General features: G+C 44.9%; 54 protein-coding genes, 2 pseudogenes and 1 riboswitch (2 of these 57 only partly in view). Of the genes and pseudogenes, 6 read left to right on the plus strand and 50 right to left on the minus strand.

Annotation, left to right across the window (positions count from 1 at the left end):
* The 12 genes from AC4G47_RS16740 to AC4G47_RS16795 all read right to left on the minus strand — a co-directional run.
* Nucleotides 1–65, minus strand: the 5' end (the start) of a protein-coding gene (locus AC4G47_RS16740; protein ID WP_491101897.1) for an ABC transporter permease. The gene continues 895 nt to the left of window position 1, outside the view; only the first 65 of its 960 coding nucleotides appear in the window; it begins with the start codon at nucleotides 63–65; its stop codon lies beyond the left edge, outside the window.
* A gap of 267 nt (nucleotides 66–332) precedes the next feature.
* Nucleotides 333–1,028, minus strand: a complete 696-nt coding sequence (locus tag AC4G47_RS16745) for a hypothetical protein (RefSeq protein ID WP_491101898.1) — start codon at nucleotides 1,026–1,028, stop codon at nucleotides 333–335.
* A gap of 146 nt (nucleotides 1,029–1,174) precedes the next feature.
* Complete coding sequence (gene murB / locus AC4G47_RS16750; protein ID WP_491101899.1) at nucleotides 1,175–2,065, minus strand: UDP-N-acetylmuramate dehydrogenase; 891 nt, start codon at nucleotides 2,063–2,065, stop codon at nucleotides 1,175–1,177.
* A 305-nt stretch (nucleotides 2,066–2,370) separates the two neighbouring features.
* Nucleotides 2,371–3,036, minus strand: coding sequence for a DUF8580 domain-containing lipoprotein (locus AC4G47_RS16755; protein ID WP_491101900.1), 666 nt, complete (start codon nucleotides 3,034–3,036; stop codon nucleotides 2,371–2,373).
* Nucleotides 3,037–3,350: 314 nt separating this feature from the next.
* The gene (locus tag AC4G47_RS16760; protein WP_491101901.1) at nucleotides 3,351–5,402 is read right to left on the minus strand and encodes a serine hydrolase domain-containing protein; all 2,052 of its coding nucleotides are present in this window, start codon (nucleotides 5,400–5,402) and stop codon (nucleotides 3,351–3,353) included.
* A 111-nt stretch (nucleotides 5,403–5,513) separates the two neighbouring features.
* A complete protein-coding gene (locus AC4G47_RS16765) occupies nucleotides 5,514–6,812 on the minus strand; it encodes a GHKL domain-containing protein (RefSeq protein WP_491101902.1) in 1,299 nt (432 codons plus the stop codon).
* 1 nt (nucleotide 6,813) lies between these two features.
* A complete protein-coding gene (locus AC4G47_RS16770; RefSeq protein ID WP_458126795.1) occupies nucleotides 6,814–7,554 on the minus strand; it encodes a LytR/AlgR family response regulator transcription factor in 741 nt (246 codons plus the stop codon).
* 251 nt (nucleotides 7,555–7,805) lie between these two features.
* On the minus strand, nucleotides 7,806–10,631 hold the full coding sequence (locus AC4G47_RS16775) for a DUF8487 domain-containing protein (protein ID WP_491101903.1): 2,826 nt from the start codon (nucleotides 10,629–10,631) through the stop codon (nucleotides 7,806–7,808).
* Nucleotides 10,632–10,818: 187 nt separating this feature from the next.
* Nucleotides 10,819–11,613, minus strand: coding sequence for an SDR family NAD(P)-dependent oxidoreductase (locus tag AC4G47_RS16780; RefSeq protein WP_491101904.1), 795 nt, complete (start codon nucleotides 11,611–11,613; stop codon nucleotides 10,819–10,821).
* A 130-nt stretch (nucleotides 11,614–11,743) separates the two neighbouring features.
* Nucleotides 11,744–12,742 carry an AraC family transcriptional regulator gene (locus AC4G47_RS16785; protein WP_491101905.1) on the minus strand — a complete coding sequence of 333 codons (999 nt, stop codon included), beginning with the start codon at nucleotides 12,740–12,742 and terminating at the stop codon, nucleotides 11,744–11,746.
* Nucleotides 12,743–12,890: 148 nt separating this feature from the next.
* A complete protein-coding gene (locus AC4G47_RS16790; protein WP_491106729.1) occupies nucleotides 12,891–13,463 on the minus strand; it encodes an esterase/lipase family protein in 573 nt (190 codons plus the stop codon).
* Nucleotides 13,464–13,651: 188 nt separating this feature from the next.
* A complete protein-coding gene (locus AC4G47_RS16795) occupies nucleotides 13,652–13,960 on the minus strand; it encodes a hypothetical protein (RefSeq protein ID WP_491101906.1) in 309 nt (102 codons plus the stop codon).
* Nucleotides 13,961–14,123: 163 nt separating this feature from the next.
* Here AC4G47_RS16795 and AC4G47_RS16800 point away from each other — a divergent pair, with 163 nt between their 5' ends.
* Nucleotides 14,124–15,356 (plus strand): GAF domain-containing sensor histidine kinase, encoded by a 1,233-nt coding sequence (locus tag AC4G47_RS16800; RefSeq protein WP_458126790.1) that lies wholly within the window; start codon nucleotides 14,124–14,126, stop codon nucleotides 15,354–15,356.
* Between the two features lie 217 nt (nucleotides 15,357–15,573).
* On the plus strand, nucleotides 15,574–16,848 hold the full coding sequence (locus AC4G47_RS16805; protein WP_491101907.1) for a stalk domain-containing protein: 1,275 nt from the start codon (nucleotides 15,574–15,576) through the stop codon (nucleotides 16,846–16,848).
* A 261-nt stretch (nucleotides 16,849–17,109) separates the two neighbouring features.
* Here the strand turns inward: AC4G47_RS16805 and AC4G47_RS16810 are convergent, their stop codons facing one another.
* The 5 genes from AC4G47_RS16810 to AC4G47_RS16830 form a co-directional block, all read right to left on the minus strand.
* Complete coding sequence (locus AC4G47_RS16810) at nucleotides 17,110–17,991, minus strand: carbohydrate ABC transporter permease (RefSeq protein ID WP_491101908.1); 882 nt, start codon at nucleotides 17,989–17,991, stop codon at nucleotides 17,110–17,112.
* 14 nt (nucleotides 17,992–18,005) lie between these two features.
* The gene (locus AC4G47_RS16815) at nucleotides 18,006–18,896 is read right to left on the minus strand and encodes a carbohydrate ABC transporter permease (protein ID WP_062834302.1); all 891 of its coding nucleotides are present in this window, start codon (nucleotides 18,894–18,896) and stop codon (nucleotides 18,006–18,008) included.
* Nucleotides 18,897–18,950: 54 nt separating this feature from the next.
* Entirely contained in the window at nucleotides 18,951–20,216 is a 1,266-nt protein-coding gene (locus AC4G47_RS16820) for an ABC transporter substrate-binding protein (RefSeq protein ID WP_491101909.1), read from the minus strand.
* An 85-nt stretch (nucleotides 20,217–20,301) separates the two neighbouring features.
* On the minus strand, nucleotides 20,302–21,183 hold the full coding sequence (locus tag AC4G47_RS16825) for an AraC family transcriptional regulator (RefSeq protein WP_491101910.1): 882 nt from the start codon (nucleotides 21,181–21,183) through the stop codon (nucleotides 20,302–20,304).
* A gap of 118 nt (nucleotides 21,184–21,301) precedes the next feature.
* Nucleotides 21,302–22,162, minus strand: coding sequence for a LacI family DNA-binding transcriptional regulator (locus AC4G47_RS16830; RefSeq protein ID WP_491101911.1), 861 nt, complete (start codon nucleotides 22,160–22,162; stop codon nucleotides 21,302–21,304).
* Between the two features lie 151 nt (nucleotides 22,163–22,313).
* Here AC4G47_RS16830 and AC4G47_RS16835 point away from each other — a divergent pair, with 151 nt between their 5' ends.
* Complete coding sequence (locus AC4G47_RS16835; protein WP_491101912.1) at nucleotides 22,314–22,739, plus strand: MaoC family dehydratase; 426 nt, start codon at nucleotides 22,314–22,316, stop codon at nucleotides 22,737–22,739.
* Between the two features lie 67 nt (nucleotides 22,740–22,806).
* Here the strand turns inward: AC4G47_RS16835 and AC4G47_RS16840 are convergent, their stop codons facing one another.
* The 22 genes and pseudogenes from AC4G47_RS16840 to AC4G47_RS16945 form a co-directional block, all read right to left on the minus strand.
* Entirely contained in the window at nucleotides 22,807–23,997 is a 1,191-nt protein-coding gene (locus AC4G47_RS16840) for an aminotransferase-like domain-containing protein (protein ID WP_491101913.1), read from the minus strand.
* A 180-nt stretch (nucleotides 23,998–24,177) separates the two neighbouring features.
* Nucleotides 24,178–25,326 carry an NAD(P)/FAD-dependent oxidoreductase gene (locus AC4G47_RS16845; RefSeq protein ID WP_491101914.1) on the minus strand — a complete coding sequence of 383 codons (1,149 nt, stop codon included), beginning with the start codon at nucleotides 25,324–25,326 and terminating at the stop codon, nucleotides 24,178–24,180.
* 6 nt (nucleotides 25,327–25,332) lie between these two features.
* A complete protein-coding gene (locus AC4G47_RS16850; protein WP_491101915.1) occupies nucleotides 25,333–26,052 on the minus strand; it encodes a methyltransferase domain-containing protein in 720 nt (239 codons plus the stop codon).
* On the minus strand, nucleotides 26,039–27,196 hold the full coding sequence (locus AC4G47_RS16855; RefSeq protein WP_491101916.1) for a type III polyketide synthase: 1,158 nt from the start codon (nucleotides 27,194–27,196) through the stop codon (nucleotides 26,039–26,041). Before AC4G47_RS16855 ends, AC4G47_RS16850 begins: the two co-directional genes overlap by 14 nt.
* Nucleotides 27,197–27,470: 274 nt before the next feature.
* Nucleotides 27,471–28,355, minus strand: coding sequence for an alpha/beta hydrolase (locus AC4G47_RS16860; protein WP_491101917.1), 885 nt, complete (start codon nucleotides 28,353–28,355; stop codon nucleotides 27,471–27,473).
* A gap of 116 nt (nucleotides 28,356–28,471) precedes the next feature.
* On the minus strand, nucleotides 28,472–29,164 hold the full coding sequence (locus AC4G47_RS16865) for a hypothetical protein (protein ID WP_458126777.1): 693 nt from the start codon (nucleotides 29,162–29,164) through the stop codon (nucleotides 28,472–28,474).
* A 105-nt stretch (nucleotides 29,165–29,269) separates the two neighbouring features.
* A complete protein-coding gene (locus AC4G47_RS16870) occupies nucleotides 29,270–29,623 on the minus strand; it encodes an MmcQ/YjbR family DNA-binding protein (RefSeq protein ID WP_491101918.1) in 354 nt (117 codons plus the stop codon).
* A gap of 130 nt (nucleotides 29,624–29,753) precedes the next feature.
* Entirely contained in the window at nucleotides 29,754–31,148 is a 1,395-nt protein-coding gene (locus AC4G47_RS16875) for a DEAD/DEAH box helicase (protein WP_491101919.1), read from the minus strand.
* 116 nt (nucleotides 31,149–31,264) lie between these two features.
* Nucleotides 31,265–31,579 (minus strand): DMT family transporter, encoded by a 315-nt coding sequence (locus AC4G47_RS16880; RefSeq protein ID WP_458126775.1) that lies wholly within the window; start codon nucleotides 31,577–31,579, stop codon nucleotides 31,265–31,267.
* The gene (locus AC4G47_RS16885; protein ID WP_491101920.1) at nucleotides 31,579–31,917 is read right to left on the minus strand and encodes a DMT family transporter; all 339 of its coding nucleotides are present in this window, start codon (nucleotides 31,915–31,917) and stop codon (nucleotides 31,579–31,581) included. Before AC4G47_RS16885 ends, AC4G47_RS16880 begins: the two co-directional genes overlap by 1 nt.
* Before the next feature lie 100 nt (nucleotides 31,918–32,017).
* A riboswitch (guanidine-I (ykkC/yxkD leader) is annotated at nucleotides 32,018–32,120 on the minus strand.
* Nucleotides 32,121–32,190: 70 nt separating this feature from the next.
* Nucleotides 32,191–32,820, minus strand: coding sequence for a pentapeptide repeat-containing protein (locus AC4G47_RS16890; protein WP_458126773.1), 630 nt, complete (start codon nucleotides 32,818–32,820; stop codon nucleotides 32,191–32,193).
* An 11-nt stretch (nucleotides 32,821–32,831) separates the two neighbouring features.
* Nucleotides 32,832–33,596 carry a class I SAM-dependent methyltransferase gene (locus tag AC4G47_RS16895; protein ID WP_491101921.1) on the minus strand — a complete coding sequence of 255 codons (765 nt, stop codon included), beginning with the start codon at nucleotides 33,594–33,596 and terminating at the stop codon, nucleotides 32,832–32,834.
* Nucleotides 33,597–33,712: 116 nt separating this feature from the next.
* Nucleotides 33,713–33,874: pseudogene (locus AC4G47_RS16900) on the minus strand (aldo/keto reductase); the annotation flags it as partial.
* A 565-nt stretch (nucleotides 33,875–34,439) separates the two neighbouring features.
* Nucleotides 34,440–35,519, minus strand: a complete 1,080-nt coding sequence (locus tag AC4G47_RS16905) for a threonine aldolase family protein (RefSeq protein WP_458126771.1) — start codon at nucleotides 35,517–35,519, stop codon at nucleotides 34,440–34,442.
* Entirely contained in the window at nucleotides 35,516–35,938 is a 423-nt protein-coding gene (locus AC4G47_RS16910; protein ID WP_458126770.1) for a MarR family winged helix-turn-helix transcriptional regulator, read from the minus strand. Before AC4G47_RS16910 ends, AC4G47_RS16905 begins: the two co-directional genes overlap by 4 nt.
* Before the next feature lie 222 nt (nucleotides 35,939–36,160).
* Nucleotides 36,161–37,879 (minus strand): ABC transporter ATP-binding protein, encoded by a 1,719-nt coding sequence (locus tag AC4G47_RS16915; protein WP_336759972.1) that lies wholly within the window; start codon nucleotides 37,877–37,879, stop codon nucleotides 36,161–36,163.
* The gene (locus tag AC4G47_RS16920) at nucleotides 37,876–38,256 is read right to left on the minus strand and encodes a hypothetical protein (protein ID WP_458126768.1); all 381 of its coding nucleotides are present in this window, start codon (nucleotides 38,254–38,256) and stop codon (nucleotides 37,876–37,878) included. Before AC4G47_RS16920 ends, AC4G47_RS16915 begins: the two co-directional genes overlap by 4 nt.
* A 507-nt stretch (nucleotides 38,257–38,763) precedes the next feature.
* Nucleotides 38,764–39,738 (minus strand): annotated as a pseudogene (locus AC4G47_RS16925) (alpha/beta fold hydrolase); the annotation flags it as partial.
* Between the two features lie 216 nt (nucleotides 39,739–39,954).
* A complete protein-coding gene (locus tag AC4G47_RS16930; RefSeq protein WP_491101922.1) occupies nucleotides 39,955–41,325 on the minus strand; it encodes a sensor histidine kinase in 1,371 nt (456 codons plus the stop codon).
* A complete protein-coding gene (locus AC4G47_RS16935; RefSeq protein WP_491101923.1) occupies nucleotides 41,322–41,996 on the minus strand; it encodes a response regulator transcription factor in 675 nt (224 codons plus the stop codon). Before AC4G47_RS16935 ends, AC4G47_RS16930 begins: the two co-directional genes overlap by 4 nt.
* A gap of 22 nt (nucleotides 41,997–42,018) precedes the next feature.
* A complete protein-coding gene (locus tag AC4G47_RS16940) occupies nucleotides 42,019–42,552 on the minus strand; it encodes a GNAT family N-acetyltransferase (RefSeq protein ID WP_491101924.1) in 534 nt (177 codons plus the stop codon).
* A gap of 92 nt (nucleotides 42,553–42,644) precedes the next feature.
* Entirely contained in the window at nucleotides 42,645–43,250 is a 606-nt protein-coding gene (locus AC4G47_RS16945; protein WP_062834267.1) for a TetR/AcrR family transcriptional regulator, read from the minus strand.
* Between the two features lie 281 nt (nucleotides 43,251–43,531).
* Here AC4G47_RS16945 and AC4G47_RS16950 point away from each other — a divergent pair, with 281 nt between their 5' ends.
* On the plus strand, nucleotides 43,532–44,971 hold the full coding sequence (locus AC4G47_RS16950) for a DHA2 family efflux MFS transporter permease subunit (protein ID WP_491106730.1): 1,440 nt from the start codon (nucleotides 43,532–43,534) through the stop codon (nucleotides 44,969–44,971).
* A 99-nt stretch (nucleotides 44,972–45,070) separates the two neighbouring features.
* Here AC4G47_RS16950 and AC4G47_RS16955 read toward each other — a convergent pair whose 3' ends face one another.
* The 3 genes from AC4G47_RS16955 to AC4G47_RS16965 form a co-directional block, all read right to left on the minus strand.
* Complete coding sequence (locus AC4G47_RS16955; protein ID WP_491101925.1) at nucleotides 45,071–46,303, minus strand: cytochrome P450; 1,233 nt, start codon at nucleotides 46,301–46,303, stop codon at nucleotides 45,071–45,073.
* 216 nt (nucleotides 46,304–46,519) lie between these two features.
* Complete coding sequence (locus AC4G47_RS16960; RefSeq protein WP_491101926.1) at nucleotides 46,520–46,807, minus strand: hypothetical protein; 288 nt, start codon at nucleotides 46,805–46,807, stop codon at nucleotides 46,520–46,522.
* A complete protein-coding gene (locus AC4G47_RS16965; protein WP_491101927.1) occupies nucleotides 46,804–47,946 on the minus strand; it encodes an NAD(P)/FAD-dependent oxidoreductase in 1,143 nt (380 codons plus the stop codon). The genes AC4G47_RS16960 and AC4G47_RS16965 overlap by 4 nt, the downstream gene beginning before the upstream one ends.
* Nucleotides 47,947–48,240: 294 nt before the next feature.
* Between AC4G47_RS16965 and AC4G47_RS16970 the strand changes: the two genes are divergently transcribed.
* Nucleotides 48,241–49,056 (plus strand): AraC family transcriptional regulator, encoded by an 816-nt coding sequence (locus tag AC4G47_RS16970; RefSeq protein WP_491101928.1) that lies wholly within the window; start codon nucleotides 48,241–48,243, stop codon nucleotides 49,054–49,056.
* On the opposite strand, the gene AC4G47_RS16975 is transcribed toward AC4G47_RS16970, so the two are convergent.
* From AC4G47_RS16975 to AC4G47_RS17010, 8 genes are all read right to left on the minus strand, one after another.
* The gene (locus AC4G47_RS16975) at nucleotides 49,053–49,694 is read right to left on the minus strand and encodes an HAD family hydrolase (protein WP_221819465.1); all 642 of its coding nucleotides are present in this window, start codon (nucleotides 49,692–49,694) and stop codon (nucleotides 49,053–49,055) included. The genes AC4G47_RS16970 and AC4G47_RS16975 overlap by 4 nt on opposite strands.
* Nucleotides 49,695–49,733: 39 nt before the next feature.
* Nucleotides 49,734–50,327 carry a DUF1349 domain-containing protein gene (locus AC4G47_RS16980; RefSeq protein WP_491101929.1) on the minus strand — a complete coding sequence of 198 codons (594 nt, stop codon included), beginning with the start codon at nucleotides 50,325–50,327 and terminating at the stop codon, nucleotides 49,734–49,736.
* Nucleotides 50,328–50,411: 84 nt separating this feature from the next.
* Nucleotides 50,412–51,656 carry an MFS transporter gene (locus AC4G47_RS16985; protein ID WP_221819467.1) on the minus strand — a complete coding sequence of 415 codons (1,245 nt, stop codon included), beginning with the start codon at nucleotides 51,654–51,656 and terminating at the stop codon, nucleotides 50,412–50,414.
* Between the two features lie 80 nt (nucleotides 51,657–51,736).
* Nucleotides 51,737–52,768, minus strand: coding sequence for a zinc-dependent alcohol dehydrogenase (locus AC4G47_RS16990; RefSeq protein ID WP_491101930.1), 1,032 nt, complete (start codon nucleotides 52,766–52,768; stop codon nucleotides 51,737–51,739).
* Between the two features lie 42 nt (nucleotides 52,769–52,810).
* On the minus strand, nucleotides 52,811–54,118 hold the full coding sequence (locus AC4G47_RS16995; RefSeq protein WP_491101931.1) for an aminotransferase class III-fold pyridoxal phosphate-dependent enzyme: 1,308 nt from the start codon (nucleotides 54,116–54,118) through the stop codon (nucleotides 52,811–52,813).
* 37 nt (nucleotides 54,119–54,155) lie between these two features.
* Complete coding sequence (locus AC4G47_RS17000; RefSeq protein WP_458126756.1) at nucleotides 54,156–55,310, minus strand: glycosyltransferase family 2 protein; 1,155 nt, start codon at nucleotides 55,308–55,310, stop codon at nucleotides 54,156–54,158.
* Between the two features lie 349 nt (nucleotides 55,311–55,659).
* Entirely contained in the window at nucleotides 55,660–56,226 is a 567-nt protein-coding gene (locus tag AC4G47_RS17005; RefSeq protein WP_491101932.1) for a TetR/AcrR family transcriptional regulator, read from the minus strand.
* A 272-nt stretch (nucleotides 56,227–56,498) separates the two neighbouring features.
* Nucleotides 56,499–57,338, minus strand: coding sequence for a MerR family transcriptional regulator (locus tag AC4G47_RS17010; protein ID WP_491101933.1), 840 nt, complete (start codon nucleotides 57,336–57,338; stop codon nucleotides 56,499–56,501).
* Nucleotides 57,339–57,477: 139 nt separating this feature from the next.
* Between AC4G47_RS17010 and AC4G47_RS17015 the strand changes: the two genes are divergently transcribed.
* Nucleotides 57,478–57,671 carry the 5' end (the start) of an MFS transporter gene (locus tag AC4G47_RS17015; RefSeq protein ID WP_491101934.1) on the plus strand. The gene runs 1,312 nt beyond the window's last position, so only the first 194 of its 1,506 coding nucleotides appear in the window; the start codon lies at nucleotides 57,478–57,480; its stop codon lies beyond the right edge, outside the window.

Here is a 57,671-nt window from a genome sequence, read left to right on the forward strand (position 1 = left end):
GGTTTGACAGGTCTATTGACTGTAACCCCGGGTTGCAGCTTTGATGTTTCCGACAGCTCAGCCATACGATCGCGGGCCCCCTTTGACAGAATGATGGTGAATGACGAGCAGGCTTCTCTGTTCACATGTTAAGCGAGAGCGGGGTCAGCAACAATCGTTCAATCAGCCATAGCATGAGCCAATCGCTTGCGTGACACGGGTTTGCAGGATCGGTTCATTCACTGGCGAAATGGTTGGTACTACATTGGCAACAAAAAAAGCCGCCATAGGCGGCCTCAGAAGTGATTATGCTGTTGTTTACATTTCACTTTATGTCTTTGATAGTCCCTATCTCATTTCCCCAGAGTTAACGATCCGCTGTCATTGGCATCTTTAATTTGTTCATGGGTAATGAGTTTCCCTTCTTCGTTAAATCCCTTAATTATATATGGGATAGCCGCTGACGGAGGAAGGAAAACATACCAGATTAAATGTCCCGGACTCACCTCAACCAGTTTCGCTTCGGTCGCGATTACTGTTCCATTTTCCTGGGTCTCTACGGATACACGTTTAATGGATGAATCTTGAATATTACCAAATAACATGGGAAACGGAGTGGAGACTTGCTCCAGTTTCGGTATACTCATATAATGCAACGCAAACTTGGATTCAACTGATTCTTCAATGAAGTATCCTCCGCCCCATACCCATTTCCATCCGAAAATATTCTTTCGAACATACTCCATCTGAAGATTACTGCTATTTTCCCGACCCTTTTTGTGCGTAAACAAAATCACGCCCCCGTCCACAGCCTCCTTATGAATGAATTGCGAGGTATAAAATTCGCCTCTAAATTCTTGAACGGCCCCTTCAGGACTGTTCGCTATAGGAATATGTATAGGTTCACTCAATCCCCAAACTTCGGATATCCGTTGATCGGCTAGTCCTCCAGCTCGTTCATTCATATACATATAAGTACCAACTAACAGGGGCGACAGTAAAATCACCATTGCAGTGATTAGCAAAATTCTTCGCTTACGCTTAAACATCTCCATGTACACTCCCTTATGATAACGATGAAATATTACTAAAATCATTCTAATATTACCATAATTAGCATGTGGATACTTGTTTCAGTACCATTCCCACACGTAAAAAGGCCGCCAAAGGCGACCTCCTAATGATTCCAATGAAATTATTCCCCCAAAAAGATCACTTCGGTTTCCAATTCAACATGGAACGTATCATATACTTTCTGCTGAATAAATTGGATCAGGTCCATATAATCCTGGGCAGTAGCGTGATCCACATTCACGATAAAACCTGCATGTTTCATGGATATTTCAGCACCTCCAATACGAGTGCCCTGCAAGTTACAGTCCTGAATCAGTTTACCGGCAAAATGTCCTTCGGGTCGTTTAAATACACTTCCACAAGAAGGGAACTCAAGCGGCTGCTTGGATTCTCTCAGGAACGTTAATTCCTTCATTTTGCTTGCAATCTCATCCTTATTACCTTTTTGGAGTTCGAATTCGGCCTCCAATATGATATAGTGATCCATCTTGAAGAGACTATTTCGATAACCAAACTTCATCTCATCTCGAGCGATCTCCACTACTGCGCCGTCTTTGTTAATTACAGTCGCACGTTTGACCACATCGGCAACCTGACCGCCATACGCACCCGCATTCATATACAAGGCGCCTCCTGTACTGCCAGGAATGCCACATGCAAATTCCAAACCAGTCAAGCTGTGGTCGAGCGCAAGTCTGGAGACATCAATGATATCAGCGCCACTTTGCGCAATGATATTATCCTTAGTAACATTAACCTGATCAAAATGACTTAGCGAAACAGTGACTCCTCTGATTCCCCCGTCTTTGATAATGACGTTTGACCCTTTGCCAATAACCGTCAGAGGTAATTGATGTATGTTGGCAATCTCTACGATTTTTTTAATTTCGTCTATCGTCGTTGGATGAACGAGAATATCTGCGTTGCCCCCAATTTTAATATACGTGTGTTCTTTTAGCGGTTCATTAAATTTCACTTTTTCCATAGGTATCTGATGCTCAAAAATATTCATGATTTTCTCTCCCTGCGTTCTCAAAAGAACATGATTCTTCTATTGTAAATGGAAATGTACCCTCATTACAATCCATCATATCTTTTTTACTGTCCAGACCAGCAGTTTGCCGCCTTACTTTCCTGTAGTTTGATATATGATATTCATCTAGCCATTAGGGATGTGACTAGTGGTTATTGGGGTCACAATGCTCCAGCTTGTACAAATGCACCTGTCGTCTCCAGCCCCAGTTGATGTTGCCTCCCTATTTTTGCGTGCAATCTGCTAAAGCAAAAAAGTCGCCAAGTTGGCGACTTTCATGGATCTTACGTATCGAGCTGAACGGTAGATAAGGTCACAAGAACCGGACTGGCAAAATCAGAAGCTTCTTCTCCTTTGGGGTTATGAAGACGGAATAGAAAAGCATCCCCTTCTTCTGATTTCCAGACCATATAATCACGGACCCCTTCTTCACCAGAGGCTTGAAGATATAGCTCGGCGGAACCAAGCGGGTGCTCCACCAGCTCTCCGCTATAGTCGGATACCTTACCAGCGTTTTCTAATTCTTCCTTGCCCGCAGTCTCCAGTTCTGCCAGATTATAATCCGCAGGCAAAGGTTCAACATCCACATAGTAGTCAGGGTTACTGGTTAGTGATAAACGGCCTTGAGCAGCATCAAATGTGAATTTCTCGAATACGTACAAGGAAAAGCCTTCTCCTTGTTGTAAGGTCGCCTCTAGTGATTGATTCCCATCTGCGGTCATCATTTCAAAACTCTCGGTTTGCGGACGCTCCGTTACATTTGCTTCTTCTTCTGTTTCATTCGTTTCAGATGCTTGCTCACTTTCTGTTGAAGGTGCTGGAGCAGATTCACCTGTTGGTGTCGATGGCTCAGGGCTAGCAGAAGGTTCATTACCACCTGAGCAAGCTGCAAGTGCAAGAACCATGGTGATCAACGTAATACTCGTGATAATAGGACGTGGGTGTTTCAACTTGATCATACCTCCCTATTTTTAAGATCTGTTTACATGTCATTACCCATGGCAGAGACTGAGAACCCATAGTTCCAATGTGTATTTGCATGGCCTGTTGGAAGTATACGTTTATTAAACATGGTAAGTGAGTCCTCCTGTGAAAACTATCCTGATATATAACTACATAAACATAACGCGCGGTAATGCCAAATAGTTACCAAATTTCTAAATTTATTCTGAGGGGATATCAAAAAAGCCGCCATAAGGCGACTTCTTGATAACTGTATTGTTTCGACAAGTTGCGAACGAGACTTTGTAATGAAGCCACTGCTTTACTTTAATTCAATCTGAAATACATCACCGGCGTCACCACCAAAAACGATAAAACCATCTTTCGGAAGCTGCGTCGATTGCTGATTGGTTGCAACAGAGAAGTGAACCACCTCGCCTTCCTCATCATACACCGCATAACCTCCGTTCTCCGGAGAATCTACTATGATGGATTTGTTCGCCGAACGGGCGTCGATCGCATACCATCGGGCCTGACCGTTAGCCGGAATGGTTGTCATTCCTTTTTTCCCACCAAAGATTGGAGTAATGGCATCCTCTGCAATGAATTCCTGTCCATCCTGCATCAAAATCTCGGCGCCATTCTTCGTGGAGAATTGCAGATCAAATGCGTCTCTTCCGTTCATGACTGGAATCTCAGCAACATTCTCTGCGTTGTTCGCATCCAAGATTTGCGTGCCATTAGCATAGCCATCTTCGGCATCAACGGACAGGTTCTTGATCAGCATCGATGGAAGCAGATAGAAGATCGACGTTATTTTTTCATCCAGTGCATAATATTTCTCGTTGTTACGAGCTGCCCATTTCTCTTTCGTTGCTGCATCCAGCGCGTTATGTTCCAACTTTTGATAATCATACGTGTTCATCACCGTTTGACCTAAACCGGGTAACGTAATCATGCCCTGAACTTTAACATATACCTTGTCATTACTTTCCTTCACAAAACTGACCTTCACGCTACCATCCGCACTTGTAAAATGTTCATCGCCTGTGTACACATAGTTCTGCTCCGGAATAATTCCTCCCATCAAGGCAGGCAGTTTGATCTCACCATCCTTGATTGTTATATCCAGCGTTGCACCTACCGTACCATACAGACCTGAGTAAGCATTCAACTTCGTCGGCATCTTCACTTTGACAGGTGGTGAGAATGTCTGATCAGGCCGAACATCGTCGATGATGCCCTGATCCTCAAGAACGTCCAGCAGCACTTTGCTGGCAAACATCTGATTGTAGACCGAAGATCCCCCAGAGGATAGGACCGCCATTGAAATATCATGTTCCGGTATGGTGATTAACACGGCATGATATAGCATGGTGTCTCCACCCTTGGCAAGTGCGGTAATCCCATAATCGCTAAACGGTGCAAGGTCTACCGCGTCCCAGCCCAAGCCATAATTGATCGTATTTTGTTCATCCGATACCCATATGCCATTACGATATTCATGAGATTGCATGGCCTTCACAGCAGATTCGGACAGAATATCCGGTCTGTTCCCCATTAACACCTCTCCGATTTGACTCAATTCCTCTGCCGTGGAATACACACCACCTGTACCGATAATATTTGCATTCTCGGTAGGCATCTTCATTTCAAGTGTAGGCCAATAGGTTTCGGATAACTGCGCTCTTTCAAAAGAATCCATGGGTGTCTTCGTTGATTTCAACTTCAATGGCTCGCTGATAAACTTGGCGATATATTCGCTGTAGCTTAATCCACTCACCCGTTCCACCAAGATTTCAAGCAACTGAAAACCGTCATTGGTGTAAACGGAGTAAGCGCCAGGCTTGGATTTCAGTTTTTCGGACTGAAGTTTGAGCAATAGTTCATCATGATTGCGGCTATCATTATCGTCAAACAACATGCTGTTTCCATAATGTGTACCGTAAAGACCAGATGAATGATTCATCAACATGCGCGGTGTGATTTGAGTATAGCGTGCATCTGCCATCTTAAAGTCTGGTATATACGAAGTGAGTGGCTCATCCAGATCTACTTTGCCGGAATCGACCAGCTTCATGGCGGCAGCCGTAACAACCATTTTGCTAACCGAACCTATGCCATACATGCTATCCTTGTCTACTGGCTTCTGTGATCCCTTGTCGTGTAGTCCGACACTATCTGATAAAATGTATTCCCCTTCATCCATGATCGCATATTGCACACTGGTGACACCGTAGTTTTGTACCATTGCCTTGGCAATCTGCTCCGCCCGCACCTCAATCGTTGTACTGTTATTCGTCTCTGCGCTGACAGATGTCAGCGGCGTCATTACAAGCACCGCTGTACATAAAAAACTGATTAATTTCTTCATCCTCATGTCCTCCCTCAAATGTTCTTATGATTGAATTCATCATATCCGGGAAAAGGCAGTTAAAGTGCGAACGGACCCTGAATGGAAAAAAACAATCCCCGAACGGTATGTTCAGGGATTGTCGGTGTGAAACGGAAGCACGACCATGTTGTTAAACTTCCGATGCTGATGCTCAATACTCATATGTCCACCATATTTCTCACACATTCTCGATATATTGGTCAGACCGATTCCATGGAATTCCGGATTGGACTTCTCACTTTTCAAGTCAACTATCGGTTGCTCTACATGATTCATAATCTGGATGACGAGTGCAGATGATGTGGAGTGAATGGCAATCAGAATATATCGGTCTTCCGCTTGTCTGACCTTCTTGGAAGCCTCGATTGCATTATCGAGCATGTTACCGAGCACCACACACAGATCATATCGATCAATCTGCACATGTTGCGAGTGGAGCTGGATTTTGGTGTCGATTTTGATCCCATTTGCCTGCCCCATAGCAAGGGTGTTCGTAACAAGAGCATCAATGACCAGATTGCCGGAGTTCACCCTGTGGTATGCACCTTCAATTGTATTCAATGTAGACTTAATATGGTCACCTGCCGCCGCCAGTTCGTTACGTTTGATACATTCATCAATATAGAGAAACTGTTGGTTAATATCATGGATGATACTTTTAATGTTTTTGAAACTGTGAACGGTCTTCTCATAGTTGGCATCCTGGTGATCCATCTGACGCTGCAACTGGGCATTTGCATGCGCGAGCTGTACCTTTTCCACCATATTATCAAATACATAGACAATGAACACATTGAGAAAAAGAGAACCCAGTACAGAAAAGACGTAAAATATGTTCTTTTCACTGTATATGGAGGCCACATTGATCTGGTAGATCGTAATGATCGGTACGATGAGAAACAGCAAATAATACCGATAGTGAACGGCAAAACTTCTACGTTTGGCGACTAGACGGACAACTTGAATGACAACGAACATGATGCTGCAACCAAGCAGCATCACCTTGGAAAGAACCCAGTGGTCTTCTCCGTTGAACTGATCCATTGAACTGTAATCCGCGGATTCCAGAACACCGAGAATATATACAGCGATGGCATTTGCCATGGTAATTAGAACCCCATACAGGATGGTGAAAACAAGTTTGATTTTGAACTCTACTTCATAGGATTGTGCCAGACTGAAGATTAATAGCAGAGCAACCGCAGTGGAACCGATGTCAGAGAAGGAAGAAACCCAATAAAAATAACCCAACAAGACAAATACCAAGAAATAGATCGCTCTACGCGGCTTCCGGCTGGACTTGCCCAACACAGAATCAAAATAAAAATTCGCCTGAAATGCCATAAGCAATGTCACGAAGATGATGGAAAAAATCATATAGGCATCCATATCATTGAATCCTCATAATCATGTATTTGGTATAGGCATCCTTGACTTCCTTGACCTTGGAGCGGCCAATGGGGAGTTCCGTCCCATTTAACATGACGACTTGTGTGCCTGCAAACTTCTGGACATGCATCAGGTTAATCATAACCGAGCGATGAATTTGCAGGAAACCATGGTCTTTCAATGCAGTCGCATAACTGGATAGAATCCCTTTGGTATCATGCACATTATCCTGGGTCACAAACTTCAATTTGTTCTTGATTGTCAAACTTTTGACGACCTCAATCCAGAGAATATCATCATATTTTAACAGCAGTTCATCATAGTCTGACTTGATTAGTACATACTTTTTGTCCATCGCCTGAAAATATTGACACAGCTTAATCATCTTTTCCTCGAAAACTTGCGGCTGGATGGGCTTGATCAGATATTGAAAGGTGATGACATCGAAGCTCTCCACCATATATTCGGGGTAACTGGTCAGGAACATAATCTGTACATCCAGAAACTTCATATCCCTGATCTCTTTGGCGGTCTGGATCCCGTTCATTCCACCCATCTCCACATCCATAATGAGAATATGAAATGTATCTCCGGCGTCTCTATAATGCGAGAGTAGTTGTTCACCAGATGTGAATAAGCTAATTTGAAAATCAAAATTTGTTTTTAGGGATAAGGAGATCAGCATTGATTTTACACGTTCTCGCTGCTGCTCCTCATCATCACAGATTGCAATATTGAACATGGGGGGACATCCGCCTTTCATCGACATCGACTCTGAATTTCACTCTCGAATATACTATTTTATCATAGGTTTCGGAGTCGAATCGGGATGAAATGCATAATTTCAACCGTGAAATGCGACAATCTGAACAGCTTATACCAAATAACCTGACACACAAAGCCCCTTCCGTGGACGGAAAGGGCTTGTTTACGACGCTTAATTACATATCTGTTGATGACTGTTCATGATCTGGTTCCGCTTACCTAAGCCACCTAGACCTGAATAAACAACTGGCGAAGCTCTTCTTCTTCCAAGTGAGTAACTGGCTGGTACGCCGGACTCTGTACATAACGCTGGAAGCTGTATAACAACTGTCTTCCCTCCAGCGTAGTCATTAGGCTCTCCAGATTCAGAGCACCCATCAGGACTCTACCATTCCGCACCCGGCACTCCATCAACAGTCCGAGCTTATGGTTCCGTTCAAAATTATCAATGGTCTGCACGATCGGTTGCAGATCTTTACTCAGCTCATCCAGAATGATCGATGACGATTCGGAAACAATGCTCCACCATGGATAGGTCGAGAACTCCTCTGTGTCAAAATGTTCGAAGGCCGGATGGTCCTGCTGAATCAACAAACCCATCGTGCCGACTGGAACTTCTCTTTTCATATTCTCTGATATGGAACGGAACATGGGATAAGACCAGAAATCAGTGCTATAGAAGCCTTTAATTGCGTGTGGAACATTCTCTGGTGTCGGGAAAAGTAAAATATCCTCGCCTTGCTCAAGCAGCTCCAGTGCATGCTCCGAGAGTTCGGTAAAAAGATTCAAACCGCTCAGATCCACTTCCTGTTGACTCGGGTAGATCCACAGGTCGTAAGACTTACGAATATCCGTGCCCGCAATGGACAGTCTCAGCTCCACTTTGGTCATATTGGAGACTTCAGGGATACGAATACTGAGATCCGTGATACTCAGATAATGTTCTTCATGGAACGCTGGCAGGTCTGCTTCCCCTTCCACAAGGATGCTGCCTTCGATCTGCTCGTTTTTCAGTTCCCACTTCAATTGAAGTCCATCCAACGCTTGTCTCCGGAAGTAACTTAGTTCAATGCGTGCTTCGAACAATTCACTGGCCTGATAATTATATTTGGGGAATCTCGCCAACAGTACAGCATCGGAACAGAACGTTCTCCATTCCTCAGGCGTAATCATGCCCTTGGAATCCATGAATGCGTCCAGTATGCCTACAAGCGCTGTTCCCTGACCACTGAAATCCTGGAGATCAAGCAGCTGGAAACCCGCTAGATGCTTCGAACGAAAAGCAGCTTCCAGTTCTTCCTTGTAACATTCGACAGCAAGTTTGCCAGAGGCTCTGAAGTAGGCTTCCGCCAGATGTCCCAGTCCCTTCGCTTCCAGACGTTCTCTAAACACTTCAAAGTTTTTGGCTTTGAGAGAACCCGTATACTTGAGGATCTCCTCGAAATTAGGAAACGTGGCGTACTGTCCAATTTCATGCGAGATGATCGGTACATGTGAGACAAGTTGATCACTTCCAGCTTCGGCCTGTACCGTTTTGGAACCTGTGCCATACTGGATCTGAATCTCTTGACCCTCCGCCTGGCCAAAAGAGTCAGCATCACTTCCTTGCTCCGGTACAATGTTCGCATCATAATCCTTCAATGTGTTCGGTAAGTCGGTCTGTACGTGACCAAGTGGAGCATCACACATGGCATACGAACCTCTGAACAACCGTTCTTTGGAGAAACGTACCCCGCAGAAGAATTCACTTTCCTCCAGAATGTCTGGTACAAACTGAAAATTATTGGAACCTTCGGTGTACAGATGACGATGATCATATGCTTTGTATGCTTTCAGGATCGAATTCAGTCTGTCCTTGCTGCCCCATAGTTCATTCCCCATGGACATCATGACAAATGAAGGATGATTACCAAAAGCTTTCAGCATCGCAAATCCCTCACTAATCAAGTAATCCTGCTCTGCTTGATTGTGTCCATCCGCGGATTCGTCCGTAATGGTTCCCCAGAACGGAAGCTCAGGCTCCATGTAGATGCCGAGCAGATCGGCTGCAATGAAAGCTGCCTCCGGAGGACAACAGGTATGAAAACGATAGTGATTAATGCCGTAGGACTTGGAGATGGCGAAAATGCGAATCCATTCGTCCACATCTGTTGGCGCATATCCCGTGAGTGGGAAAATCAGACCATCATGCTTGCCTCGAAGAAAGGTTTTGTGGCCATTAATGGTGAATTTGTCTCCAACTGCCCGGAATTCGCGCAGACCCGTCCATACTTCGGTGGAGTCTAGCACTTCACCGTTCTGATCTTGCAGTTGAATGTGAAGTTGGTACACATTAGGTTCATCATCACTCCATAACATGGCATGTTCGCCAATGCTGTACGTCAGCCCAATCTCCTGCGAATCCGGGATGAAGATCTGCTCCTCCGTCGTGTGAACCGGGTCTGCACTGACAGCGACAGCAGATACGACAATTCGCACTCCTTGCAGGTCGCCGACATGTTCTGCTTTGATCTCGAAAGATCGAGTTGCAAGATCGGGATAAACCTGAACATTATCCAGGAAAATACGATCGAAAAATTGGAGTTCCATCTTCCCGGTGATCCCGTTCCAATTCGTTTGTGTGTCTTCAGATGTAAGGTGTCCTCCTTTCGTTGGATAATCGGTATTGTCCACTCGAATCGTAATCGTATGTGTCCCAGCGGTTAGCCCTGCCTCCATCTCGTAACGATGAGGTGTATTCAGACTGTTTTGCGTGCCCCATTCCACCCCATCAATCCAGAGCGTTGTAACTCGTGTTCGTTCCAGATGCAAGAAACAACGTTTGCCAGCCAAGTGTTCGGGAATCTCAATCTCTCGTGAAAACCAGGCGTAACCTTCAAATAAGTACTCATCCGTCAGCGCACCGATTAACACATGTTCGTTTATCTTGCCTTTGGCCGCATGAGATGTGGTATTGGGCAATGAAATGACGTCTGAGTAATTCAGGCCACGTTCCACCTTATGTTCATCGAGCTGAAGTTTCCAGATACCTTCCAGATTTAATGCAGCTATCATGATATTTGTCTCCTTTTTGATTCATCGAATGGATTTTAAGTAATCGCTTCCATATATAGAAACCGTTTTCGTAATCATACACGTATTATAAACTCGATTGGTGCCAACCGCATAGTTAATTTAGAAATAAAAAAGTCGCCAATCATGGCGACATTTCATTGTTTGATATCTTTTATCCTGAAGACGTTTAGAAAATAGTCGGAACCATCCCCCCGTCCATACGGATCGGAGAGCCTCGAAAAGCTGATGCATACGGGCTGCACACAAAAGTCGCGAGTCTACCTATTTCACTTGGCTTGATGAATCGTTGTAATTCAGACTGCGGCAGATTGCTCTTCATAAAATCATTCTCTTTTTCCTCAAAAGTCAGCGCCTCATCCGGGTATATGCCCTCTATAATCTCACGTACATTTTCAGACAATGTCGGCCCTGGCAGAATCGTATTAATCGTAACTTCTTGCCCAGCTGTCAGTTTGGACAGACTTTTGGATAATGACAGCAACATTGATTTGGTCATGCAATATTGTGGCATCTGGCCTGAGGGCATAAGCGCTTCTTCACTTGCTATGAAAATAATACGCCCGTCATTGTTCTCCATCATTTTAGGTAAGTAAAATTGGGACACGCTATTGGCTGCCAGAACATTGGTACGGAAATATCTCTCCCACACTTCATCATTCACATCTTCATAACTCATGATCTCATATATGCCCATGCTATTAATTAAAATATCAACTTCGGGGAATTTCTCGAACATAGCTTGGCGTTGCGTCTGATCCACAAGGTCGGCCGTGGCCTTTTGCGGAGAGGTATCCGGAAAATTGGACTTGATTTCACGAACTGTTCGTTCTACCTCTTCATCATTTCGTCCATTAATCAGAACGTGAACACCTTCTCGGGCGAGTTCAATGGCAATCGCTTTGCCGATCCCTTTTGTCGATCCTGTTACTAAGGCTGTTTTTTCTTTCAGTCCCATATCCATCCTGCATTTCTCCTTCTTGATTATAACTATCCGGTAGCTGAGTCTTGAAGATTGCGAACACCTTTATGCTCCCGATAGAAATAATATTACGCAGTCTGAACGGCCTAGTAACTAGCACATAACGCCAGAATTATTGCCTGACACGCCAATTCGAAGGTGTATCCCCTTCCCAAGTCCGGAACGCACGATAGAACGAATTTTGATCTTCATATCCCACGAGGAATGCCACTTCTTTGATATCGAGCGAAGGATCCGCCAGATACTTTCGTGCCTGCTCATGTCTGGCTTCAGTCAATAACTGTTTGAAGTTTGTGTCCTCCTCAGTCAGTCGGCGCTGCAATGTACGGTCGCTCATGCGAAGCTCTTTGGCAACAGTTTGGATATCAGGGCGCTTGCCTGTAAGGCTGCGTTTCATAATCCATTTCACCAGATCAGTAACGGAACGACTGCCCTGCCGTTCATCCAATGACCGATCCAGCACTGGAGTCAGAATCTCAATTAACTCTTCATTATATGAGAGAAAAGGAAGACTCAAATCTTTTCGATCTAGCGTCAGCCGATTATATGGTTTCCCCGTCTCCACTCGGCAGCCGAAATAGGTTTCAAGGATGTCTACATTACCCATAGGACGTGAGAATTCAACCCGCTTTGCATTTAAGGGCTGGCCCGTTCCCCGACGTCCGAGTTCGAGCAGAAAAGCTAGGGTAATGCCTACCAGAAGTGGCGGGCCTGGTTGCTCCTTATGTAACCATTCGAGTTCAATGATACATTCCTCCCCTGCTTCGTTAATCTGCAAGCTCTCGGGAGGACACATTTGCTTATAACGGACCATTCGATTTAATGCATCGCGATAATCACGTGCATGGTACATCGCCAGAACAGGCGGAGGGTACTTCGATATTTCATATCCCGTTGCAAGTTTGATGATACCCTCGGCCGTGTCCCCAATGAGATCAGAGTAAGCCTGCCAGATCGCAAAATAATGAGCTTGATTCACTACAGGTTTATTTATTGTTTCAAGAGATAGTTGTGCCATCCGAGCGATGTCGTCCATACTAATCCCTAATTGATGCAAGCCAGCCCAAAAGCCTGGATGAACTTTAATTCGATCATTCGGTTGAGATTTCATGCATACTGACTCCTTTAGCTTGTTCCATTTTCATTCTGCTTTCTTATTATAGAACAGAAAACACGACTGACCATAGTGGTTAGTCGTGTTCAAATTAATCATTTTGTCATTTTGTATATATATGAAAAGGTGAATTTAATATAGGCGTCTACTCGTTCAACGCGGTTTTGATCAAGGCGTTTACCCGTGAATTAAACAAGAGGCCGATATGAGATACGAGGGATACCGAAATGTTGTTCGCCCCGTTCAACCGGGAAAGTGCCGGGGACACAATCGTATCGCTGGTGGAATAGATCGAAGTCACCTTTATTCCACTCGGAGCTGTAGTTGTTGTCAATCGATTAGCCCCACCAAGGGTTATCAATTTGTCTACTTTGGAAGCGCCACCCCGGTTAAGTATGTAATACAGACTATTGGCCCCGCCCATGCTATGAGCTATAATGTTAACTTTTGTGTGACCCGTTTCGCGCAGAACATCATCTACAAAACGACTGATCGCCGCAGAATTCAACAACTGGTTTCCTTGTTTACTAGGGAGGTCAATCGCGAATAGTTCGTCTCTCGTCCAACCTTGGCTGCGTAAATAACTCTCAATCGCTGTAAAATTACTATCTGAACCGGTTAATCCATGAACGAATACAATGGGTGTACGTGCTGTTGCTGCAGAAGCCTTTGAACTTGAGCCTATTCCAGGTACCGATAAGGCAAGGATCATGCTCATGAATACAAGAAGTAATAATTTTGTCTTTTTCACTTGTTTCACTCTCCTGTAAAATGATTTATATTCCATATATTACAAGCTAACATATGGAATATAAATGAACCTTTTGTCTCATTTTTTACAGGAATATCCATGGAAACTATGGCTAACTTGATCATATTTTATCGAAGTCTGGTTCTCTACTCCTGTTATCCTTCAACAATATCTGCGTGCAGATCTGTTGCAATTTCAATCATTTTGGGTACAATAGCTTCGTTAGAAATAGCTACATATACATCTCCCATGTACAAACGAAAAGCGATCTGTGTTCCTTCAAGGTCCCACATAAAAAAGTCCCCATCAATGGACATGGTGCTCTCAGCTCCGACAATGTTAAGAACTGTTGAATACGTAAAATCGGGTTTGGATGCAAAGTAGAGTTTGCACTCTTCCAAAGAGATGGATTGCTCCGCATTGTTTTCTTGCATGGATCGGGTAATTCGAAAACGCTGATTCATAGCTATGCCTCCAACATGTATTAGTTTGAATATTTTCAAGCATCATATTTTCTCATGTCCTTCAACTACTGTCAAAACCATGTATGCCCTATTCTAGGAATTCATATATACTGGTACATATAAGTACATAACGAATCTCTACATCAGGAGGCGTCAAATCAATATGTTGAAAACAGAATTCATTGATGTACTATCCATTGTCTCACAAAAATTATATGATTCGGCTGCTAATGTAATGGATACGGCAAGCAGACTAATTCCTGCAAATACGTTTTGTATAGCCCAATTGGACCATCTATCAACCAAAGTTCTCAATGTATATAATCGTGAAAAACTAATATTAGGTGAAGGGCTAGTCGTTGACAACGCCGAGTCGTACTGTGCCCTTGTGACCGAACATACCCAAGGCCCGTTGGTGATCAATAATAATCTAACTCATCCATTAACCAGACATATGGACGCAACCGAATTCGTAGGTGGATGTTCATTTGTAGGTGTTCCCATACATGATCAGTATGGGGAAATTTATGGCTCCCTCTGCTCATTTGATCAGGATTTCTATGCCTACCAACAGAAGGACATAGATTTGCTGCTCTCCTTGTCTTCCTTTTTCACGGGTCTGCTAGAGATGGAAACGACCTTGCAGCAGTTAAAACGTGCGGAAGAAACTACTGCGAAAATGCTAGAAGAGAAGAAAAATCTGCTTGCCATCCTCAGCCACGAAATCCGAACCCCAATGAATGGTGTTCTTGCCATGACAAACCTTTTGCAATCTACAACACTAAATGAGGATCAATCATTGTATGTTAATGTCATTGAAGAAAGTGGCACCAGCCTTCTATCTATGATGGATCAAATTCTCGATTATTCCAAGATGGAAGCCGGCGCGATTTCTTTGGAGATCAGTCCATATAGTGTCACTGAAACAGTTGACCATGTGTTACAATTGTTCTCTTCCGAAGCACAGAAAAAAGGAATTCACCTATATGCTGAATACAATATTAATGATCATCTGATGCTTTTAGGCGATCAGCATAAAGTCCGTCAGATTCTAATCAATCTCGTTGGAAATGCGCTTAAATTCACTGAAAAAGGAGAAGTCTGTATCTCTACTCAGGTATCTGCTGATCCAGCAGGCACCCTACATGTATCCTACGAGATAAGGGATACGGGCATCGGCATCCCGCAGGATCGCCAAGATCTGTTGTTCAAATCCTATTCCCAAATTCATGGAGATTCAGGAAAGTATGGAGGAGCAGGACTGGGTCTGTCCATCTGTAAACAACTCGCTGAATTAATGGGTGGCGTGGTGTGGCTTAAAGAAACCAGTCACTTGGGCAGTCGATTCGTTTTTAATATTTCCAGCCCTGCACCCAACGTTCATACGCATGTCTGAACGATGAATATATTATTCTATCTGAACGGATCGGAGGTATATACGATGACAACGCTCGGAAGCAGATTCTATTAAATAGCGATATGGTATGTATGACTAGACTTCCGACTCTTATATTGGAACTATATGAAAATTTTGTTATGCTACATATGCTAGATTACTAGATTCTGTTAAAACATGATTCTACTATTATGTACAGAGTTGGAGGAAACAAACAATGCTTATTAAACGAGCAGGAAAAATTGCTGCGGTTACTGTAATTGCTCTCTCTATACTTGGAAGCACCCCCAATATTGGTGGAGCCTATGCTGCCCCGTCCATTTCAGTGCACTTGGATGACGTTCCCCTGAAGTTTGATGCAGCTCCACGAGTTGATAAGGGTGTCACTTATGTTCCATTCCGAACGGTTGGACAAGCTCTTGGTATCGATATTATCTGGAACAGCAAATCACAGACTGTAAAAGCGACGAACACGGTGAAAGGACAAACTACCGAGGTACTATTACAAGTTGGCAGCACCACAGCAACCGTTAATGGGAAAAAAGTTACACTTGCTGCAGCACCCGTTCAGCGAGAAGGACGCGTGCTCATTCCACTCAGTTCTTTTAGTAATCAATTTGGCGTAAGTGCAAGCTGGAATCAGGCAACCAAAACGGTCTCCCTCGTCTCACCACAACGCGAGATGCACCTGAGAGCCTTCTATGCATTGCAATCCTTTCAAGAAAAGGATCTTGTTACTTCCATGAATTCCGTAGCCTTTGGCTGGAGCCGCATTGATCGTGAAGGTCAGTTTACGCTCCAGGGGGATGAGTACCGTCTCCCTGCTGCTGCGGGTGATATTACGCCGCAGTCCATCGTTGCTGACGCAGCGGATCAGCAGATCCAACCACAGCTCATGGTGTATGCGTTGGACGGAAACGGCGAACTGACCAAAGTGTTGAGTGATAGCAGCCTGCGGCAGAAATCGATTGAAGGTATAACTGCTGCGCTAGCAGAGCATGGTTTTGGTGGAGTTGTTCTGGATTTTGAAGGACTGGGCTTTAAACTGGATGCAGTAGAACAACAGAAGCTGCTCAATGCTTACGTGAAGCAATTAAAGAGTTCCTTGCCCCAGGACACTGCCTTATCTCTTGCGGTACCCCCGCTAAATAGTGCTTATAAAGGATATGATTACAAAACACTTGCATCTATCGCAGATGATCTGATCATTATGGCCTATCAGTATAATCCGGTTGGCACCAAATCCCAGGTACCCGAACCAAATAGCCTTGTGGATCAGGCGATTCAGCTAGCTCTTCAAGCTGGTGTTCCGAAAAATAAATTGCTGCTCGGTATCAGTCTAAGCAGCGAAACGCCCTCCTCCGTTGATGATAAACTGGGTCTTGCCAAACGTTATGATCTTAAAGGAGCCGCCTTCTGGCGCCTGGGTCTGTTCCGTTCCTACAATACAAAGATGGAAGATGCCGTGAATGCCTCTGTCATCAAAGAGTAGTCATCTTTGAGTGGATGCAGCTTACTTAAAGTAGAAGAAGGACCAAATCTCTGTTGTCAGAGACTTGGTCCTTCTTCTATATCTTTTTCATTTCATAAGTTTATCCACACTTCCAAATACAAGCTTTACAATCTGGGTGGGACCAGGCAAACAGGGCTGGAAGAGAAGAATGCTACCAATTCCTGTCGCCAGCATGCTAAACCATGCAGCAGGTACAAGGACTCCTTTGACATGACGCCTCCCCTTTCCGTGCATATTCAATTACCCTTTCACTGCTCCCAGGGCAACACTTCCGATAATCTGTTTGGAAAACACGGAGAATACAATAATAATAGGCAAGATGGAGATCGCAACACCCAAATACAAGAGTCCATAATCCATCCCATAGTACCCTTGCACTAGCGCAACCAGTACCGGAAGTGGGTATTTATCCAGGGAGAAAAACAGAACGAGCGGTGTAAGAAAATTATTCCACGATCCGATAAACGTGAATATACCTAGGGCCGAGATCGCCGGCCCCAGAATGGGCAGTACAATCTGATTGAACGTCCGGAACTCGCCAGCACTGTCCACCCGCGCAGATTCAATAATCTCATCCGGGATGCTGCTCTCCATGAATTGCTTGATAAAGAATACATTAAAGGCGTTAGCTGCAGCAGGCAAAATAACCGCGGCATAACTGTCCAGAAGCCCCAACATACTGAATAGTCGATATACGCCAATCAGGGCCAGTTGACCCGGTACCATCATGGTCGCTAACAGAAACAGAAACAACCAGTTCCGCCCTTTGAATTTAAATTTGGCAAAACCATATGCCGTCAAAGCACCAATATACAGAGATAGCAAGGTCGATGTTCCAGCAATGAAAATGCTGTTGGCAAAACCACGCCAAATGTTAATTTTCGATACCATATTCATATAATTATCGACTAAAAATGATCCGGGAAGAAAGGTGAACGTTGAAGCAATCGTTGCATTGTTATGTGTTGAATAGATGAGCATCAGATAAAATGGAATTATGCAGAGTACGGCAAGACCAATCAGTAACAGATAGATGATAATCTTGCCTGCCGTCAGCCCCCTTGTATTGGCATATTGCTGAATCGCCGCATTTGGTTGTTCGACTGATTTTGCAGTTTGCATAAGAACTCCCCTCCCTATGAACGGCTCTTCCGCTTGGTCATGATGAAGGATGCAACGGACAACAATATGATGATAATAAACAGACAAAATGCTATGGCAGCGCCGTAACCAAAACGTGTGCTCTGAAATGCTACATTATAGAGATACATAATACTGGTCATGGCTGCTCGGTCAGGACCGCCATTGCCATTGGTTAGTGTAAATGGCTGATCGAAAATCTGGATGCCACCAATAATGGATGTAATCATCTGAAACAGAATAATTGGACGGAGCATCGGCACGATAATATGGATAAAAATATGCTTCTTTTTCGCACCATCCATCTGGGCAGCTTCCAGCAACGACGGATCAATGCCCTGAAGACCTGCAAGGTAGATGACCATGGAATAACCGAAGTACTGGAAAAACAAGATGGAGGACACAATCAACCGCATAAACCACGGGTCATTTTTCCAATTAATTGGATCTTGAATAATCCCTATCTGCATCAAAAAATGATTCAGTCCCCCGGACTGCCAGTCAAAGATCAGGCTGACAAGCAACCCGAGTGATGCAGCTGTAACGATATTGGGGAAAAAGTATACAGCTCTGAAAAAGTCCCGCCCTTTGAGCAGCTTATCGTTCAGGATAAAAGCTAACACCAGTGAGATCGTCAGCTGCGGAACCACGGAGACTCCCCAGATGAATAACGTATTAAACAAGGTTTTGTAGAACAACGGATCTTGTAATACGGCTACATAGTTACCAATCCCTACAAAGTCAGGTGTCGTGATTCCATCAAAGTTGGTGAAACTAATATAGAGTGAATACAAAATGGGATAGAGTCCAAAAATCGTAAAAATAATAAAGAACGGAGCAATGAAATAGTAGCCGTAATGGTCCTTTCGAATCGTTTTGGCAAACATATTCTGTCCCCCCAGTTATCATCGGATGTGTCCAACCGTTCGCTTACTTCTAAGCTACTCCACTTCCAGCTCCGGAAATCTCAAGGTGACATCCCGCTTTATCCGTTTCACTACTTCATCTTTGGTCTGAATGTCCTGATTGAGATACAACTGAAGTACATTTTTGTAGATATCATTGTTAATCGTTGCATCATATTTGGTACGCTCATATACGGGAACCCGCTTCGCGGCCTCTGAGAAAAACTCAAAATGCTTCTGCCCTCCCAAATAAGGTGATGAGAGCGATGGCGCAAGTTCATCATTCACAACCATATTGCTAGTAAAATAATCCTGCTCCTTTGCTAACACGGACAGAAATTCGTGGTCAAAATTATAGAACTCAATAAACTTCCAGGCCAGATCCTTTTTCTCACTCTTACTGTACATCGCGATATAGGTTCCACCTGCACTAAAGGCTGACGGTCCCGGGGCCAGGCCCCACATTCCTTCTGTATCCGGAGCGTTCGCCTTGAACGTATATTGCAAGCCCCAGGTTGCCCCTGGATAGAACATGACCTCTCCTTTTTGCATGGATGCAGCGTAACCGGCACTTCCATCTTCATACTCGGCAAGTACATGTCGCTCACGTGCTTCACGCACAAGATCCAGCACTTCCATATAGGTTGGATCGATGACGAGCTTGCCGTCCTTCACCCAGGGTATACCGTCATATGAGTTCGATATGGCATTCCAGTTCGCCAATGCATGTACTTTATTCCCGCTACTTTGCTGTACCTGTTCACCAATCTCGAAGATCTTCTCCCATGTGTCGATCTGTGAACCCACCTTCTCAGGATCATCGGTACCCAGATATTTCTTCGCCAAATCCCGACGATAATAGATGCCACCTGGTGTTCCCTGATAACCTATAGCTCTGACATTCCCCTCACTGTCCTTCTCATTGGCCTGCACAAAAGCATATTGTTGTTGAATAAGTTCATTGGCGTTATACGGCAAAGCCGATAAATTCTCCAGATATGGAACGTCAATCAGTTCTCGAATATTGGCATTTTCAATCATAAATACATCCGGAGCTTTGGAGGTCGTCTGGAGCGCAGATTTAAGCTTGGTGATATAGAAGTTGCCGGGGATGTTGACAAAGTTCACTTTGATGTCCGGATATTTCTGCTCGAATTTCTCGATGGCATACTCTGCTTCATCCGTAAAACTCCACACAGTAATTTCCTGCTGCATGGTTGGATTGGACGGACTGAGCTGACAACCCGTTAACAACATGGCTACACAAACGAACACAATAGTTACCTTAAACCACTTCTTCATAGGCCCCCTCCTTCTAAAAGGAAACGCTTACATTTTATTAGAGTATATTGATTTCGGAGAGGGCTTTCTCCACAAATATTGTGCATTACCCTTCATATTTTGTGATATTCGTACGGTGCTTCTTGCGAAATTCGGAGGGTGTGCAGTCATTATATTTTTTGAAAAGTCGATTATAGGAGTTCACATTGTTGAACCCATGGCCGATGGCTATATCCAATATGGAATCCTGACGGAATAATAACGCCCACTCGGATTTGATAATTCGAAAATGATTCAAATATTCCATCAGTGTCACTCCTTTGATCTCTTTGAATAACTTGCAGACATGGAACTTGCTGAATTTAATATGTTCCGCCACCTGTTCCAGCTTGATCGGTTCAGCATAATGATTCTCCAGATATTCGCAGACCGATTCAAGGAATTCAAATTTTTTGGACGAAGTACAAGGCCATCCTGAAGCCGTTAGTTGATCCGTTACTGGGGGCTTTGTACGTAACAAAAGAACCATGAGATCATATAACCGGGATACCATTAACCATCGATATCCCGGCTTTCGATTTTTTTTCTCGGCAATGATGGTATCTATATACTGAACCACGTTGCTGCGACTCCCTGCATTCGACGGAATAACGGTTGTTTTGTTGAAAAGTTCGCCGAGATCCTGAATTTCCGCTTCAGTCGTGAAGCTTCCTGTTAACAATTCGAGGCGGAACAAGATAATGGTTAAGTGTTCGGTCCCTGGCAAAAAGCAGTGTACATCTCCGGGTTTGATCAGCAGCATATCCCCTTGCGCCAGCTCACGGACATGGTCATTCACGCCAATTCGTGCGCTCTTTCCACTAACAACAACCAATTCAACCTCATCATGCCAGTGTGCAGCATAATTAAACTGATCACCTGTATGAATCACCCGAATGGGAAAACCTTCTTCCATATGGCCTGTCTCCAGAAACGTGGGTACGCCCATCTAATCACCCTCCATTTATTTCCTATGCAAGAATCTCTCGTCTTTATTATTATGCATAAATCGCCACACTCCTTTCTTTTTTTGAGTATTTAAAATTCTATTGAACGAAAAAAAATCCTCAACTCAGGTTGAGGAGCCGAACGGAATCACGTTCCACGCATTGGATGTCCAGTGTATATAACGTCTCAACAGACTCTCCATTTAACAGTTGGAAGAGAACATGACCCGCAAGCTGACCTGCATCGGTCTTCGGTTGCCGAAAAGTGGTCAGAGGTGGGTGCACATACTGCGATGCCGGGATGTTGTCAAAACCAATTACGGATAACTGTTCAGGTACTGCAATCCCATGCTCTCTGAAGGCTTCCAAACCGCCAAAGGCCATTTCATCATTTGCAAAAAATACAGCGGATGGCAATTCTCCTTCTAGCAGTTTCTTGGCTGCATGGTAGCCATCTTGCTTCATGTATTGTCCACCGATTATCCATTCCGGGTTCTCTTCGATGCCTGCCTCTGCCATGGCATTGAGATAACCTTGATATCGCTGCAGGTTACATTCCGAATGGACCGGGCCACTAATATAGGCAATCGTCTGATGTCCTTTATCAATCAGATAACGGGTGGCCAAGTACCCACCTTGCGTATCACTCATCAAAACCTTTACAATATGTTGAGCATCCAGATCCCGATCCATGACGACAATCGGAAATCCTGCTTCAGATGCCTCCATAAGCAACTGATCTTCAATATTTTGAGCGATGACAATAGCTCCATCTATTCTTCTTTCACGAATGTAACGATGGGCTGTCGACTTCTCTCCACCCAGTGAACTGCACACGATCATATCGTATCCATGGCTCATCGCGATGGACTGTATTCCATTCACCAAATCCGAGAAATACGGACTGGACATGTCATGGACAATTACACCAATCGTTTGTGTACTCTGCCGCTTCATTTCAGATGCAGGACCGTTCTTCACGTACTCCTCAAAGACAGTTTCATCCGTTTATTTCAATATGACAATAATACACACGAGATCGTTCACTAGCATTTTATCACGTCATTCCAGTCATGTCTCTTTCCAGAGCGTCGACTGCGAAAAAACATATTAGAGAACCCGAGGTGCCTTCATGAAATTCAGTGAATATGTAATAGGTCAGCGTTACGAAACAAAATCCTTGGCATTATCCAAGAGCGATATTATTGATTTTGCCAAAATCTATGATCCACAGTACATGCATTTGGATGAAGCAAAGGCCACGCAGGGCCGCTTCGGCAGTTTGATTGCTTCTGGCATGCAGACGATGAATATCTCCTTCAAGTTATGGATTGAGGTCGGGATCTATGGAGAGCATGTTGTCGCAGGAACCGGCATGAACAACATTCAATTCCTGAAGCCTGTCTTTCCTAAGGATGAACTTCATGTGATTGCAGAAGTTATTAATCTGATTCCGAGACGTAAAGGTAATGGGATTGTTACCGTGCTACTGAGTACATTCAACCAGAAGAATCAAAAGGTATTCCAGGCAGAATTAAGTGCCCTCATTGATAATTAAGGACGATAAAAGACCAAAAAAAGCCGCCAATTGGCGGCTTTTCGTAGATATATCGCATTGAAATATTTTAAACGGTATATCCTTTCAAGACCCGACCTAAAATCTCAACACCTTTCACAATCTGTTCGTCTGACGGCGTTGAAAAATTAAGTCTGATCGCATTGCATGGGTCTTGCTCGTTCACCAGGAAAGCATTTCCCGGTACAACTGCAACCCCCTGGGCTGCTGCAGTCTTGGCATAATCGAGCATTGGCACATGCGCTGGCAGATCACACCAGAGGAACAATCCCCCGTCCGGTTGGGTATAAGTAATGGACTCACCCATATGCTCTTGCAGCTTATCCATCATCAATGTCGCTTTTCTCCGATATACCTCACGAATGCTGTTGATATGCCCTGCGTAGTCATACTCTGTCATGAACTTGTATGCCAGAATCTGTGGAAGCATGGCCGTATGTACGTCTTCTCCCTGTTTGGCAACAACCATCTTCTCCACGACTTCATGAGGAGCTTGTACAAAACCGACGCGCAGTCCTGCCGACAGAATTTTGGAGAATGATCCAACATAGATGACCAAACCTTCATCATCCATAGACTTGATTGTGGGCACATCATCTCCATTGAATCGAAGTTCTCCGTACGGGTTATCTTCCAGAATCATAACGCCATACTTCTTCGCCAGCTCGTATATGGCTTTACGTTTCGCCAGGCTCGTCGTCACACCGGTCGGATTCTGGAAGCTTGGGATCACGTAGATCAGTTTTACATTGGGCTCCGTTTGCAGCGCCTGTTCCAGCTTCTCAATATCCATACCGTCCATCTCCATAGGAACACCCGCAAGCTTCGCACCGGATGCCCGGAAGGAGTTCAAGGAACCGATGAAGCTTGGACTCTCACAGATAATCGTGTCACCCTCATTACAGAACACTTTACAGGCAAGTTCAATGCCCTGCTGTGCTCCAGATACGATGAACAATTGATCGGATGCCTTCCCCGTATCAAATCCTGTCTTCAGATGTTCAGTCAATGCTTCCCGCAAAGGAACATAACCTTCCGTAATTCCGTATTGCAGAGCCGTGATCGGGTCCTGTTCCAGAATGGTTTGGGTAAACGTACGAATCGCCTCGATAGGGAACGTCTCTGGCGCGGGATTTCCCGCAGAGAACGGAATGACATTTTGACCCGAAGAAGCCTTCAGGATCTCACGAATAATGGATGGTTGCAGTGCTGCGATACGATTGGAAAATGAATAGTTCATCTTAAATAGTGCCTCCCGACATTTCATCTGAATTAACTCTCTATCATTACATTAGATTCTATTATACGAGCATTTATCGAATTTCCAAACTGTCTCTACAAAATTAATGATTAGATACCAAAAAAAGAGGCCGCCGTCAGCAACCTCTTTCGCATAAGTATTGGACAAAATATCAGTCTTTTAGCGCACTGCATTCATCTCGGATAACCGTGTAGCCTTCACGACATAAGTAGCCAAACCAGGGATCATTCGAGCCAGACCAGGGTAGAATTTATTGGTTTTGGCAAAAGCCAGCTTCTGAATTCTTCTTGCCCGCCTGAGCAATTGGGTGAATTCGCGGCTCGCTTCCAGCGTATAATTACTCTGCCAATCGGCATGCTCAATATCACCCCGAAGATATTTGTCAGTCCAGTGGGCGCATAGGAGCGAGGAGCGTAGCGCAATGGACATCCCATCTCCGCACAGCGGAGGAATCATCAGCATCGCATCACCAATGTGCGGATACTCAGACCATGGCTCAGGAATATTGGACAGATGCAGAGGTGCAATCGACACCTGTGTTCCCTCTACAGGATTACCTTCCGCTAACCGGGCTGCCAAGCTCACGTTCGTCAGGGATGCCGCCTGCAAAATGTCGTTCACAGACTTGCCGCTTCCCTGCACAGTATCCAGCGTCAACAATGCGGCGACATTCACAGTGCCGTCTTCAATCGGGGAAATCCCCACATAACCACCTTCGCAAAAATATAACTCCACCCGCGCGGGAATGTCAATTCCGCTGAAGTGGGATTTAACGCCGACATATACGGTTTGATCTCGCAGATCTGGGTCGGAAGCCATCCCGCGCGGCTTTTTGGTACCATGTGCACCAATGACGGCTTTTGCCTTATATTGAATCCGCTCGTCTCCCTGTTTCACCTCAACCTCATAACTGGCATCCTCAAGCTGTTCAACGCTCGTTATGGTCGCTTTGGTAACAATCTCGGCTCCTGCGTCCAAGGCCTTCTGATGCAAAATCTGGTCCAACTCATATCGGCTTATACCATAAGCGAATCCTGGCAGCGGTGCTTCAATCACTCCGCCTTGCTGCATAACGATTTTGGCATGATCCATGGTGCTGGGTTTCTTGGCTTGGTCCAGAAGGTGTATATCCAGAACCTCCAGCATCTCCTTGGTTTCTGGTGACATGAACTCACCGCAGGTTTTGTGACGCGGAAACTCCTGCCGGTCTAACAAAAGGGTCCGATGCCCTTGCCCTGCCAGTTGGATTGCGCAGGTACTGCCGGCAATTCCAGCTCCGACAATGATGACATCTATTGATCTCGACACGTAAGATCACCTGCCTTTCGTGGGGATAACAACAGAGTAACGGAATAAAGGCTTCCATTCATAAGTCATCGTATCATGATTTAGCCGTTGTTTAAGTTCCTTCCAATCTCTTCCTGTAAATCCTTTGGCGACGGAAAGGGGTCCATCATGACGAATATACCGATTACGAGAGATCATGCGTGTTGTAATCCAGACCGCCTTATAGGATACAGGATGACGGTGAATATCATTAATGACGACACCGTAGCTGGATGCTCGTAGCATATGAGAAACCATATCAACCAACTGATCTCCGTCAAAATGATGTACAAATTGGGAACCTGTCACGATATCTGCGGAAGCATCCGGCAGCTCTGTAAGATCAGCACGTTGCACCCGGACTCGGGGTTCGTCACGAAATAGTTGCCTCGCTTCCTCACACGCCTCTTCCGTCAGATCGACTAGCGTAATCTCCAGCTGAACGCCCTGACGATCTGCCCATTGTAGTAGTTTCTGGTTCACATCTCCTGAACCTGCCCCCACATCCAGAAGGGTCAACTTATCTGGTCTTCCGACAGAGTTCCATAACTTCTCTACACCAGCCAGAGTTGGGCCAGGTGCAGCGAATATTTTGTTAAGGCGTCTCAGATGTCTGAGTGCTTCACGCAGCTCCTCCCCACCCAGAGAGAAGTCGTCCATCAGTTCATCTTCCTGGGCCCGTATAGACAACGTTCTAAAGAAGGACATGATCCGGCTCCTCGATCACTGAAGATAATGACGGTACATAGGTAAATTTCATCAACTCCGCGGTGAGTCCCGGGCCAAATGCCATAGCTACACCATCTGTTGTTGATTGATCCTGTGCCTTCATGTCCTCACGCATCGCATTCAGTACAAACAGGATCGTATTGGATGACAAGTTACCAAACGTTCTGAGGATATCCCTGCTGTACTTCGTTTGCTCATCTCTCAGCTTCATCACATCCTGCACAGAATCCACAATTCCCCGTCCTCCTGGATGGATGGCCCATAGTTCAGGAAGCTGGTCACTTTGCAGTAACAGACGTAGTTCCTCTTCCAGATGAACACCGAGCAGCTTCGGAATACGAGGTGACAGATACAGATCATACCCCAGGTTCCCTACCTCCCAGGTCATGTCTTCAGTCGAATCCGGAAGAAGTACAGAATAACCGGTTCCGAGACTCAGATAATCCGTTTGTTGAGGTTCAGGCGTACCGACCACACAAGAAGAAGCCGCATCTCCAAAGAATGAAGCTGCAAACAGCGCTTCCCGATCTTGAACAGGCTGAAAATGAAGTGTACACAACTCCACACAGACTACAAGAACCTGTGATCCGGGAGCACCCTGCACGACATCTCGTGCCATCTGAATGGCTTTCAAGCCTGCGGCACATCCCTGAAAGATCAGCGGCAAACGATTCACACGGGCAGACAAACCCAAATGACGGATGAGCATAACATCCAGACCTGGCAGGTATTGACCGGTGCAGCTGACCGTGATGATATGCGTGATGCTCTTAGGAGACACACCTGAATCCTTCAGGGCTCTCTCAGCTGCCTCGATGCCAAGCGGAAGCGCCTCTCGCTTGTATGTATTCATTCGTTCTTCGGTTGTCGGGATGTCTGATCCATCACCAGAAGGCAGATAATGGCATTCTTCCAGCGAACCTAGATAGCTCGGTTCCACCGTATATCGTGTTTCAACACCACAGGACTTGAATATTCGCTTAGCAAAACGTGCCAAATCTGGTCGACCCTGAAGAGAAGAAGCGATCAATTCCGCAATATCTGACTGTGCTACGGCGTGAGCAGGCAGAGCCGTTCCCATGCCAAGAATCGCGATATCGGATGGACTGTTACTTTGGTTCATATCATTAACAACCTCCTGGTATTGGTCATTATTTCCGCTAATTAACAACTCTTACCCTTAACGATATCGTTATAATCTTAAGAACGGTCCTAATCTATTTTATTATCACAACCGCAAGCTCAGAAGCTTGGTTTCACCAACGGATTGAAACAACTAACCAGATAAACAAAAAAAGCCGCCATTAGGCGACTTCAAGATAGGATCTTAGGTAACTTCTTAAATAACTTCCTGTACGTACTTCGTTAGATAACTTCTTACATCATTCTGATCTTGTTTATTTGGAAAATGCTTCCCTGATCTTGTCACTCATCCGATACCAGGCATCCTCTGCCATCTTAAGATCTCCAATATGCGTAAATCCATGAGCGGCGCCCTCGTACTCCTTAAGCGTCACCTTCACACCGCTTGCTTCAAGCCTTGCCGCATAAGTTCTTGCTTCTTGAGCAAGTGAATCTTTTTCCGCGGTAATGATCAGTGCTTCCGGGAGTTCCTGTAATGATTTTGCGAGCACAGGTGAAGCTAACGGGTCATGGGCATCTTCCTGCGTTTCAAGGTACATAGCGTTGAATGTTCTGGCGATATCGGCTGGAATGGCTTCTTCAAAACTCGGTTTCTCGGCCGGATCTGTGGCCACATCCAACACGGCATAATCAATAACTTGCAGAACAATCGGCAACTCGCTTCCACGTTGCTGATTCAATAAGCACACTGCTGCAGCAAGATTACCACCTGCACTATGTCCTCCAATGGCGAAGAGAGTCGGGTTAACCGAGAAAGACTCCGGATTGGCGTGGACCCACTGTACAACGTCGTAGCATTCATGCACAGCAGTTGGAAATTTATGCTCTGGTGCAAGGCTGTAATCAATATTTATGACCACGCAATCAGCACGATCAGCGATCAGGCGACACCAGGGATCATCCATCTCCGCTTGCCCCAAAATAAAACCACCTCCATGCATATTGAAGAAGACCGGCAGTGGTGTTGAACGTTTCTTATCCGGTGTATACACTAGCACACGCGTATCGCCTTTTGTCGTAGGAATCACGACTTCTTCCACCGTGACGGCATACGTGGAACCCGGTTGAAGGGCAGCACCTGTGCCGACGACATTTTCACGCATGCGTTGTACCATTGCCATTTGTTGTTGTTGATCCATAGATATCTCTCCTTTAACACTCATCTGTTCCGTCATGTGCAATTCATTCGATATGTATTGATCAACATGCTCAAACGTGGACCAGAATTACCTACCCTGTCCTTGATGCTTCAATGTTAGCATTCAGTGCCAGGAGATCGATTTGGATCCGCGCTTTTTTCCTTCTTCTTGTGGAACATCATCCAGACCCCCATCAGACAAAATAAAACGCTGCACCCCATGCCAAACAAACTACTGGTTTTTAATGCAAGAGGTGAAGCTTGCATCGTAAGTAATGTCGCTTGGGTCACAACAATGGATACCATCGCATCGGTGAAGTTAATCATTTTCAATGTAGATATAATCGGGTTATGGAGATGACGGTTAGCCCAGGTGCCATACACGGCAAAAGCCAGCTTGGTAAAAGCGACTGTAGCTACGATATACACGATGATACCCTCGTATATGAAGGCATCGCCGATCAGATACATTCGCAGGCAGACCAGTGAGTAGGACACGCCCAGTAAACACAGGAACAGACCTCCACGCTTATATACCGTAAGCTCCAATGTATATCTTTCTTCTGAAGACTCCATCCTCTTGGCAACTTTATATTGTTGAAGCACTTGGCCTTTCGCCACACACAGAATCAGATAATATACAGCATTCGTAATAAACCATCCGGAAAGTAGATATATCCCCAGAATTAACTTGCCTATACCGATCAAAGCGTTGATGATAAGGGATGCCACGTTGATGATGGCCGTTCGATCTTGCTTATTGCCAAGGTAACGGAACCACATGGACTTCAAATATGTCTTCATTTTCATAGGATATTCATTCTGTTAGAGAAGCAGACCATTAGCCTTTTCACCCACCTTTTCAATGTTAATGACATGATGAATGACGTGTAGAGAAAGTTGTGTTCTTTCTTCTTATTCGGCCAGAGATTCCCGAACTTTTTTCGGTAGAGTTTTGACAACCACATCATAGGAGTGATCGATCATGACCGTGACATCCTCTTCCGACAATGAACCATCGAGCGTAATGGTATTCCAGTGCTTTTTGTTCATATGATATCCTGGTCGAACCGCTTCATGCTGCTCTCTCAAGTTCTCTGCAATAATAGGATCACACTTCAAGTTCAATAGACCATTTTCTTCTTTGTCTTCGAAAAGTAACGCGAACATTTTCCCTCCAACCTTAATGACTACAGGATCAGGTCCAAAAGGGTACTCCTTCGTCGCACCATTCTTATTCAAACTGTATTTAATCATCGCATCCTTCAAGTTCGTACCTCCCTTTCACCAATGGACGTTATAATAATACCGAATGTAAGTTCGTATGTAAATAAGCTCGCTGCACATCATAAAACCTCCTCCACATCGTGGAGAAGGTTTCATTGGGTTTATCAAGGACTTAATTGGCTCGATCGTTCCTTGTTTTGCTGCTGCGATTAAATTGGCTACTGCTGGATTTGCTGCTGCTTGTTCTACTGCTATTAGTTCTGCTGTCATTGGATCGACTACTGTTTGATTTACCACTCTTGGCAAACCATTCGGATTTGGGCTTACGTGCCGGATTCGCTTTGGACTTCGCCGGTTTGCCCGTAGCCGATTTGTTGAACGAAGGTTTACTGCCTGGTGCTTTGCTGGTTTTATCAAACACAGGCACACCTGTCATCGGATACGGATGACCTTTCACTTCAGGAATCGTCTTCTTGATTACTTTCTCGATATCCTTCAGGAACGGAAGTTCATCCTTCTCGCAGAACGAGATGGCCATCCCGCTTTTGCCTGCTCGGCCTGTACGACCAATGCGGTGAACATAGGTTTCAGGGATATTAGGCAGGTTGAAGTTAATAACATGGGTCAGTTCCTCCACATCAATTCCTCGTGCTGCAATATCCGTCGCAACCAATACACGTGTTGCTCCGCTCTTGAAATTGTTCAATGCCCGTTGTCGCTCGTTCTGAGACTTGTTACCATGAATGGCCTGTGCTGTAACATTCACTTTGGCCAAATCTCGTGTAACCCGGTCAGCGCCGCGCTTCGTGCGTGTGAACACCAGTGCGGTTACAATGGATTTATCTTCCAAAATCTGATTCAACATATGCTGCTTCTTGCCATTTTCCAGCAAGTATATAGACTGCTCAATGCGTTCTACCGTTGAAGATACAGGCGTGATTTCTACTTTGACTGGATCGACCAACAAGGTTTTAACCATTTTGGTGATCTCAGGAGGCATCGTAGCTGAGAAGAACAGAGTCTGCTTTTTGTTCGGCATCTTGGCGATAATTCTTTTCACATCATGAATGAAGCCCATGTCCAACATCCGGTCTGCTTCATCCAGAACGAGAATCTCAACCATCTTCAGGTCAATACGCTTCTGATTGATCAGATCGTTCAATCTGCCTGGTGTTGCAATAATAATATCTGCACCTTGATTCAGCGCCCGCTCTTGCACTTTTTGCGAAACACCACCAACGATAGCTGTACAACGGATGTCCGTATACCGGCTATATACCTTGATGTTATCCGCGATCTGAATAGCCAGCTCTCTTGTCGGCGTTAAAATCAATGAGCGAATATGTCGTGCGGACTTTGGCCCTTTGGACCTTTCGCTTAATAATTGAATGATCGGCACCGAGAATGCTGCCGTCTTGCCTGTTCCTGTCTGTGCACATCCCAGCAGATCTCTGCCTGCTAATACAGCTGGAATTGCCTGTTCCTGTATAGGCGTAGGATTAGTATAGTTTGCTTTGCTTAACCCTTCCAAAATGGGGGGGATAATATTCAAGTCCTTAAATGTCATGTTGTCTCCTTCATTTACGCACATCTATCAATAAGACGTATCTTTTATTTCACACGTAACGTATAAGGATAACATTAAAAACGTAATCTGTACATTATCTTTTTATTTCCACTTGTTCAACTGACCAATTTAAGACCTACTGCCGATCCGAGCACCATGGCGATAAACAGAATTCTTAGGGCATTTCGAGGTTCTCCGTAAAACACCATGCCCAGAATAGCACCGCCGGAGGCTCCTATTCCCGTCCACACCGCATATGCTGTTCCCATCGGAAGAGTTTTCATCGCCAGAGATAGGAACATAAAGCTCAACCCAAACCCAGCTAATAATAGAACCAGTGAAATTAGATTACGGTCTTTGTGCAACTTGTTTATCATAAGCACACCAATCATCTCAAATACCCCTGCCAAGATAAGAAATACCCAGTTCATTATAGCTGCACCTCCTTATTCTTCTCTTTGCTCAGCATTTTAAGACCGATTACGCCGAGTAAGAGTACACCAATGAGTACCATTTTTCCGGCTTGGACAGGCGCATTAAACAAAATAATCTCAGCAAGTACCGTGCCAGCGGTACCCAGGCCAACGAATACTGCATACACGGTTCCCACGGGCAGTGTCCGCGAAGCTGCAATCATCAAGGAGAAACTAATGATAATTGCAATCAGAGTAAGCCCCCACTCCAGCAAGCCACTGGCGTGTTTTAGTCCAATGACCCAACCCACTTCAAACAAAGCAGCAATCACAACCGACATCCAGGTTTTATTCATACCTGTAACACCCCTTCTCTAATTCATTTTTTACACCCAGTATGGGTACATTAGCGGAAAAATAAAAAAAGCCCGGGAAACAAACTGCATATCGCAGTTCATCTCCCAGGCTTTTATCCCTCCGTGGCACAACCAACAGGTTGCGGGTTTTCTCTCGGACCAGACCGACACATGCGCCTCGCGGAACCCTAGAAAACCTGTTTTTATTCTAATGTGTCTCCAATTATACACACTTCTACTATCTTGGCAACCCCATGAATACGTTCATGTCATTTATTTGATAATGATGCCCATTAATCCTACAAATGTTGCTGCTTGATGGGGTGAAATCACACAACCATTGAGGTCTTCCATGGTTAATATCAAGGAATCAAATTGGCAATCGCTAAGATCCAAATCCTTCATTTTGGTCCCCGTCATCGAAGCTTGGTCGATATTACATTGATTGAACTCCATTTTTTGCAGTGCCAGATAGGCGAAGTCCGCACCAATCAAGGTACATTCCGAGAAGGAGACCTGTTTGAGATGAGCAAAGCGGAAATTGCTGTAGTCTCCTACGCCATGAAGGAAACTGACATTTTGCAATCGGCTATTGGACAAATCCGTTCCGACAAACTTGCAGTTATGCCATTCGATCCGGTGCATGAATGCACTTGAGAGATTGACATTGGAGAAGTCGCAGTGTTCAAACCGAACATCTGTGAATTCAAATTGTTCCAGTGTAGACTCCGAGATCGTCACATGTCTAAAAACAACATTTTCAAATGAAACCTTGCTCGCTTCCTGGTGATCCAGTGTGATATTCTCAATCAATTTGTGTTTGTACTCGACTTTGGATTCGAGAAATGCAATGGTTTCTTGTTCGAGTAACTGCTCCTGAATCTTGGGTTTGTCCATTTTCATCCCATATTCCCCTATTCCTTAATAGCTACGACTCGCAGTCGACTTCTGTCCAGATACCATTGTCCATCCTGCATTAGTTGTGGCTGTACCTTCTTCTCAACAGTATCCATAATAACTTCCTGTTCTGCAAGCGAGATGCCCGTGAATAAATACTCAGCGAAGCTATTCAACCACTTTCTGACACCTGGCTTGAACGGGGTAAATTGGTCAACGTGCTGAGCCAGACTAATGCGGAATCCGTTCTGCTCCAGCAGACTCGCATATTCACCAATGGTCGGGTGATACCACGGATTCCGTCCTTCCCATTCGTATCCACGGGCATCCAGTTCTTCCCGTACCGCCGTAATCAATATAGCTGTATTGCCACTTCCGGCAAACTCGGCCACGAACCTTCCGCCCTTCTTGAGCACTAACTGTATCGATTGAACTACAGCTGAAGCATCCGGTATCCAATGCAGAGCCGCATGAGAGAATACAGCATCAAACGGTTCTTTTGTCCGATAATGACAAGCATTTGCTACTTGAATATTCATATCCGGGTATTTTTGTCTCGCTTGCCTAATTGTCTCCTCTGAAAAATCTATACCTGTTGGCAGTGCTCCCGCAGCTGCAATTTGTGCTGTCAGATCACCATTGCCGCAACCTACATCAAGAATCCGTTCTCCATGAGACGGCTGGAGCAATGATAAGATAGGTGTTCGCTGTAACGCTGTAAATGGAGTGGAATGACTATTCCACGATTCGTTCGTTTGACGGGATGAATGTCCGTTATTCATAGATTATAATCTCCTCCTCAATTAAGGATCTAATATATCTATAATAACTTTAATACAAGAAAACTGTCAATTCACTCTTCAGATCATTATAAAAAAAAGCCGCCGAATGGCGACTTTAGAGGACTCCACGGAATAACACCGACTCCTTCTTCCTGACATAATGGCAGCCTTTCACGCTCTTCTTCGCGATACATCAGGTTATAATGATTCTGCATGGAGATGAATTTCGTCCATCCATGACGCTCAGCTACATCATGAAGAGCTTCCATGGTTTCCTCACGGTACATCCTAATTTCACATATTCCATATTTCATACTCTCCTTGAATTTGTTCTGTAAACTGATGTTGTCTTGACCTCTTCGGAAACTAGCTCTAACCAGCATTTGAAGTATATATCTCGATGTACTGAATTCTCTTCCAACTTGATCTGTGATTCGAGCCTGTCAATCAAGATTCGCCTCACATGATTCGATATCCACTTCATCACTTTGTTCACCCAACTTTTCGAATAAACTTCTTTGCTTGGCTCTGTTAACATGTTCTTAGTATGCCAAGTTATGGGTAGCAAGCGGTATATCAATTGTCTTAATTGATTGCCTGATCCTCTCAAATCCACTTTAACCTTCATTTTGTGTGATTGTTCAAGGGTTGAAAGAAGTATTGCTCGCACAGGAGCGTTATGAGTATGGACATCCTCACAAAAGGCAAACCAAAAAAAGGACAACGCAACGGGTTGTCCTTTTTTTAGTATCAGCATTTTGCATAATCGCTTTTTGAATTTATCCAAAATACTCTTATATATGAACAGGAAATCGGAACCGTTTCCTTAATTTTTGTACAAGATTATACCAATGCTTCGACACGCTGTGGAACCTGAATTTCCTCAAGCAATAATTGAGTGATATCGCGAGTCAAAGCATCCACATTCTCCTGCCGAGTTGCCCAGCTGGTACAGAAACGCACCGCACTGTGCGTATCGTCAACCTTTTCCCAGAAGGAGAACGTATAACCGCTGCTTAATTTCTCAAGCAAACGATCAGGCAGAATCGGAAACTGCTGGTTGGTTGGTGATTCGTACAGGAAGCGTACACCCTGCTGTTCGAGTGAGTCATGAATTCTCAAGGCCATATCCACGGCATGGCGAGAAATATCGAGATACAGACTATCTTCGAACAACGTTTCGAATTGGATTCCCAGCAATCTGCCTTTGGCAAGCAGACCACCTTTTTGTTTGATCATATAACGAAAATCTGGTTTCAGGGCATCATTCAGAATGACAACCGCCTCCCCCATCAATGCGCCAATCTTGGTTCCCCCGATGTAAAATACATCGCACAAACGCGCAAGGTCAGCAAGTGTCATATCGCAATCTCGGGAAGCAAGTGCGTATCCAAGACGTGCTCCATCCACGAAAAATGGCAGACCACACATTCTGCTCACTGTATGCAATGCCTGCAGTTCTGCCTTGCTGTACATCGTTCCATTCTCCGTTGGTTGGGATATGTAGACCATTCCTGGTTGAACACAGTGTTCCGGTGACGACTCATTCATGTGCGCATCGTAGACTGCTCTAACCTGCTCAGCCGTGATCTTTCCGTCCTCGCTTGGAACCGTGAGCACCTTATGACCCGTAGCTTCAATAGCCCCGGTCTCATGAACCGCAATGTGTCCTGAGGTCGCAGCAATCACACCTTGATATGGACGCAAAATAGACGCAATCACCGTTGTATTCGTCTGTGTACCGCCAACCAGGAAATGAACATCAGCCTGCTCGTTGTCACAAGCCTGACGAATAAGCATTCTCGCACGTTCGCAGTGACCATCCGTGCCATACCCGCTCGTCTGTTCCATGTTGGTTTCCATCAGTCTTTGTAAAATGCGTTCATGTGCACCTTCGTTATAGTCACATTCAAATCGTATCATCGTGTTGTCTCTCCTGACTTCTTGTTCAACTTCTCTTGTATGTTCATCATGGAGGTGTATACCTCTTGAATCTCTTCTTCATTCAATTCTTGCATCAGCTTCAGGATCTGTTGATCGGATCGATCATTCAATTCCGCATACAGTTTCTCGCCCTTGGCAGTCAAACGAATCAGACTGACCCGGCTGTCGGCCGCAGAATTCACTTTCACCAACAGCCCTTCCTTGGACAGCTTGTTCACGATTCGGCTCATGTAACTGCGATCAATGGTCAGTGTATCTACCAGATTGTTCGCGATGCTTTCTCCCCGAATTCCAATCTCAATGATGACCCGTACTTCAGCAAACGAATACCCTGTACCAAGAATATGCTTGTCGAGTACACCGAGTATGTTCGTATAAAAACGGTTAAAACGTCGCATGTCAGCCAGAATATCTGGATTTATGTACTGAGAGTCGATGTCAAACCCTCCTTTTTAGTGGACATTGTCAACATTATAATAATCAGGTTAGTGGACGTTGTCAACATTATCTTTCCCTAGCCTCATTTTAAATCCGTACAAAAAAGCCACGCATTTGCGCGGCAAGGTTGTTCTGTCATCGGAGTGGCTAGTGTAAAATATTTTTTGATCAATTTATATGAATTAAGAGTGACTATATTGCACTTGATGAAGACGGCTATATATTCCCCCAGCGGCGACCAATTCTTCATGGTTGCCCTGCTCAGCGATGCCATCTTTGTTCACTACGATGATGCGATCTGCATTTTTGATGGTCGTCAAACGGTGAGCAATTACGAGTGTCGTTCTGCCAACTGACAATTCAGCGAGTGATTGCTGGATCAGTGCTTCCGTTTCCGTATCCAGGGCAGAGGTTGCTTCATCCAGAATAAGAATGGGTGGATTTTTCAAGAACATACGGGCGATCGATAAACGTTGCTTTTGCCCTCCGGATAGCTTGACTCCACGCTCCCCAATAATGGTATCCAACCCATCCGGCAACGTGAGGATTAATTCTTCCAATGAAGCACGACGGGCGGCATCCCAGATTTGTTCGTCCGTTGCACGCAGATCACCATAGGCAATATTCTCCTTAATGGTACCCGAGAACAAAAACACATCCTGTTGAACTATTCCGATATGCTTACGCAAAGATTGAAGCTTAACGTCCCGAATGTCGACACCATCTACGGTGATTCTTCCCTCTTCTACCTCGTAGAATCGTGGCAGCAGGCTGCAGATGGTCGTCTTGCCTGCGCCCGATGGACCAACAAAAGCAACTGTTTCTCCTGGTCGAACGGACAGGCTGATATCACTCAGAATCCGCCGGCCGGATTCATAACCGAACGAGACGTTCTCGAAGCGAATGTCACCTTTCACACTTTTCAGTTCAACGGCGTTTTTGTTATCAGCAATTTCAGGTTCTGTATCAATGATCTCCAGATAACGCTTGAAACCAGCAATGCCCTTCGGATAACTTTCAATGACGGCATTGATTTTCTCGATCGGGCGGAAGAAGATATTGGACAGGAGCAGGAAGGCCATAAAGTCACCCATATTGATTCTGCCATCGATATAAAACCAGGCCCCGCTGATCATGACAAACACCGTAACCAGTCGCATCATCATATAACTGACCGATATACTTTTCGCCATCGTTTTGTAAGCAAGCAATTTGGTTTTACGGAAATTCTCGTTGTCCACGGCAAAAAGTTCTTTCTCATGTTCTTCGTTGGCAAACGATTGCACAACACGCATGCCACCAACGTTGTCTTCTATGCGCGCATTGAAATTGCCGACGTCTCCGAAGAGTCTCCGATACGTCTTCGTCATCCGCCCACCAAACACGATAATGACCCAAGCCATAATTGGGATAATGATAAAGGTAAGCAACGCAAGCTCAAGATTAATGTTAGCCATCAGCCAGAACGATCCGATCAGAGTCATCACGGCAATGAACACATCTTCAGGTCCATGGTGAGCCACCTCGCCGATATCATTCAGATCATTCGTAAGATGACCAATTAAATGACCCGTTTTGCGATTGTCAAAGAACCGGAACGACAACTTCTGCAAGTGAGCGAACATCTTCTCACGCATGTTGGTCTCAATATTAATGCCAAGCATATGTCCCCAATATGTAACTACATAGTTCAATACAGTATTAAGTGCATAGATGGATAACAGCACAACACAGGCGAGCATAATGAGAGGCCAATCCTGACCTGGCAACAACTCATTAATGAATTTGCTCACGGCAAGGGGGAAAGCCAGCTCCAATAATCCCGCGAGTACAGCACATCCAAAATCAATTAAAAACAGTTTTTTATACGGACGATAATATGAAAAAAACCGACGAATCATACTTGTTCACTCTCACTCTCCAGATCCTTATTGGGGTTTACATCTTCATTTTGCAGCTCGAAAAGATGGATATACTCGTCGATGACCTGATCAATGGCTTTTAACTCCCCACTGATCATCGGGCGAATATGTTCGTACTCCTCCTGTCCAAGTTGTCTGACAAGTGTCTTTCTTCGATTCTGCATCTGCTCCAGAAATACAAGAATTCGGCCGCGACGGAATGTTTGCGCACCACGGCCCCGTTTTCCCTCATGTTCGCCATGCCCTCTTCCGCGTCTGGAACGCTCACCACGTTGCTCATTGTCACTCATATCACGTCTCGGATGCTCATCATAACGCACACTTCGATCCGTTTCATTCATATCACGATCTCTCATCTTTGCCACCTCCATTACGCGTATACGTTTGTATACAACGTATTCATGTATACGATTGTATACGCGATGCCAAGGGGTGTCAACCTAAATTTTCCAAATGGCTAAATAAGCATGTATGTCCGTTATTTCATAACACAACAAAAGCCGCATTTTTGCGGCTTTTTTTTCGTAACTGTTCTTACTCCTTCATAAAATTTAATCTTTCCATGAACAAAATTAATTTTTACTTTTCAATGAAATTTCAAATGTGGAATCAACGTCACCTGCAAATACAACGCGGCCGTTTTCCGGCAAAACAACCTCATTCTGACCGCTGATAACGGTGTGATTAATACAAATACCCTTTTGATCATATACGGCAAAGCCGCCATTTGCAGGCATCTTCACTGTCATGACTTTTCCTTTCACCGTTGCTGGCACTGAAAACCATCTGGCATATCCGTCTGCTTGAATCGTTGCTAGAGATTGTTTACCCGAATATTTTAATTCCTCTTTCTCATCACGAATCATAAATGCTCTAACGTCTTCAGCGATTTCTTTGGAATGGGAACGATATAAATAATGATTCGCTTCCAACAACACCATTTCTCCATGTGCGGAGTCCTTTATTAGCTTCTCATGCTCGGGAATCCATTGATCCGTTCCCGGATGATTCTTTTGAACAAAGAACAGTACAGGAAGATTTACAGGGAACGTTAGCTGCTCAGCTGCTTTAAAGTTGGAATACATACTTTCTGCCTCATTTAATTGAGTCGTATTATACATATTTTTGCGGATCAGAATGTTCAATTGTTCTTTCGTTTGCTCATCATAAGGCAGTCCATCATATGGGTCAGCACTCAGTTTCAGTTGCATTCGGGCGAAACCTAAGTTGCGGAACCATTTAATCGGTCGTGTATCCGATGAATCGATCTTCTGTTCGCTTAATGCTGGAACACTGCTATCCAGCCCGACAAATGCACTTACTTCATCTGCATATTTGTTCACATATTCCAGGCTATAGATTCCCGATATGGAATGACCCATTAAGATATAACGATCAATATGTAGACTCTGTAATGCTTCGTGAATTTCACTGACGATATTTGTTGTACTGCGCTCCTTTTCAATCTGATCGCTCAATCCGTAACCGAAGGGTTCAACGACGACGACTTTATAGTATGGAGATAGCTCTGAGATCAGTGGTTTAAAATCAAGCGCTGGTGCCGCTGTACCAAAACCAGGCAGAAGTACAACCGTTTCCTCACCTTCGCCTTGAATGTATACATTCATATTTTTCCCGTCTACCAATACATGTTGACCATACGGCTCCTTTCTTTTTTGCTCCGAATGAGTACTGATTTGGTTAACGCTATATACGATAGCTACAAAAAGTAGAATTACTATGAGGATTGCGCATAGTACTTTAGACAAAATGCTTAACACTTTCTTGGTTTTGCCTTTACTCTGTACTTCTTTATCTGCTCGTTGACTCACATTCATCTGCTCCTATCCTCATTTTTTGGGCCTAACATGCTGCTAATGCAAGCCTAATCAACAAAGATGTACTCCTCCAAATGACCTTAATATGAACGGAATATGAACAAGCAAAAAAAATACCATGTGTAACATACAAGGAAGCTTGCATGTTACACATGGTATGAAAATTGGGTTTAGATACTCCGATGGAGATTCTATTCATTGGCCTATCCAGTGAGACTAACTATCCGTTGGTGGATGGATTGGCAACGTGATACTGAAGGTCGTGCCTTGACCAGGTTCGCTTTCCACACGGATTTCACCTTGATGAAGAGATACGATCTGTTTAACGATTGCTAGCCCCATACCGCTCCCGTCATATTTACGACTGTGTGAACGATCTGCCTTGAAAAAGCGCTCGAATATCCGCTTCTGGTCTTCAAGGGGAATACCAATACCCGTGTCGGATATTCGAACAGTCACAGTTTTAATATCCTCTTCGATACTGACTTTAATCATGCCGCCATCCTTGGAAAACTTGATGCTATTTCCGACGATGTTCGTCCATACCTGATTTAACTGGTCGTGATCAGCCGTTACCTTAACGTTCTCTAAATCAAGTTCGAAATGAATGTTGCGTTCAGACCATTGCGGTTGAAGCGCGACAATAACCCGCCTGATCTGTTCATCAAGGCTTAAGGAGCTCAGCCGCAGTTGCTGTGACTGCGATTCAAGCAAGCTCAGCTTGAGCAGGCTATCGCTCATTTTGGACATTCGTTTTGCTTCGGAGATGATAATATCCAGGTAACGGTTTCGCTCGTGTTCTGAGAGGTTTACTTGCTTCAGTGCCGAAGCGTAACCGGATATCGAGGTGAGCGGAGACTGAACCTCGTGCGACACATTCGTAACGAATTCCCTGCGCATCTGCTCCAACTGCTTCAGATCATGCATCATTTCTTCAAAGCTCCGGGCCAACGTACCAATCTCAGTCGTTTGCTTAATGTTCAGCTTGACGTTGAAATCTCCAGCTGCAATCCGTTTGGTCGCTTGGGTCAATTTCTTGATCGGCCTCACCAGATATATAGAAGCAACCAGAATCAACAAGCTTCCTGCAATCAACGAACAGCTTGCGAAGATTAAGCCCCACTTAATCACAAAAGAGGTTGAAGGCGGTGAGAGTGTCTCCAAAAACATCGCTTTCGTTTCCATCTCCGTTTTCAACGGTAATCCTATGAACCCTGTAGCAATCCCATTCGTTGAGTCTTGAACAACGCCCCCATCTAACACTTTCTTTAGTTGCTCGCTCGTCACTGTAGCAGATTTATGTCCGTTAAGTTTTCCATAAGTCTTGAACTCACCTGAAGCTTCGTAAATTCGAATATGATAGGAGCTGAGCTGCTTCATTCCACTTACGTACAAGTCCGCCTCACGCTCTGGCAGGGCCTTATAGATCTGCAAAACGTCTTGGCCAAAGTTTCGTAAGTTAATTTGAGCGTTCTCGTTCAATTTTTCTTCAAATATCCAGGTAGACACAAAAAATGAAATGACCGTGCCTGCGATGACTGACACCAGAAAGGTCAGGACCACACGAATATATAAGGATCTAATCATTCATGGACCTCAAGTCGATACCCTAGCCCACGGACTGTTTCAATCCGAAAATCAGGTGTAGTTGCGAACCGTTCACGAAGGCGCTTAATATGTACGTCTATCGTTCGATCATCTCCGGCGTAATCAATACCCCATATCTGATCGATCAACTGCTCACGTGTGTAGACTTGTCCGGGTGTTCCAGCAAGCTTATACAGTAATTCGAACTCCTTAAGTGGCAACGTAAGCGACTCTGCGCCTCTCATCACCTTATACGTCTGACGATCCAGGATAACATTACCGAACTGGATCGTGTGTGTGGAGCCAATCTTGTATCGTTTCAGTAATGCTCGGACACGAGCGGTAAGCTCCAACGGATCAAACGGTTTTGTCAAATAATCATCTGTGCCCAGTTCGAAGCCCTTCACTTTCTCCCAAGTCTCTCCTCTCGCCGTCAGCATGAGTAACGGAAGGTCGGGATTGGCTCTTCGGAGTTCTTTGCACAATGCCCAGCCGTCCATCACAGGCATCATAATGTCTAGCACAACCAGATCAACTGCAGTTTCGCCATACACGGTGAGAGCTTCCTTACCGTCCGCAGCTTCTACAGTGGTGAATCCATCATTTTTGAGAAATAGACAGACGAGTTCGCGAATGTTCGCATCGTCGTCAGCAACGAGTATAGTAGCCATAGGTTTTTTCTGTCCTCTCTGCTTATCGTATATCTACGGCAAACATCGTATGTTCTTTCAACGTTCCCTGGATTGGAATGGATTGCGAGCCATTCTCCTTGAATCCTGCCTTTTGAAGAACGCGGATGGAGCCTGTATTATCTGGCACAGCGCCAGCTTCAATTCGAGTAATCTCAGTTTCATGTTTGGCAAATTCCAGCACACATTGCAGGGCTTCACTCATATACCCTTTGCCTTGATGCAGAATATCCGTTACATAACCAACGATCCATTTTGGAGCAGCATCCAGTACGATCTCGAATACTGAAATCTCACCGACGAGTTCATCCGTTGTATTCAGGAAAATGCCGAAGGAATATCGTTTCCCGTCTTCTCTTTTCTTGTCCCAGCTCTCAATGAGTGACCTTTGTTCTTCTAAGCTGTAGAAAGACTCTTCCCGATTACTTGCAGAGATTCTTTCAATTTCCGAACGATTGCGAATCTGTAAATCCAGAAGTAATGCTGCATCTTCCACCTTCCAAAATCGTACATAGACACGGTCTGCGCAATATTTCATTACATTAGTCCTCCTCTGTTATGTATAGTCGCATAGAGCTGTCTTTTTCTATTCATCTAACCCAGTTTACCGTCTGAGTATTTGTAGTCTAATTATATCAGGTCATTATAGGAGTACGAGCGAATCAACGAGAATTGTTTAGCCAGGAAATGGGGTGAATAAGGCATATCATTGCGCAGCCAGGCAACAATGGTCCCAATCAGGGCCGAAGAACCGTACCATATTGCGATTTCTTTGTGAATGCCGGACTCTTCCAGTTCATCCTCCATCTCCACCCGATCAATCTTGGCTTTGACCAGCGTACTCAACAATTTCAGCAGCCGTTCGGTAAAGATCGGTGTGCGCTTCGTAGCAAGGACCACCTGATAGAATGATGCGTTCTCCGCAAAATGCTCCAGCAACTTGACCAAAACAGGCCAAGCCTCTTCCGTTCTTTGTTTCTCAAAATGAGGGGCATATTCATCCACGATCCGTTCAATATGCTCGATCATCTCGTCAGCCATCTTCTCCATCATATCTGTAATATCCCGATAATGCAGATAGAAGGTTACCCGATTGATCGTCGCTCGTTCAGCAATTTTGTTGACTGATAACTTTTCAATATCCATTTCCTGTAGCAATTCTACAAATGCACCTCGGATTAACTGACGTGTTCGCAAAATCCTTGGGTCCACGGCCGATTTCTTCTCATCTTTCACGTGTAATCCTCCTTTAAATTTTAAACATTACAATTTTGAATGATAAGTCGTTTATTTTTGATTTACACAACAAATTCATTTTTTTTGTAAAATAAACAACGAAAACTATCCATAACGTAAATTGTAATCTGCCCGAATATGTATATAATTCAATAAATACAATGTAAACTATACAACACGTTGTAAATTTAGTCACGCGTGGATTGAAAGGATGAAAAGGATTGAGTCAGGCTAGAGTACAAGATGAATTATCCGTAAAGAAAGGCCCCATCCTGTTTATCATGATTTTGGGAGCCTTCCTTGCAACGTTGAATCAAACGATCATGAGCGTAGCTACACCGGAGCTGATGGGTGATTTTAACATCTCCGCCGCAACAGCACAATGGTTAACGACAGGTTACATGCTGGTGAACGGGGTGCTTATCCCCATCACGGCCTACTTCATGCAACGCTTTTCAACCAAGCAATTATTCCAGGCTTCGATGTTTATTTTCCTGATCGGTACCATTGTATCCGCTCTTGCTACCAATTTCGGTACATTGCTGACAGGACGCATGATTCAGGCAGCAGGTGCCGGTATTATCATGCCACTCCTGATGCACGTTATTTTGACCTTGTTTGCTCCTGAAAAACGAGGATCAGCGATGGGTATGGTTGGTTTTGCCATCATTTTCGCCCCTGCAATCGGGCCTACCCTCGCTGGTTATATCCTGGAGAACTACTCTTGGCAAACGATGTTCTACGGCATGATTCCATTAACTCTTATTGTCATTGCCTTTGCGTTTGTATACCTGAAGAATGTATCCGAACGGGTCAACACGAAGTTCGATACGATCAGTGTGGTGCTGTCCACGATCGGATTTGGCGCATTACTGTATGGCTTCAGCAGAGCAGGAAGTCTGGGATGGTCAAGTGCAGAAGTCCTTATCTGTATTACTGCAGGAATTGTTTCCCTTGCCCTGTTTACATGGCGTCAGCTCGTTTCGGAGACTCCCCTGCTTGATCTGCGGGCTTTCAAGTACAACATGTTCTCCCTGACCACGGTCATTAGTATCGCGATCACAATGATCATGTATGCTGACATGATGCTGCTTCCCCTGTATCTCCAGAACGCACGTGGTTACACTGCGCTGGAGTCCGGACTATTACTACTGCCGGGTGCCCTTGTCATGGGATTCCTGATGCCTGTAGCCGGAAAATTGTTTGACCGATTTGGAGCGAAATGGCTCGCTGTTATCGGAATGGTGATCACCATCGTGACAACAATTGGTTTCATCGACTTAACGGATTCAACCAGTTATGGTTACCTGGTATTAATGTCAACCGGACGCCGAATTGGTATGGCTTTGCTCATGATGCCGATTCAAACTGCGGGTCTTAACCAATTGCCACCAAGACTCGGTGCACACGGTACAGCCATCTCCAACACCGTCAGACAAGTTGCTGGCGCTGTAGGTACTTCATTGCTCGTGAGTGTCATGACGAGCCGTACTACAGCACATGTACAGGATATGGTAGCTACGGGTGCAGCCAATGGACTCAGTCAAAAGCAGTTGGCTACAGAATCTATGATCCAGGGTATTAATGATGCTTATGTTGTTATCATCGGCATTGCTGTCGTGGGCTTGGTTCTTTCCTTCTTTATCAAACGTACCAAACAAGCGAAAGAGGAAGAATTCAAACAGGTTGTAAGACAAAAAGTTTCCATGAATTCGAATTAATTCATCCTGCCTTATACACTTGCATACCAAAGCGGCAGATCTAGACGTATACGTCTGATCTGCCGCTTTTCGTTTGTATCCTCTGTATGAACCTCTCTTCTACCCTATGATCTTCACTGGCAGATGGGTCAACGACTGTCCCGGAGCTGAAGTGGCCAGATTATTCTCCAGATCAAATGACTCCACTGGTTCAATCCGTGCAATCTTCTCCACAAATGCCGTCAAGGCAATGCTTAATTCCATTCTTGCCAACGGGGCACCCAGACAAAAGTGTGGGCCATTGCCAAAGGTAAGGTGTTTTTTGTTATTACGACGATGAATGTTTAACTCAAACGGGTCTTCAAACATCTGCTCGTCCATATTGGCTGCACTCATCCAGGAGATCACAACATCACCTTTTTTCAAATCCACTCCGAGCAATTGGTTATCCTGCTTCACTGTCCGATGCCGCTTGGCATTGTGGAACCGATAACGAAGCATTTCTTCGACTGCGAGCGGAACCAACTCGGGATTCTGTCTGAGTTGATCATACAAGCTGGGGTCATCATACAGGAATGAATAGAATGTATTTGAAACCATATGGCTGGTTGTCTCAATTCCGGCTCCGAGCAACAGCATCGTCGTTCGAACAACTTCATCATCCGTGAACTTCTCACCCTCCACATCGACGGTCAACAGATCCGTAATGATATCCTCACCAGGATGGGTCCGTTTATGAACTACAATGGGGTACAGGAATTGATAATACTCTTGCGCTGCAGTCTGCTTTTTCAGTTCGCTCTCCTCAGCAGTCTTGGGATTGGTGGGCTGAAATAGAATATCTACCCAGTTCTTGAATCGATGGCTGTCTGTGAGAGGGATGCCGAGCAGATCTGCCATAACCATGGAAGGCAGCGGAGCAGCTAATGCTTGTACAATATCAATGGTCGTATTCGGCTCAATATCTGCTACCAGTTGCTCTGCAATGTTGCGAATTCGTGGCTCCCAGTTCTTCAGACTACGTGGTGTAAAAGCAGCTGATAACAATGAACGACTTTTTTGATGACGGGGAGGATCGATACTTGAGATGTTTAATTTGTCCGGAGGTGTACCTTCGTTGTTCTTCGCTCCAACCGCAATGGTTGTCCGAGTTCCTTCGGCTGAAAAATATTCATGATTGCTCAGGACCTGCTTCACATCATCGTATCTGAACACATTCCAGGTGTCTGTATCTTCGTGATAGTACACAGGATGCTCGGACAACATTTTTCGAAACCAGTGAAGTGGAAAAAACTCTTCAGATCTGGACTGGAAGCCTGTAATGTCCTCAACGCGTATCACTTCTTTGTACATTTGGAATCCACCTCTCAGCATCGTTTTGTGATTGGTTACTTGGTACCTGAATTGACAGTTCAGCACCTGATTCCATTTTATACCACTCGTTCATTTATTGATATAATTCATTTGAACCAAATCAGAAAAACCCCTTATTTAAAAGGGGTTTTCTTTTATACGTATCGTATATTTATTTTCTATCATCGGTTCAGAGAGATAGGCGATATGAACCAATCAATCGCCAAGTTTCGCCAATGCTTCCTGTAGTTGCAGCAGCTGTGCAGACAGGGTTTCAATCAAGTTCTGCGTTTGGCTCGACTTTTCCATTAAGGCTTGCTCATCCAAGTCATCTTTCGTTGCATTTCCAACTGATGATGACTTGAGATGCGCCAATTCGCGTTCGTATTTTTCTTGTTTCTCCAGAGCTATTCGCAATTCTTCTTTCGTCGTACCAATCTGATGCTCCAGATATACGATATCGGACGAGTTCGCTCCATCGGATAAACGTTGTGAATATGTCATGGTTCACCTCTTTCAATTTCATCCATTGCTTTGCCAATATGGTAGGGCTCAATATCAATATCCAGCTCCATGCCAAGAGCCAATTTGGCCAGTTGACTCCCGATAAAAGGCCCCATGGTTAAGCCAGAGGCCCCAAGTCCATTGGCTGTAATCAGACCTTGCCAGCCTGGGACAGCCCCCATTACAGGCAGAAAGCCAGGTGTGAACGGACGGAATCCAACTCTTACTTCCTGGAATGTGCTATTGGCTAACCCTGGTGCCAGTTCCAGACCTTTATTCAAAACTTCCTGCATGCCCCCTGCAGTTACTCTTGTATCATAACCTTCCACATCATTTTCATGAGTTGCACCAATCACAATCTTCTGTCGATCAAAGGCCAGCAGATATTGATCGGAAGGTGGCATGATCACTGGCCAACGGTCTGTATCCTTCCCATCCGTGACATGTAGATGCATAATTTGTGCCTTTTGATAGTGCACTTTAAAGTGGATGCCGAGCGGTTTCAGCAATGAATTGGCCCAAGCACCTGCGCAGACAATGACTTCATCTGCCAGGAAACTTTGATCATTAACACTCACACCAATGACCCGATCCGCTTCAAATTGAAGCGTAGCATCTCCATGAATCAGGGTAGCGCCATTTCGCTGTGCAGACCGGATCAAGGCATCACGTAGCGCTCTTCCGTCTATACGTGCAGCACCGCTGATATGTACCGATTGATAGCGTTCATCGAGTAGAGGAAATCGCTCACGGGTTTCTTTTTCATCCAGAGGTGTAATGTCGCCGATCTCCGGTGCATCTGCCTTTCGAAGGTGTGCCCGTTCTTCCATCTTGTTGATTTTGTCCATATCCGTATGAATACTGAGCGCACCTACTTGAGCATAACCGGTTTCCGTTTCTCCTTCACCTTCAAGCTCCGCTATGATTCCAGGATAGAACCGCGCACCTGCCTTGGCAAGCTGATACCAATCCTGATTGCGTCGCTGTGACAGCCACGGACAGATGATCCCAGCAGCTGCATCCGTCGCCTGCCCTATATCTTTTCGATCTATGATGATTACCTCTGCGCCCCGTTTGGCTAATTGATAGGCTGTTGATGCCCCCAGAATACCCGATCCGACTACGATGACTTTCTTCATGTTTTGCATTCCTTTCCTTAATCACTCATTCGTTATAGCGTATACCGTTTCGCATGAAGTTGGCAAGGCAGGCGTACCTTTGGATTCATTAACAGAGAATGATCGGGCCACGGTTCACACTCATCCATCCCATACATAAATGTTGGAGCATTTTTTGAAAACGTTTTATTATTGATAGTCAATCAATTAAAATAATTCCATTTATGTAATATAATTCTTTCTAGGTTTCTTTTAACGCTGTAACCACGCCACTTACGCACATGATCCTTTAACGAAAAGAGGAATAACACGACGATGCCGAAACCTAGCATGGGGAATCCGCTGGATACCGATATGCCGCTCATGATTACAGGGCAAAACCAGTTGACCGTTGATGAATTGATGAATTGGAGCGACCATTCACGGGATTACAGCATTGTACAGTGCATCGGAGGAACAGGGCGAATCGCCGCAAAGAATCATGAGTTTTCGATCAAAAAAGGGACCGCTCTCATTTTGTTCCCGGAGGTAACGTACCGTTACCACAATCTGAGTGATTCATTACGATTTGATTGTCTGTCTTTCAATGGCTATTTATTGCCACGTTTCTTGCATTCCTTGCAGATCGGGGAGCTGCGCGCCTTCAAGCCGGATGGAATGCTTCATATCCTGTTGCATGAAATTACGTTGGCGCTGCAGTCCCGGCACAAGGATCAGATCTGGCACGTATCTGCGTTGCTGTACATGCTTTTGGTCAGATTAACCATTGAAGGTGAACGCTATAGTGCTTACGAACGTACTGATGCCCGATTAAGATTGGATGAACTCATTACTTTTATCAAACGGAATTATCATCAGGATATTTCTCTCCCCATGTTGGCCGAGCAGATGGACGTTACCGAGCAGCATCTCAATCGGATATTCAAAAAAGAATTTCAAATGACTCCACTGGAGTATCTGACGCGATATCGGTTGTTGAAAGCCAAGGAAATGCTCATTGAAAATGATGCCACCACGGCTCATGAAATAGCCAAAGCAGTTGGTTTCAACAGTGCCAGTTACTTTGGATCGGTGTTCAAAAAATACGAAGGGATCTCCCCTATCGAGCTACGCAAGCAATACCTGGATTAAAGAACCTCCACATTGATCTCGGCCAGCGAGGATAACCGTAGTTCATGCATGGCGAATTCCAGACCTCGCGTTACCTCGTTCGGCACAATGATACATCGAATACCTGCCGCATTGGCTGCCTTCAGCCCGTTAGGCGAGTCTTCGAACACGATCGCTTCGGAAGCCTCGATTCCAAGACTTTGGAGAGCAAGAAGGTACAGTTCAGGATCAGGTTTGACTCGCTTCACATCCTCAGAAGTATGAACGACTGTGAAATAGTCGAAAATGCCTAATTTCTGCAAGTAACCATGTACCCAGTCCCGGGTGGAGCTGGAAGCAACCGCAAGCTGAATCCCCTTTTCCCTGGCAGTCTGAAGCAGTTCATATACCCCTGGAAGAATGGCAGCTTGTCCCAAATAAGCTTCGTATTTCTGTTCAGAGAGCAGTTTGATATGATCATGATCTATCTTTTTTTGGAGCGCCTGCTCCAGATATAGAAACGGATGGAACTCCTCAAAGGATGTCCCGACATTTTTCGACCACAGCTCCAGACCCAGTTCGAGTCCGTGCTCTTCATATATATCGCGAAACGCATAGTACCAAGGCGTCTCCGTATCCACAATGAGTCCATCAAAATCAAATATAAATGCTTTTACCATGAATCTATTCTCCCTCCAATGGTTGGCCGGGGGAGCGGATTAGAAACGTGCGGTCAAGTCCGGATGGGTGACGTTCACAGATAAAAAGTGACACGAACAGCCCGTTCCAGTAGGTGACTGTGCAACTAATCCAGCTCGAATATCCCCCTGTATCGGCATGCCGAAATATCGAATTAATTTCCACTCATCCCCATCGGGTGAATAAAAGAATGATATGCAGTCCTCTACTTTGCGTATACGCAGGTAGGGATTAGGAACAGAGACTTCAACTGAATTGCAATCATCAGATGAACCATCACGTGTCACCACGGACACGATGGTAGGCACTTTTCCATCATATTCGAAACAAATTTTGCACCAATTACGATCATCAGCCATCACCATCAGACAACCGGAATCATATTGATTTTTCATATCCACCGTTAACTGGGTTGTGATTTCGAAGTCTTCAGGCACAGGCATGGACAAAAACGGTGCAGTTGCACGAATGTGCTTCCCTGCTGGATCTTGAAAAAAGTCCGTATCCGCCTGTGCTTCCACAATTACACCTCCCTGATCCGTATAGGACCAGGTCTCAGGCTCGTTCATCCAGCTCCATTGCTTCCGTGCTTCTGATGTCATTACGTTAGTCATTTTCCTTAGCAGCCTCCCAAGTTATAATATAATCTAGTTTTTTCTGTACTACATATTCGCTCCATATACAGAAAACCCCTTCTTCTACATATTTTTGTAAGGCTCCAGCACTTGGGAGTGCTTCTGGGGATCAGGCAGGAATAACATAATGACCATCAGCACGACGTATAGACCAAGAATGACACTGAACAACAGCGTTGGATTGTGATGGTAGAGCAAGCCGGTCAGGTAACCGGATGGAATGGCTGTAAGCGTCATGACTGTCTGCACGGCCGAGAACATATCGGCTTTCTCATGCGTACCCAATCGGTTCATCAGCAGGGAATCCCGATATGTCTGCAGAATGAAGTTACCCGCAGCGAGTACGATTAGCGTGAGAAACAACATCGCGATATTCCCCACAGGGATCAATAGAAATAGAATAGCTCCTGCCGTACTGAGTACGATGGAAAAACCAACATACTTTTCTTCCGAACGCCGTTTCAGTCGCGGAATGATCACCAGATAGAGCAGCATAACGGTTACTGCGGTCACAACTGGAATAAACGAAATGACACGGTCATCAAACTTCAACTGTTCCTTGAAGAAAATGACCTGAAAGAAATTCAGCTGCAAGATCAGATTGGACAATACTGTAATCAAAATGATCGGAAAAAGTCTTCGTTTGTAGAATGACTTGCCGAACAGGCGCAGACTTGACCCCAAACTTTGAAGGACGCGGGTTTTGCTATGCAACCCCATAAGCTCCTTGCCGACCTCGGTCTCATCCGTGTATCGGTTACGAATGAAGAACATGGCAGTCATCAGGATGCCCCCGACAAAGTAAATGCTGGCGAGTGTAGGTACGATACCATAATCAGCGATGACTACCCCGGCAATAGGGGTTAATACCCCGGCTCCTGTAATGATCATGTTGAGAATGGCAAACACCTTCGATCGTTTGTGTTCCTCCACATCCTCTATGATCAGACAGTTAAAGGCGACCGTTACAAACTTGGATGTTGCGTTCAGTAAATAAGCGATTAGGAACAGCCAGAAGTTCTGAGAGAAGGCCCAGATGAACATGGGAACACTCCAGGCAAGCAGATCAAAGATCAGCGTTGTTCGTTTGCGCCCCAGCTTATTCGTAATGGAACCCGCAAACAATTGAAAGATAAAGGCAAAATAAAGATTCACCGAATTAATTAAACCGATTTCAATATCCGAAAGTCCGGCTTCCTTCATATATAAAGGAGCATAAAAGAGAACGATCGTGCCCGGAATGGCCCATACCGGTTCGAGTAAAATGGAGTACCGTGGATTCTTCGGCAAATCTTGAAGCAGTTTCAATCGATATCCCTTCTTTCTGCGGTTTTCACCGCTGCGATGTCCTACTTCTCGCAGCGGCGAACCCGCTAATGTCTACATGCTTATAGGATCAGAGCTGTTTTTACCGAATTCATGGGCAAAGTCTCTCCGGTACGCAGGTCATAACCAATCGTTCCATTGAATGCCTGTTCATAATCACTCAGCAGTTCCTTGGCTGTCACCATCTGCTCCAGTTCCGGAATACTTTGGGCAAATTTCAGTGCCGTGCTGATCATCGAGTGATTAGCTACCGCACCGATGATACTAATACCATCATTAATTACGGCTGTAGATTTGAACGTCACCTCATAGCTGTCGTCATACCCCATAGGAATGATTTTGCCGCCTTTGGCAATCATCTCAAATCCCACATGAAGCTGGTTACCCACCGCGTCCACCACAATATCAAACTTCTTGTTATTATTGATCTCGTATACTTTATCGAGCGTCAGTTCCTGAGGATAGAACACATGATCCGCGATCTCTGAAGCGAACTCTTTGCGGTATGGATCGACTTCCGTGCCTACGGTAAGCCTTGCCAATCGTTTGCTCACAAGCTGACACAGGGAACCGATTGCACCAGAACCGAGGACAAGTACAGAGTCACTTGGCTTAGTCCCTGCTTTCATGAATGTCTGGAGAACACACCCCAATGGTTCGATCATCATGGCCGTTTCCCAGCTCATGGAATCCGGGATGGCATAGATATACTTCTCATCACCAACAAAATACTCAGCGAAGGTTCCGTGCGTGGTCATGCCTACTTGATAGTCATCAAAATTCTCGCAGTAGATGAACAGACCTTCGCGGCAATAAGAGCAGGTACCGCAAGATTGCGTGGGATCAACCAATACCCGATCACCGATCTTGAAACCACGAACTTCGTCGCCCATCTCAACCACGGTGCCCACACCTTCATGACCAATGATCGTTCCTTTATTCGCAGGCACTTTGCCTTTGACAATATTCAGATCTGTCCCGCAGATACCTGAACCATAGATTTTAATTTTTACCTGATTAGGTTTTTGAATGGTTGGCTCATCAATATCCTGGTAAGCCACCTGTTTGAGATCCTGATATACGAGTGCTTTCATTGAATATTCCTCCTAGTCGATTGTCGATTTCTATTTTATGGATTAAGCTTCAAACGTTTTCGAAAGTTGCATCGAATGAAGATGGTCCTGCTTCTGAATCTCTTTCCAGTCGGACAGGATCTGCAACAGAGCTTCCTCGACCCACAGCAATTCTTCGCGTGTATGTGCGTCGGAAAAAATAAAGTAGCCTTTGGTGAAAATGCCGAAGTGAGCCATCTTCTTCACCATGAACTCGCGGAAAGGGTCCGTTTGAAAGTTATCTTCAGCCAAGGATTGAATGCAGAAGCTTGCATACGTTCCCTTCACTTCCAATTGATCCGTCAATCCGAGTAACACAAGTTCAGATTCCAGACGATCCATGATCCGGGTTGCCGGAACACGCCAAGTCGGCCATACTTTCGCATTCTTCATTAGTCGTTCACAGGCAATGGCTGCCGCAAGAGCCGTCGTCTCACTGGAATGGGCATTGCTGAATCTGACCTGTCCTGACAAGGACATCAGATGCTGAGGTCCCATAACCGCTGCGAGCGGTAAACCGTTTGCCATGCCTTTCGAGATGCAAAGCAGATCAGGCCAGATGTCATATTCTCCTGCTGTAGCCTGCTTGCCCATCCGAATACCGGAAGTTACCTCATCGAATATGATGATGATGTCCAGGGACCGGCACAGGGTTACGACTTCCCCCAGCGCTTCCTTTTTCCACTCATTAGGACATAGAACTATACATGCGATATCCTCGGGAGATGAGGTTATCTGGGCCTTAATTCGCTCTGCTGTGGGCTTGTTCACCCAGATCGTTGAACGCTCGATATCTACTGGAATGCCACGTTCTTTCGTCTGGCCGCCATAATAACCATAGGCGGACCAATCATGCCACCCGTGATAAGCTGTCGCAATAACCTTGCTTTTCCCACTTGCAGCGCGGGCTAGACGTACAGCCCCACTCACTGCATCGGCACCACTTTTGGTGAAGCGCAGTGACGGATAGCGACCCTCGAACCGCTCCAGAATCAACTCGGCGCATTCAAGTTCGATGTCGGCCGGAACCGAAAAGCTTGTCCCTTTTTTCAACTGGTGAATGACGGTGAGTTGAACTTCATGCCTGGCATGGCCCCATGGTGCCGTACCCATGGCCATTTCGCAATCCAGCCATTCATTGCCGTCGATATCTGTAAATCGGGACTTGTAAGCCTCTGCACAACACACGGGGGTATGCCCCGGGAATAAACGTTCAGGTGCTTTGGCTAAAGTGCTGCATCCGCTCGGAATTACCTTTTCGACTTGTTCCAACCACTCCAGATTACGGGTAAATCGTACGGCACGATCCAGCGTGCTCTCTTTTTCTTTCACCTTAAGTACCTCCCTGTTTACTTTCGTTGTGAGTGAATTACCGAACTTTCGTTCCAGGCCAGCATCCATCGTATATGCGATCCATTGTAATTACATTGCCATACAGGTCTATGATCAGATCCTTGGCTCGATGAGCGTGTCTCATCTCAATCCAGTAGCGGTTCTCCAACAACCGGGCGAAATTGTCCACTAAGAACAGCAATCTATTCTCACTATGAATCAGTTCCTTGCCCAGGACCTGCGGCAGCCAGATGGCTCCGTTAGAATTGAAGCGGTTCGAATAGTCACGTACTTCCGCTACATTTACAAATTCGGCTTCATGCAGCTTGGTCCAGAACGTATCGGCATCACTGCGAACCTCTGCAAGATCAATGCCGACAATCGGCAGATGCTGATATTCCCCTTGGCTTTCCAGCTGTTCTTTCAGATGACCGAAAACGAAAGGCCACACATCAGCCTCAATTTGACCGCCCCACTTTTTCCAGAAGCGTGCCAGATTGTTCTTGCGGTTGAAATTGCGGTGAATACCGCTGCTGCGTTCCCAGTGATAGGCTTGAATATTCGGGTTAATGACCGTATCGTATCCCGCAGCCCGTGCTCGCATCTGATAATCAAAATCCTCATACCCGTTAAAGAACTTCTCATCGAGGTTACCGATGGTCTCGTAAACCTCCCGCTTCATGCCGAACATGGCGAACACCACCAGTTGAACAGAGAAGGTTTCTTTCGGGATATCATCAGGGGATGCGTTCAGGAACAGGTGACGGCCGATGGTGTCTGCAAAAGCAATACCGCAGTGCTGCACGCCTCCTGTTTGCGGATACAACAGAACGCCTCCAATCATGCCAATCGTAATATCGCTGTCCAGTGTCTCTTTCATCATCGGTTGCCAGTTCGGTTGAAGAATGGTGTCGGAATCCAGGAAGAAAATGTACTCTCCCTTGGCAAGACTGAGTGCGCTATTAATCGACACGGCGCAACCGAGTGGAAAATCATGCTGAAGAATCTCGATGGTCACACCTTCTCTTACTTCTTGCTTCAGTTTATCCAGATGTTGAAAAACGGCTGAACCGGAACCATCGTTGATGAAAATAATCTGAGTGGATGGACTTACCGTCCGGAGCAACGAATCAGTGAACAGGTTCAGAATGTTATAATCCTGGTTGACTGGTACAATAATGGTGTAAAGCATGGAATCCCTCCTGATTGGGTTGATGGAATGAGTACATTAGCTGATTCGAACTGCACAATTGCAGGTGTTCTGTCCGGCCTCCTCGTTGAAATTTTTGTCTTTATTTGGTAATGATTTGAATCTACTAGAAATTTATATCATTTTTTGTAAACTTGAAATCTTAAATTCTGAACTCTGTTAATATTTGAATATGTGAGAAAAGCAAATGATTTATGGTTTTCGCCATGAACCGCGCTATTTTGAACGCAAAAAAACACCCTCAAAGAGTCTGCGTATCTAACGATACAGTCGACTTTTTGGGGTGTTTGCTTGGTGGAAATCTATTGATTTTCGTTGAAATAACCGTGAACTATCGCTGCTTAAATCCATGATAAAACGTGTCTACAACAAGCGCAGGGGCGGCTTTTCTCGCGATATGACCACTTACAACCTGCTGCCACGTCAGGAACATGATGGAATACAGGACATCTACAATCCAGATTTTATCGAGATCGGAGCGGAAATAACCTTTTTGTTGCAACAGACCAACCGCATGCAATACAGGTTCTCTCAGTTTCAGATCTGCTCCCTCAATCTCGGGATTATAGTTAATGGTGGTGTCATGAGCCAGAAAATAAATTTTGTCGCCTAATGGAATAAGCGCTTCAATCAGCTCGGGTATGTACTTTTCACAGTGCTCCTCATCCAGTTGAATTTCTTTCATGGTCTCACTGACCACTTCGATTGCACGTAATCCCAGATAAACCATGAGCTGTTCGCGGCTTTCCACATATCGATGTAAAGTCGCAATCCCGATTTTTGCAGACTCTGCAATTTCATTCATGGAAGCATTCGGCTTTTCAATCAGCAACTTGGTCGCCTCGTCCAGAATGGAATGTAGCCTGGTTTGTTTGATTGTTGTCATTTCTTTTTTCATAGGTATTACACCTCTTGGCGAATTAGTCTACAATTGATCTGATGATCCATCATATGAGTGGGTGAGATTATAAAATTATAGCATACATTCTCACGATATCGCATTCTGAACGTAACAAACCACCTTTTACATGCTGTAAATATAAAACTTAAAAGCCGCCATTCGGCGGCTCTTAGCATCGTTATCTTTTATCTCAGTCCGTTGCTTATAGTTCGATGATTCTTGTTGCAATATTTGCGCAAAATTCACTGTCATGCTCTACACCCGCACCTTTAAATCATTGCGTTATCTGCCATACACACCTCTGCGTAAATCTTAATGATGTACTCTTCGGGATTACTTTCCGCGAAATAACTAAGCAGGTCCAGTGCATACACATTGCCACAGACTTGCAGACCTTCTCTTTCTATATATTCTTTCATCATGGAATACGTCTTCGGCATGCTTTCGTATGACCCACGATGATTCATGACGGCATACATTCCTCTAGGCTTAATCAATATCATTTCCCCTGAAATGGGAGTTTTTATTTTGTTGCAAAAGTAATCCGGATAGTATTCCCCTGCCTCAAAGCGCTCCTGACGTAAAATCGTCCATACCGGAAACTCATAATCAATCATCTGTTCATCACAATGGCTCCTATATTCAGTAAACTTACGGGAAAATTCCTTATCCCCATCGCCCTGCTCCAGTTGAACTGCAATAAAATACTCCAGCTCACAATGTTCAATCTTGGGCCCTTCATGCGAAGCATCCGTGGCTTGTTTCGTCATTTCAATGGCACCACTTAGCAGCTTCTGCATACGTTTGATTCGTTGTTGCTCCAGCTCAAGTTCCTTCCATTTCTGTTCAAACAGCTCGATTAGCATGGGCGTATTCTGATTTTGAATAAAGGCTTTAATCTCCTGCAGTGAACTTCCAGCCTTCTTCAGCACTTGTATGACATCCAGCACATACGTTTGTTGTACACCATAATAGCGGTAACCCTTGGCATTGATAAAGTCCGGCTTCAACAACCCAATCTCGTCATAGTGAAACAAGGTATGTTTGGTCACTCCGCAGATCTTGGCAAATTCACTGGTGGTAAAGTGTTGTGCGTGATTTTCAGACATCTTCAGGCCCTCCATGTACATATGTAATCTAAGTTCTGTCAGTATGACTGCATTATAGTGTGTAAAGAAAAGTTTGACTATAGGGTTACCCGATAGTTTAGTCTGGAATTGTAAGTTATTCATATCGTCGGAGGGAAACATGTCAAAATTCAAACGTTGGATGATTCTTGTTATTGTCTCAAGTGCATTATTACTCATTGTGATGGATATGACCATCCTGTACACAGCCCTACCCAGCTTGACCCATGATCTCGGTGCATCAGCTTCGGAGAAATTATGGATTCTAAACGGTTACTCCCTCGTCATGGCAGGTCTTCTTCCTGCAATGGGAAC

The organism is Paenibacillus sp. Negev47, from assembly GCF_058313655.1.

Excerpts from the sequence above, each read along its gene's own strand:
- AC4G47_RS16970 (WP_491101928.1), top strand. The coding sequence starts at position 48,241 with ATGCCGAAACCTAGCATGGGGAATCCGCTGGATACCGATATGCCGCTC.
- AC4G47_RS16825 (WP_491101910.1), bottom strand. The coding sequence starts at position 21,183 with ATGGGCGTACCCACGTTTCTGGAGACAGGCCATATGGAAGAAGGTTTT.
- AC4G47_RS16800 (WP_458126790.1), top strand. The coding sequence starts at position 14,124 with ATGTTGAAAACAGAATTCATTGATGTACTATCCATTGTCTCACAAAAA.
- AC4G47_RS16980 (WP_491101929.1), bottom strand. The coding sequence starts at position 50,327 with ATGACTAACGTAATGACATCAGAAGCACGGAAGCAATGGAGCTGGATG.
- AC4G47_RS16935 (WP_491101923.1), bottom strand. The coding sequence starts at position 41,996 with ATGGCTACTATACTCGTTGCTGACGACGATGCGAACATTCGCGAACTC.
- AC4G47_RS16965 (WP_491101927.1), bottom strand. The coding sequence starts at position 47,946 with ATGAAGAAAGTCATCGTAGTCGGATCGGGTATTCTGGGGGCATCAACA.
- AC4G47_RS16805 (WP_491101907.1), top strand. The coding sequence starts at position 15,574 with ATGCTTATTAAACGAGCAGGAAAAATTGCTGCGGTTACTGTAATTGCT.
- AC4G47_RS16795 (WP_491101906.1), bottom strand. The coding sequence starts at position 13,960 with ATGAATCAGCGTTTTCGAATTACCCGATCCATGCAAGAAAACAATGCG.
- AC4G47_RS16765 (WP_491101902.1), bottom strand. The coding sequence starts at position 6,812 with ATGGATGCCTATATGATTTTTTCCATCATCTTCGTGACATTGCTTATG.
- AC4G47_RS17000 (WP_458126756.1), bottom strand. The coding sequence starts at position 55,310 with ATGCTTTACACCATTATTGTACCAGTCAACCAGGATTATAACATTCTG.
- AC4G47_RS16780 (WP_491101904.1), bottom strand. The coding sequence starts at position 11,613 with ATGGATATGGGACTGAAAGAAAAAACAGCCTTAGTAACAGGATCGACA.
- AC4G47_RS16810 (WP_491101908.1), bottom strand. The coding sequence starts at position 17,991 with ATGCAAACTGCAAAATCAGTCGAACAACCAAATGCGGCGATTCAGCAA.
- AC4G47_RS16865 (WP_458126777.1), bottom strand. The coding sequence starts at position 29,164 with ATGAAAATGAAGACATATTTGAAGTCCATGTGGTTCCGTTACCTTGGC.
- AC4G47_RS16895 (WP_491101921.1), bottom strand. The coding sequence starts at position 33,596 with ATGAATAACGGACATTCATCCCGTCAAACGAACGAATCGTGGAATAGT.
- AC4G47_RS16890 (WP_458126773.1), bottom strand. The coding sequence starts at position 32,820 with ATGAAAATGGACAAACCCAAGATTCAGGAGCAGTTACTCGAACAAGAA.
- murB (WP_491101899.1), bottom strand. The coding sequence starts at position 2,065 with ATGAATATTTTTGAGCATCAGATACCTATGGAAAAAGTGAAATTTAAT.
- AC4G47_RS16815 (WP_062834302.1), bottom strand. The coding sequence starts at position 18,896 with ATGTTTGCCAAAACGATTCGAAAGGACCATTACGGCTACTATTTCATT.
- AC4G47_RS16955 (WP_491101925.1), bottom strand. The coding sequence starts at position 46,303 with ATGTACAAAGAAGTGATACGCGTTGAGGACATTACAGGCTTCCAGTCC.
- AC4G47_RS16905 (WP_458126771.1), bottom strand. The coding sequence starts at position 35,519 with ATGATACGATTTGAATGTGACTATAACGAAGGTGCACATGAACGCATT.
- AC4G47_RS16785 (WP_491101905.1), bottom strand. The coding sequence starts at position 12,742 with ATGAAATCTCAACCGAATGATCGAATTAAAGTTCATCCAGGCTTTTGG.
- AC4G47_RS16860 (WP_491101917.1), bottom strand. The coding sequence starts at position 28,355 with ATGGATCAACAACAACAAATGGCAATGGTACAACGCATGCGTGAAAAT.
- AC4G47_RS17010 (WP_491101933.1), bottom strand. The coding sequence starts at position 57,338 with ATGTCTGAAAATCACGCACAACACTTTACCACCAGTGAATTTGCCAAG.
- AC4G47_RS16920 (WP_458126768.1), bottom strand. The coding sequence starts at position 38,256 with ATGAGAGATCGTGATATGAATGAAACGGATCGAAGTGTGCGTTATGAT.
- AC4G47_RS16990 (WP_491101930.1), bottom strand. The coding sequence starts at position 52,768 with ATGAAAGCACTCGTATATCAGGATCTCAAACAGGTGGCTTACCAGGAT.
- AC4G47_RS16940 (WP_491101924.1), bottom strand. The coding sequence starts at position 42,552 with ATGAAATATTGCGCAGACCGTGTCTATGTACGATTTTGGAAGGTGGAA.
- AC4G47_RS16915 (WP_336759972.1), bottom strand. The coding sequence starts at position 37,879 with ATGATTCGTCGGTTTTTTTCATATTATCGTCCGTATAAAAAACTGTTT.
- AC4G47_RS16880 (WP_458126775.1), bottom strand. The coding sequence starts at position 31,579 with ATGAACTGGGTATTTCTTATCTTGGCAGGGGTATTTGAGATGATTGGT.
- AC4G47_RS16840 (WP_491101913.1), bottom strand. The coding sequence starts at position 23,997 with ATGAACTATTCATTTTCCAATCGTATCGCAGCACTGCAACCATCCATT.
- AC4G47_RS16885 (WP_491101920.1), bottom strand. The coding sequence starts at position 31,917 with ATGAATAAAACCTGGATGTCGGTTGTGATTGCTGCTTTGTTTGAAGTG.
- AC4G47_RS16820 (WP_491101909.1), bottom strand. The coding sequence starts at position 20,216 with ATGAAGAAGTGGTTTAAGGTAACTATTGTGTTCGTTTGTGTAGCCATG.
- AC4G47_RS16875 (WP_491101919.1), bottom strand. The coding sequence starts at position 31,148 with ATGACATTTAAGGACTTGAATATTATCCCCCCCATTTTGGAAGGGTTA.
- AC4G47_RS16855 (WP_491101916.1), bottom strand. The coding sequence starts at position 27,196 with ATGAACCAAAGTAACAGTCCATCCGATATCGCGATTCTTGGCATGGGA.
- AC4G47_RS16760 (WP_491101901.1), bottom strand. The coding sequence starts at position 5,402 with ATGAAGAAATTAATCAGTTTTTTATGTACAGCGGTGCTTGTAATGACG.
- AC4G47_RS16770 (WP_458126795.1), bottom strand. The coding sequence starts at position 7,554 with ATGTTCAATATTGCAATCTGTGATGATGAGGAGCAGCAGCGAGAACGT.
- AC4G47_RS16950 (WP_491106730.1), top strand. The coding sequence starts at position 43,532 with ATGATTTTGGGAGCCTTCCTTGCAACGTTGAATCAAACGATCATGAGC.
- AC4G47_RS16745 (WP_491101898.1), bottom strand. The coding sequence starts at position 1,028 with ATGTTTAAGCGTAAGCGAAGAATTTTGCTAATCACTGCAATGGTGATT.
- AC4G47_RS16790 (WP_491106729.1), bottom strand. The coding sequence starts at position 13,463 with ATGAGCATGATCCTTGCCTTATCGGTACCTGGAATAGGCTCAAGTTCA.
- AC4G47_RS16835 (WP_491101912.1), top strand. The coding sequence starts at position 22,314 with ATGAAATTCAGTGAATATGTAATAGGTCAGCGTTACGAAACAAAATCC.
- AC4G47_RS16910 (WP_458126770.1), bottom strand. The coding sequence starts at position 35,938 with ATGCGACGTTTTAACCGTTTTTATACGAACATACTCGGTGTACTCGAC.
- AC4G47_RS16850 (WP_491101915.1), bottom strand. The coding sequence starts at position 26,052 with ATGTCCTTCTTTAGAACGTTGTCTATACGGGCCCAGGAAGATGAACTG.
- AC4G47_RS16960 (WP_491101926.1), bottom strand. The coding sequence starts at position 46,807 with ATGACATATTCACAACGTTTATCCGATGGAGCGAACTCGTCCGATATC.
- AC4G47_RS17005 (WP_491101932.1), bottom strand. The coding sequence starts at position 56,226 with ATGAAAAAAGAAATGACAACAATCAAACAAACCAGGCTACATTCCATT.
- AC4G47_RS16775 (WP_491101903.1), bottom strand. The coding sequence starts at position 10,631 with ATGATAGCTGCATTAAATCTGGAAGGTATCTGGAAACTTCAGCTCGAT.
- AC4G47_RS16975 (WP_221819465.1), bottom strand. The coding sequence starts at position 49,694 with ATGGTAAAAGCATTTATATTTGATTTTGATGGACTCATTGTGGATACG.
- AC4G47_RS16930 (WP_491101922.1), bottom strand. The coding sequence starts at position 41,325 with ATGATTAGATCCTTATATATTCGTGTGGTCCTGACCTTTCTGGTGTCA.